This is a genomic window from Streptomyces sp. NPDC048295 (assembly GCF_040652135.1).
Classification (GTDB): Bacteria; Actinomycetota; Actinomycetes; order Streptomycetales; family Streptomycetaceae; genus Streptomyces.
This window is the reverse complement of record NZ_JBEZLL010000021.1, coordinates 1-57,671: the sequence shown is the minus strand read 5'-3', so window position 1 is coordinate 57,671 and position 57,671 is coordinate 1. Positions and strand designations below refer to the sequence as shown.

At 70.0% G+C, this 57,671-nt stretch carries 44 protein-coding genes, 2 pseudogenes and 1 riboswitch (1 of these 47 running past the window's edge); of the genes and pseudogenes, 22 read left to right on the top strand and 24 right to left on the bottom strand.

What is annotated here, in order from left to right; all coding sequences use genetic code 11:
- The 3 genes in view from AB0D53_RS27725 to AB0D53_RS27715 are tightly spaced (at most 13 nt apart) and all read left to right on the top strand, a layout consistent with a single transcriptional unit that may run on beyond the window.
- A protein-coding gene (locus AB0D53_RS27725; RefSeq protein WP_362451384.1) for a hypothetical protein crosses the window boundary here: on the top strand, window positions 1–219 show its 3' portion. Its footprint begins 291 nt before the window's first position; the window shows 219 of its 510 coding nt (coding positions 292–510); its start codon lies off the left edge, out of view; its stop codon occupies window positions 217–219.
- A gap of 13 nt (window positions 220–232) precedes the next feature.
- Complete coding sequence (locus AB0D53_RS27720) at window positions 233–1,414, top strand: MAB_1171c family putative transporter (protein WP_362451381.1); 1,182 nt, start codon at window positions 233–235, stop codon at window positions 1,412–1,414.
- Window positions 1,411–2,028 (top strand): hypothetical protein, encoded by a 618-nt coding sequence (locus AB0D53_RS27715; protein ID WP_362451379.1) that lies wholly within the window; start codon window positions 1,411–1,413, stop codon window positions 2,026–2,028. The genes AB0D53_RS27720 and AB0D53_RS27715 overlap by 4 nt, the downstream gene beginning before the upstream one ends.
- Before the next feature lie 352 nt (window positions 2,029–2,380).
- Here AB0D53_RS27715 and AB0D53_RS27710 read toward each other — a convergent pair whose 3' ends face one another.
- The 3 genes from AB0D53_RS27710 to AB0D53_RS27700 form a co-directional block, all read right to left on the bottom strand.
- The gene (locus AB0D53_RS27710; RefSeq protein ID WP_362451376.1) at window positions 2,381–4,957 is read right to left on the bottom strand and encodes a GIY-YIG nuclease family protein; all 2,577 of its coding nucleotides are present in this window, start codon (window positions 4,955–4,957) and stop codon (window positions 2,381–2,383) included.
- Between the two features lie 738 nt (window positions 4,958–5,695).
- On the bottom strand, window positions 5,696–6,916 hold the full coding sequence (locus AB0D53_RS27705) for a damage-control phosphatase ARMT1 family protein (protein WP_362451373.1): 1,221 nt from the start codon (window positions 6,914–6,916) through the stop codon (window positions 5,696–5,698).
- 25 nt (window positions 6,917–6,941) lie between these two features.
- Window positions 6,942–10,469, bottom strand: coding sequence for an NB-ARC domain-containing protein (locus AB0D53_RS27700; RefSeq protein ID WP_362451370.1), 3,528 nt, complete (start codon window positions 10,467–10,469; stop codon window positions 6,942–6,944).
- 270 nt (window positions 10,470–10,739) lie between these two features.
- On the opposite strand from AB0D53_RS27700, the gene AB0D53_RS27695 reads away from it, so the two are divergent.
- Genes AB0D53_RS27695 through AB0D53_RS27670 form a run of 6 tightly spaced genes read left to right on the top strand, consistent with a single transcriptional unit; the run spans window position 10,740 to window position 16,674 of the window.
- Window positions 10,740–11,417: a class I SAM-dependent methyltransferase gene (locus AB0D53_RS27695; protein ID WP_362451368.1), complete on the top strand. Its 678-nt coding sequence runs from the start codon at window positions 10,740–10,742 to the stop codon at window positions 11,415–11,417.
- Window positions 11,414–12,730 (top strand): N,N-dimethylformamidase beta subunit family domain-containing protein, encoded by a 1,317-nt coding sequence (locus tag AB0D53_RS27690; RefSeq protein WP_362451365.1) that lies wholly within the window; start codon window positions 11,414–11,416, stop codon window positions 12,728–12,730. Before AB0D53_RS27695 ends, AB0D53_RS27690 begins: the two co-directional genes overlap by 4 nt.
- A gap of 19 nt (window positions 12,731–12,749) precedes the next feature.
- Window positions 12,750–13,898, top strand: a complete 1,149-nt coding sequence (locus AB0D53_RS27685; protein WP_362451363.1) for a glycosyltransferase family protein — start codon at window positions 12,750–12,752, stop codon at window positions 13,896–13,898.
- Between the two features lie 6 nt (window positions 13,899–13,904).
- Window positions 13,905–15,452, top strand: a complete 1,548-nt coding sequence (locus AB0D53_RS27680) for a hypothetical protein (protein ID WP_362451361.1) — start codon at window positions 13,905–13,907, stop codon at window positions 15,450–15,452.
- Window positions 15,453–15,457: 5 nt separating this feature from the next.
- Window positions 15,458–16,012 (top strand): FkbM family methyltransferase, encoded by a 555-nt coding sequence (locus tag AB0D53_RS27675; RefSeq protein ID WP_362451359.1) that lies wholly within the window; start codon window positions 15,458–15,460, stop codon window positions 16,010–16,012.
- A gap of 23 nt (window positions 16,013–16,035) precedes the next feature.
- Window positions 16,036–16,674, top strand: coding sequence for a histidine phosphatase family protein (locus tag AB0D53_RS27670; RefSeq protein WP_362451357.1), 639 nt, complete (start codon window positions 16,036–16,038; stop codon window positions 16,672–16,674).
- Between the two features lie 32 nt (window positions 16,675–16,706).
- Here AB0D53_RS27670 and metG read toward each other — a convergent pair whose 3' ends face one another.
- Window positions 16,707–18,431 (bottom strand): methionine--tRNA ligase, encoded by a 1,725-nt coding sequence (gene metG, locus AB0D53_RS27665; protein WP_362451354.1) that lies wholly within the window; start codon window positions 18,429–18,431, stop codon window positions 16,707–16,709.
- A 350-nt stretch (window positions 18,432–18,781) separates the two neighbouring features.
- On the opposite strand from metG, the gene AB0D53_RS27660 reads away from it, so the two are divergent.
- Window positions 18,782–20,077, top strand: a complete 1,296-nt coding sequence (locus AB0D53_RS27660) for a nucleotide sugar dehydrogenase (protein ID WP_362451351.1) — start codon at window positions 18,782–18,784, stop codon at window positions 20,075–20,077.
- Window positions 20,078–20,088: 11 nt separating this feature from the next.
- Window positions 20,089–21,030: an NAD-dependent epimerase/dehydratase family protein gene (locus AB0D53_RS27655; RefSeq protein WP_362451349.1), complete on the top strand. Its 942-nt coding sequence runs from the start codon at window positions 20,089–20,091 to the stop codon at window positions 21,028–21,030.
- 139 nt (window positions 21,031–21,169) lie between these two features.
- Here AB0D53_RS27655 and AB0D53_RS27650 read toward each other — a convergent pair whose 3' ends face one another.
- The 3 genes and pseudogenes from AB0D53_RS27650 to AB0D53_RS27640 form a co-directional block, all read right to left on the bottom strand.
- Window positions 21,170–21,235, bottom strand: a complete 66-nt coding sequence (locus tag AB0D53_RS27650) for a hypothetical protein (RefSeq protein ID WP_362451568.1) — start codon at window positions 21,233–21,235, stop codon at window positions 21,170–21,172.
- 260 nt (window positions 21,236–21,495) lie between these two features.
- Window positions 21,496–22,167: pseudogene (locus AB0D53_RS27645) on the bottom strand (IS4 family transposase); the annotation flags it as partial.
- A gap of 44 nt (window positions 22,168–22,211) precedes the next feature.
- On the bottom strand, window positions 22,212–22,373 hold the full coding sequence (locus tag AB0D53_RS27640; protein WP_362451566.1) for a transposase domain-containing protein: 162 nt from the start codon (window positions 22,371–22,373) through the stop codon (window positions 22,212–22,214).
- 276 nt (window positions 22,374–22,649) lie between these two features.
- Between AB0D53_RS27640 and AB0D53_RS27635 the strand changes: the two genes are divergently transcribed.
- Both AB0D53_RS27635 and AB0D53_RS27630 read left to right on the top strand, forming a co-directional pair.
- Window positions 22,650–23,072 carry a hypothetical protein gene (locus AB0D53_RS27635; protein ID WP_362451347.1) on the top strand — a complete coding sequence of 141 codons (423 nt, stop codon included), beginning with the start codon at window positions 22,650–22,652 and terminating at the stop codon, window positions 23,070–23,072.
- Window positions 23,073–23,545: 473 nt separating this feature from the next.
- On the top strand, window positions 23,546–27,196 hold the full coding sequence (locus AB0D53_RS27630; protein WP_362451345.1) for a hypothetical protein: 3,651 nt from the start codon (window positions 23,546–23,548) through the stop codon (window positions 27,194–27,196).
- Window positions 27,197–27,621: 425 nt separating this feature from the next.
- Here the strand turns inward: AB0D53_RS27630 and AB0D53_RS27625 are convergent, their stop codons facing one another.
- Both AB0D53_RS27625 and AB0D53_RS27620 read right to left on the bottom strand, forming a co-directional pair.
- Window positions 27,622–27,852, bottom strand: a complete 231-nt coding sequence (locus AB0D53_RS27625) for a DEAD/DEAH box helicase family protein (protein WP_362451343.1) — start codon at window positions 27,850–27,852, stop codon at window positions 27,622–27,624.
- Window positions 27,853–28,349: 497 nt separating this feature from the next.
- Complete coding sequence (locus tag AB0D53_RS27620) at window positions 28,350–28,529, bottom strand: hypothetical protein (RefSeq protein WP_362451341.1); 180 nt, start codon at window positions 28,527–28,529, stop codon at window positions 28,350–28,352.
- 182 nt (window positions 28,530–28,711) lie between these two features.
- Between AB0D53_RS27620 and AB0D53_RS27615 the strand changes: the two genes are divergently transcribed.
- The gene (locus tag AB0D53_RS27615; RefSeq protein WP_362451339.1) at window positions 28,712–32,503 is read left to right on the top strand and encodes a hypothetical protein; all 3,792 of its coding nucleotides are present in this window, start codon (window positions 28,712–28,714) and stop codon (window positions 32,501–32,503) included.
- 42 nt (window positions 32,504–32,545) lie between these two features.
- On the opposite strand, the gene AB0D53_RS27610 is transcribed toward AB0D53_RS27615, so the two are convergent.
- The gene (locus AB0D53_RS27610) at window positions 32,546–32,701 is read right to left on the bottom strand and encodes a hypothetical protein (protein ID WP_362451576.1); all 156 of its coding nucleotides are present in this window, start codon (window positions 32,699–32,701) and stop codon (window positions 32,546–32,548) included.
- Between AB0D53_RS27610 and AB0D53_RS27605 the strand changes: the two are divergent.
- Together AB0D53_RS27605 and AB0D53_RS27600 are read left to right on the top strand one after the other, a co-directional pair.
- Window positions 32,688–32,940: pseudogene (locus tag AB0D53_RS27605) on the top strand (IS110 family transposase); the annotation flags it as partial. The gene AB0D53_RS27610 and the pseudogene AB0D53_RS27605 overlap by 14 nt on opposite strands.
- A gap of 283 nt (window positions 32,941–33,223) precedes the next feature.
- Window positions 33,224–34,366 carry a tyrosine-type recombinase/integrase gene (locus AB0D53_RS27600; RefSeq protein WP_362451337.1) on the top strand — a complete coding sequence of 381 codons (1,143 nt, stop codon included), beginning with the start codon at window positions 33,224–33,226 and terminating at the stop codon, window positions 34,364–34,366.
- On the opposite strand, the gene AB0D53_RS27595 is transcribed toward AB0D53_RS27600, so the two are convergent.
- Window positions 34,314–35,669 (bottom strand): peptidase C39 family protein, encoded by a 1,356-nt coding sequence (locus tag AB0D53_RS27595; protein WP_362451335.1) that lies wholly within the window; start codon window positions 35,667–35,669, stop codon window positions 34,314–34,316. The genes AB0D53_RS27600 and AB0D53_RS27595 overlap by 53 nt on opposite strands.
- A gap of 176 nt (window positions 35,670–35,845) precedes the next feature.
- On the opposite strand from AB0D53_RS27595, the gene AB0D53_RS27590 reads away from it, so the two are divergent.
- Window positions 35,846–36,475 carry a hypothetical protein gene (locus AB0D53_RS27590; RefSeq protein WP_362451332.1) on the top strand — a complete coding sequence of 210 codons (630 nt, stop codon included), beginning with the start codon at window positions 35,846–35,848 and terminating at the stop codon, window positions 36,473–36,475.
- A gap of 359 nt (window positions 36,476–36,834) precedes the next feature.
- Window positions 36,835–38,766, top strand: a complete 1,932-nt coding sequence (locus tag AB0D53_RS27585; RefSeq protein WP_362451329.1) for an AAA family ATPase — start codon at window positions 36,835–36,837, stop codon at window positions 38,764–38,766.
- A 47-nt stretch (window positions 38,767–38,813) separates the two neighbouring features.
- Here the strand turns inward: AB0D53_RS27585 and AB0D53_RS27580 are convergent, their stop codons facing one another.
- From AB0D53_RS27580 to ribD, 10 genes are all read right to left on the bottom strand, one after another.
- Window positions 38,814–39,920 (bottom strand): hemolysin family protein, encoded by a 1,107-nt coding sequence (locus AB0D53_RS27580; RefSeq protein WP_362451327.1) that lies wholly within the window; start codon window positions 39,918–39,920, stop codon window positions 38,814–38,816.
- Window positions 39,917–41,302 carry a hemolysin family protein gene (locus tag AB0D53_RS27575; protein ID WP_362451325.1) on the bottom strand — a complete coding sequence of 462 codons (1,386 nt, stop codon included), beginning with the start codon at window positions 41,300–41,302 and terminating at the stop codon, window positions 39,917–39,919. Before AB0D53_RS27575 ends, AB0D53_RS27580 begins: the two co-directional genes overlap by 4 nt.
- Before the next feature lie 192 nt (window positions 41,303–41,494).
- Entirely contained in the window at window positions 41,495–41,959 is a 465-nt protein-coding gene (locus AB0D53_RS27570) for a PH domain-containing protein (protein WP_362451322.1), read from the bottom strand.
- Window positions 41,960–41,994: 35 nt separating this feature from the next.
- Window positions 41,995–42,843: an ATP phosphoribosyltransferase gene (hisG, locus tag AB0D53_RS27565; protein WP_189547690.1), complete on the bottom strand. Its 849-nt coding sequence runs from the start codon at window positions 42,841–42,843 to the stop codon at window positions 41,995–41,997.
- A gap of 63 nt (window positions 42,844–42,906) precedes the next feature.
- Entirely contained in the window at window positions 42,907–43,179 is a 273-nt protein-coding gene (locus AB0D53_RS27560) for a phosphoribosyl-ATP diphosphatase (RefSeq protein WP_018524273.1), read from the bottom strand.
- A 34-nt stretch (window positions 43,180–43,213) separates the two neighbouring features.
- Window positions 43,214–43,699, bottom strand: a complete 486-nt coding sequence (gene ribH, locus AB0D53_RS27555; RefSeq protein ID WP_362451319.1) for a 6,7-dimethyl-8-ribityllumazine synthase — start codon at window positions 43,697–43,699, stop codon at window positions 43,214–43,216.
- 28 nt (window positions 43,700–43,727) lie between these two features.
- The gene (locus AB0D53_RS27550; protein ID WP_362451317.1) at window positions 43,728–45,026 is read right to left on the bottom strand and encodes a bifunctional 3,4-dihydroxy-2-butanone-4-phosphate synthase/GTP cyclohydrolase II; all 1,299 of its coding nucleotides are present in this window, start codon (window positions 45,024–45,026) and stop codon (window positions 43,728–43,730) included.
- Window positions 45,023–45,667: a nicotinamide mononucleotide transporter family protein gene (locus AB0D53_RS27545; protein ID WP_362451314.1), complete on the bottom strand. Its 645-nt coding sequence runs from the start codon at window positions 45,665–45,667 to the stop codon at window positions 45,023–45,025. Before AB0D53_RS27545 ends, AB0D53_RS27550 begins: the two co-directional genes overlap by 4 nt.
- Window positions 45,664–46,281: a riboflavin synthase gene (locus AB0D53_RS27540; RefSeq protein ID WP_329816706.1), complete on the bottom strand. Its 618-nt coding sequence runs from the start codon at window positions 46,279–46,281 to the stop codon at window positions 45,664–45,666. Before AB0D53_RS27540 ends, AB0D53_RS27545 begins: the two co-directional genes overlap by 4 nt.
- Entirely contained in the window at window positions 46,282–47,382 is a 1,101-nt protein-coding gene (gene ribD / locus AB0D53_RS27535; protein WP_362451311.1) for a bifunctional diaminohydroxyphosphoribosylaminopyrimidine deaminase/5-amino-6-(5-phosphoribosylamino)uracil reductase RibD, read from the bottom strand.
- 159 nt (window positions 47,383–47,541) lie between these two features.
- Window positions 47,542–47,672: riboswitch (FMN riboswitch) on the bottom strand.
- A 268-nt stretch (window positions 47,673–47,940) separates the two neighbouring features.
- On the opposite strand from ribD, the gene AB0D53_RS27530 reads away from it, so the two are divergent.
- The gene (locus AB0D53_RS27530) at window positions 47,941–50,265 is read left to right on the top strand and encodes a glycosyl hydrolase family 18 protein (RefSeq protein WP_362451308.1); all 2,325 of its coding nucleotides are present in this window, start codon (window positions 47,941–47,943) and stop codon (window positions 50,263–50,265) included.
- Window positions 50,266–50,352: 87 nt separating this feature from the next.
- Here AB0D53_RS27530 and AB0D53_RS27525 read toward each other — a convergent pair whose 3' ends face one another.
- Window positions 50,353–51,543: an ROK family transcriptional regulator gene (locus tag AB0D53_RS27525; RefSeq protein ID WP_362451306.1), complete on the bottom strand. Its 1,191-nt coding sequence runs from the start codon at window positions 51,541–51,543 to the stop codon at window positions 50,353–50,355.
- Window positions 51,544–51,690: 147 nt separating this feature from the next.
- On the opposite strand from AB0D53_RS27525, the gene AB0D53_RS27520 reads away from it, so the two are divergent.
- The 3 genes from AB0D53_RS27520 to AB0D53_RS27510 all read left to right on the top strand — a co-directional run bounded on the left by AB0D53_RS27520 (window position 51,691) and on the right by AB0D53_RS27510 (window position 54,793).
- Entirely contained in the window at window positions 51,691–52,920 is a 1,230-nt protein-coding gene (locus tag AB0D53_RS27520; protein WP_362451304.1) for an MFS transporter, read from the top strand.
- A 184-nt stretch (window positions 52,921–53,104) separates the two neighbouring features.
- The gene (locus AB0D53_RS27515; protein WP_362451302.1) at window positions 53,105–54,496 is read left to right on the top strand and encodes a solute carrier family 23 protein; all 1,392 of its coding nucleotides are present in this window, start codon (window positions 53,105–53,107) and stop codon (window positions 54,494–54,496) included.
- Between the two features lie 138 nt (window positions 54,497–54,634).
- Window positions 54,635–54,793, top strand: coding sequence for a hypothetical protein (locus tag AB0D53_RS27510; RefSeq protein ID WP_362451300.1), 159 nt, complete (start codon window positions 54,635–54,637; stop codon window positions 54,791–54,793).
- A gap of 110 nt (window positions 54,794–54,903) precedes the next feature.
- Here the strand turns inward: AB0D53_RS27510 and AB0D53_RS27505 are convergent, their stop codons facing one another.
- A complete protein-coding gene (locus AB0D53_RS27505; protein WP_362451298.1) occupies window positions 54,904–55,836 on the bottom strand; it encodes a GNAT family N-acetyltransferase in 933 nt (310 codons plus the stop codon).
- Window positions 55,833–57,671: peptidase C14 (locus AB0D53_RS27500; RefSeq protein ID WP_362451296.1), on the bottom strand; the 1,839-nt coding region annotated here is incomplete at its 5' end. The genes AB0D53_RS27500 and AB0D53_RS27505, both read right to left, overlap by 4 nt.

Here is a 57,671-nt window from a genome sequence, read left to right as displayed (position 1 = left end):
GGACACACGCCTCGCCAAACCCTCGGCCGCGCCTTCCACCACCTCGACACCGATCTCGTGACGGGTGTACTTGGCCGCACGAGCTACGAGACCGAGGAGGAGCGGAGCGCGGAGACGCTGGCCGGCCTCATCGCGACCCGTGCCGCTCTGCGTGGAAACGGCGACCGGACCACCCCCAGCACCTTGCGCCGGCTCAATGCCGCGCTCAGCGACACGTGAGACTCCCCCACACATGATTGACGCGATACCCGCCGTCCTGCTCTGGGCCGTCACGCTTTGGCGTGCCCGCTCCGCCTTCCGGAGACCCGAACGACTCAGCCTCTGGCTGGCGTTCGCGGCACTCGCTCTGGCCATGACGGTCCGGCCGGTCGCTATCGCGGCGGCGGTCGACGAGCATCTGCACATCACCAACCTGTCGTTCCTGATCAAGCACATCTGCGGGACCGTCGCGGCGGCATCGGTCCTCACCTTCGTCGCCGACATGGCCGAGTCGAAGACCGGGATGCGCGTATCCAGGCTGCACAAGGCCGTACCTGCCGTCACGGTCGTCCTTCTGGCTGCCTGCTTCTTCGCCACGCCCCAGCGTCACGAGGCGGAGGATCTCCTGGCGGACTACGCCGACCATGCCACGATCCTCACGTACGGCGTCGTATGGACCTCCTACCTCGGCGCCGCCCTGCTCAGCGCCACGCTGCTTTGCTTTCGCTGGGGGCGCCGCCCCGACAGCGGACTCGTCGGCCGAGGGCTGATCCTCACCGGCACCGGCACCGCCGTCGGTCTCATATACGCCCTCCACCGCGTCGCCGTGCTGTTCATTGACTACGTCGGCAGCAGTCCCCTCGGCGAACACGTCAACCACGCGCTCAGCACGGGCCTGCTTTTCCTGGCCCTACTACTGATCGTGCTGGGCAGCACCCTCCCCGCCGCCCCACGCGCCCTCGCCCGCATCCGGTCCCACTGGCAGCTTGTCAGCCTCTACCCCCTGTGGCGCACCCTCACCGACGCCGTCCCGGAGACCCGGCTCGACACCCCGCCAAGCCGCGCCGTCGACGCCACCAACCCACTGCGTACGCATGACCGGCTGTACCGGCGCACCATCGAGATCCGCGACTCGATCCTCACTCTCGCCGACCACGCACCGGCGGAACTGCGCGGACGTGCCTACGACCACGCCACCTCCCTCGGCTTCATCGGCGCCCACGCCGACATCACCGCCGAGGCCTGCTGGCTCGCCGTCGCCCGCGAGGAACGGCTCCGCGGCGCGGTCACCGGCTCCGGCGAGCCCATGCCTCCTGCCAGCGGAGGCCGCGACCTCGCCACCGAGATCCGCGCCCTTACCACCCTTAACACCGCCTACCGCTCCCGCGCCACGCAGGACTTCCTCCGCGCCCACCTTGAGGAGACACCGGCATGACCACCACCACGCAGCTTCCACCCACTGCCGCTGCTCCTGCCGAGCGGCGCTCCGCCCGCCTCATCACCGAGGTCCTGGCGCCCGCCAACCTGGTCATCGGCGTCCTGCTGGTCATCGGCTGGCACTCCACCAACTCCCCTGCGGGTGCGGGCTGGGGCCTGCTGGCCGGCGCCTTCTGCGGCGGCCTGCCGATTGCCTACATCGTCGCCGGCGTCCGCCGGGGCCGCTGGAGCGACAAGCACCTCAAGGTCCGCTCCCAGCGGTGGATACCGCTCTTCGTCACCCTGGGTTCCGTCCTCGTCGGCACGGGCCTGCTCCTGGCTCTCGACGCGCCGCGCGAGGTCGTCGCCCTGGTCGCCGCCATGATCGCCGGCCTGCTGCTGACCATGGCAGTCACCGTCTGGTGGAAAGTCAGCGTCCACACCGCCGTCGCCTCCGGCGTCGCCGTCGTCATCACCGTTGCCTACGGCTGGTGGGCCGCCCTCCTCTTCCTCGGCGTCGCCGCTGTCGGCTGGTCCCGGGTCTCGCTGCGCGACCACACGACGGCACAGGTGATCGCGGGGACCATCCTGGGCGGCACTGCGGCAGCAGTGGTGTTCGCAGGGTTGCGCTGACCCGCCCGCACAGGTTCACCGCATCAGCGGACCGACAAATATCCACCGGATCGGTCAGCCGTTGGACAGTGTCGCTTGGCACCGCCATCCGGGTCACCTTGGCACGAGCTTGGGTCGCAGACGGACGGACACGGTGCGGCGCCCGTTGACCAGGTGGTTTCGTTTATGTCTCGCGACAGCACTTGTGGATGGGTGTCCTCGGACAGCAAAGTTAGTCGCTGGAGTCGTGCTGACCTGCGCCGACTGGATTCGTTGGCAAAAGATCTCGCTGGGCCTTGTTGCGAGCCGACTGCCGGTTCGGTCCTTGCGCTGGAAAACGACACGTCGAGCTGGATCCCGTACCACGCGGCGCTCAGGGCCGGTCTCGGCGGACGTCCCTGCGCCGTCGTTCGAGTTGGGGGAGCCAGTGCTCGGGCGGCTGGGGATCTGTAGCCGCCACCGCCCAGCCATCCTCTTCTTGGGGGTTCCGAGGAGCCCAGGAGCGCGGTGGGTCCAGTGCGAGGACGTCCCTGACGAGTGCTCCCATGGCATCGGGGATGTCCCGGTCAAGGTGGTTCAGCAGGAGAGGAATTCCTAGCGGGCCCCGTCGAGGGGCTGCCGTCCGGTAGGTGACCTGGCAGAAGGCATCCGCTTCGAAGACGACTCCGTGGGTGTCGGTCGGCCCCTCCTCGTCCGAAAACCAGACCAGCCGATCGCCGGCGACCAGTCGTTCCCGACCGAGGAGCATGCCGTTCCGCACTGTTCCGTTCCTGTCGAGGAACGGAACAGGGTCTTCGTATGCGCCAGGATCATCGTCGCTGATTCCCGCCACGTGCCCAGGGTTGTTCGTGGCGTGGATCTCCAGTAGATCGCCGTCCGCGTGGGCCTGCCAGATATCGAGGACCTCAGCGGAAGAGCTGAGCAGATGGGGGTATGCCGTGAGCGCGAACAACTGCCCGGCCCTCATGGGCAGGACGACGCGGTCGTCCGCGCGTAGGCGATGAATAGCAGGAATCGGCTCCCAGGTGGTGATCCCGGTCGCCTCGCCCTGGCATTGGCGGATCGCCTCGATGGCCGTTTCCAGAGAGACTCGGAAGAACTCCCGTTCTGCGGTGACCCGTTGGGCAGTGAGGAGGCGGTGGACAGCCCGTTCTACGTCTACGGCGTGGGTCGAGATTGTCCTGAAGAGCACCTCGAATGGGAAGGGGACCGACGTACGTGACAGCTCCTTCGCCCGGTCCTCCGCGAGCCGGTCTGAGTAGCCGATCTTGAGCATGTCCGGGAAGGCAGGGTTCCGCTGGACGTACACGAACCCGGTCACCCGAGGGGGAGGCAGGGGAGTCCTGGTGCACATCCCCCGTGAGTCGCCGGATTGCTGGTTCTTCTTGGCTCCCCTGGAGAATCCGGAGAGCGCGACCGGTGGGTCGGTCGACAGTGCTACGACCCCGCCTTCGAGGTCGCGATGAGACGATGCAGTGATGTGGCGTCCCGAGGAGAAGTGCTCGACCTGCGCGCTGGGCAGACGCCGCAACGCCTCTGCGAGCGGCTCAATCCCCTCGTGCTCGTCGTGGTCGCGGTCACGGGCGCCCGGGAGAGACCGGATCAGTGCCTCGGTAGCAGCTTTCGTGACCAGGCCAGCGAGTTCCCGGCCGATGGGCGCGTACAGCGCGCCCAGATGGGTGGACTCGATGTCCCATTCGTCCTGCTCGCTGTGTGATTCCGCGTAGAGGTCAATGGGGACGCCGGAGCGCTTTGCTATGAGGAGCAGCTCGCAGGCATGGGCTGGGTTGTCCAGGTCGAAGGCGAAGTGGGCCCGCATTCCCAGGGACTCCGTCCTGGGCTTGTGGCAGATGAGTAGAAGTCGGCTCGTGTGTTCGGGATCCCGCTCGAAACCGAGAGGCAGCACTCCCTCGCTGAGTGCGGCGCGGGCGGCCTCTGTCTCCTCCGGGGTCCGGACGATGATGTTCCACCAGGGCAGAGGGCCAAATGTGCCATGTCTCGCCTGGGCGTTGGGGACGCAGGAGCCGACGGGGTAGCTGCCTCGGAAGTTGAGCGACCGGTTCAGGAAGGTCAGGATGCAGGCGTCCTGGAAGCGCTCCTGCTGTGTACGGTTCCGCAGCAGGTTGCGCTCGGTGGCGGTAAGACATCCGATCGCCTCGGCGAGCGCCTCGAGTTGCTCGTCGACCACGTCCGAGGCGCGGGCGATGACTGGCCGCAGACCGTGGTTTAGCCGGGGGTGACGGATTGCTTTCCGGAGGTATCCCCTGGCTGCGGTGAAGCAGGCCGCTTCCGCACCCAGCTTCCATAGATGCCTGGCCCCGTGCGCGGGAAACCGCTTCATCCAAAGGTCTTGAGCCTCGCTGCCTTTCCTGAGCATGGCAAGTGACGCGGCATGCTGGACACGTGCGTCGGGCTCCTCAGCCAGACGGGACCAAATGGTGTCGGAGTATTCCTCCAGGGGTGTGAGTGAACGAGGCGCCAGAGCTTCTGCGGTGCGAGGGGTCTCCACGCTCCAGTGCCGGGTCACTTCCCTGGCTACCTGGGCGGCGTTGGCCACGCGAGAACGCCGACGAGCCCAGTGGTCCAGGAGAAGGGCGTACGTGCTTTCCGGATCCTCGGCGCGCAGGCCGAGGCCCAGCAGCAGAAAAGAACCTGTGAGTCCGTCGCGCTCCACGTGCTGGCGGACATGCTTGACCAAGCTGGCGAGCTGATCTGTGTCAGGCTTGGAATCGGCGAAGAACGGGTGCTTTGCCAGCAGTCCAGTGATGTGCCTGGTGGACCGGCCATGCGCGTCCAGGACGGCGATCCGCAGAATCAGGAGGGCGCGCAGTAGATCCACATAACCCGGGTCGCTGGCGATCCGCTCTGGATCGAGCAACGGGTGGCGACCGAATGCGGTGGCGATGCCAGTGCAGATCTTCTGGATCCACTGCTCGCGCAGCTCGGTCAAGCCAGTGGTGGAAGGCACAGCTCTAATCTCCCCTGTTTATACGGACGGCGGTGAGGCCCTCTCCGACCTCCACAGCGGAGATCGCCCCACCTCATGAAAATGCTGCTGGCGGATGGTGCCGGAGTTCTACCGGATCTGCGGGTGACCTTGCAGCCGACGGCGCACCCGTGGGGCCGCGGTGCCCCGGAGAGCCAGCCAGGGCGCTCACCATCCTTGCCTGTCGCATCAGCGGAGTGTACGAGTCGCCACTGACAGAGCCGTACTGGGAAGCATTTGTGCGAGGATCCGAGTGCCCGCGTTCGACGCTGGCCGCGGTTGGCCTCGCCCTCGCCGGCCGGGCCGGTGCCCTAATGGCACGAGTCTTCGGGGTGTCCGTCAACCGCAACACGGTGTTGCGGCTGCTTGACACGTTGCCCGAGCCTGAGGAACCGTCCCCTCTGGCGGTCGGCGCCCCCGACGACCATCCCTCCGTTGTCCGTAACGGAGGGCATAAGGGCTGTGCAGCCGTGTTCGCCGAGAACAGCGTTCCGCTCCCTCGCACGTTCTGGGCGCATCGGCACGCGACTGCCTGGCGAACGCGATCAAGGCAGTAGCTCCAGAGCATCCCTTGCGGCGGCAACTCCTGGTGGTCTGACCACGCGGGCAATGGCCGGAGCGTCAGCGCGAAGCAGCCGAGCTGACGTGGCCGACCATTCCAGGTATGAGACCTGATGCGCGGGAGCTCACTCCACCCGGGTTCTACCGTCGCACCTGAATGAGCGCGTGAGTTCCGCTCGTACGCCAGGCAGCCCCGGACGGTTCGAGGGCGTCCAGTGCTTCCTGCTCCAAGCCGACGATGACGTCGGACTTCAGGGTCCGGAGCGCCGCGACGGCCCCCGGGAAGTAGGCAGTGAGATCGGTGAAGGGCGCCGTGGCATCCCACAGCTGGTCGCCCACCAGGCGACGGTAGTTGAGGTCGCCCTTCAGGATGGTGAGCGTGGCGCTCTCGAACTCGCCGCGAAGGTCCTTGGGCATCCCCTCGTACGGCAGCGGAGCGCAGAAGAAGGGGTGGGTGCGGACCTCCAGGCTTCCTGCCGCCATGGCCTTCCACAGTCGGCCGCCGATCCGGCTGGCTTCGCCGGGCGCCTCGGTGAGGCGACGGAGGCAGTCGACGACGTCAGCCGTCATCGCGTCGGAGACGTAGTAGGGGTAAGGCTTGACGTGCAGCACGACACGTTCGGCGTGCCGCTGTTCGAGGAGGTGGTCGATGAGGATCAGATCCGGGATGAGCTCTCGTCCCGCGTTGTCCGCCACCACAGCGACGGTGGAGGACGCTCCGGCGGGCAGGAGCTGCCACAGCAAGGCGCTGTCGTCTGCGACCAGCGTGGAGGTAGTGGCGTCACCGATCGCCGGCTCCCTCGCTGCAACGCGGAAGCCAAGATCCGCGCGGTTGCCCCAGAGTGAGGCGTGGAGCAGGGCCGTGGCCCGCTCGTCGGCCGGCGCGTCCGCAAGCGCGTCGAGGGCTCGCAGCTCCTCCTCCACCGCCTCGCCTCGCAGTTCGGCCTGCTTGAATGGCGCGAACGGATCAACTCCCTGCCATGGGCCGGTGCCGAAGTACTCAATGGCGGCGAGGAGCCTGCGGTAGAAGTAACTCTCCGCCCACAGGAACGGGGCGTCGTACCACGAGCGCCCAAAGTGCTCCTGCCCCCAGTACGCCCAGCGCACGTGGTCGTGTTCCGCGGAGGCAAGCGGTTCGACGACGCCGTTGGTGATCTCGTCCAGCAGTGCGTCAAGGGCCTCGTGCTGTCGGCGACCGTACGGGAAGGCGTCTCGCACCTGCTGGATGAGCGCAGGGTGGCGTTTGACCAGCACGCCCCAGGCGAACGAGCCGGGCTCGTTGCTCAGGATGACCGGAGCACCGACTGGTTCGGCGGCGCGAATGGCCTCGCCGCCCGAGGTCCGGGAAGTCTTCTCTGTCATGGTGTTCAAGTCCTTCGGTTCTCGCTCACGAATCCATGATCCCCAGGGCCACAACGCCGGCCGCGCTGCCTACCAGGACCTCGCCCGTCGCGGGTTCGAAGGCCGCGCAGTGCAGTGAGGCGTCCACCCGGACCTTGGCGATCTGCCGCTGCTCGCCGAGCGACCACACGCGCACCGTCCCGTCCGCCGCAGCCGACACAAGGCGGTCCTCGTCACTCATGAAGCCCAGCATGAGGATGCGGCCTGTGTGGCCGGAGAGGTGAGAGGTGAACCGGTCCGTCCCCAGGTGACGTACCGCGATGTCGCCGGTTCCCGCCCCGACCGCCACCCGGTTGCCCGGACCGTCCACGGCGACGGCCCGTGCCCACCCGCTGGGGCTGCTGAACCGGCTCTTGAACTCCCCGGTCGGGGCCTGCCACACGCGTACCGAACCGTCACCACCGCAGGCTGCCAGGAGGTCTCCGCTGTCGTCGAAGGAGAGCGATCGCAGCCGACCAGCGTGCACGTCCTGGCTCCACAGCAGCGTCCCGGTGGGCAGATCCCAGCACCGGAGGTGTCCGTCGCCGGTGCTCGCGGCAACACGAGGCGTCAAACGGGCCATCGCCACGGCCCACGTACGCGGGGTGTCCTGGTTCAGGGTGAGCGACCAGGCCGTGTCCAGCAGCGACCAGACTCTGACGGCCCCGTCGCCACAGGCCGCAGCGACGTGTTCCTCGCCGCAGGCCAGGGACCAGACGCGTCCGTGGGCCGCCGGCAGCTTCCGGCTGACTGTCGCAGTCGTGGCGTCGATGACGTCGACGCCGCCGGCCCCGTCGCCGACCACGGCGGTGCGTCCGTCGGCCGCGAACTGCGTGGACCACACGGTGTTCGAGCCGTTGGCCAGGGTCCTGAGCTTGCTCTTCCCCACGGTCCAGACGCGGACAGCGCCGTCCTCGCATCCGGCGATCACTGTGCCGTCGCCTGTTCTGGCGAGTGAGCGCACCCAGTCCACCCCCGGTGGGAGCTGCGTCTCGCCCACTGGTCTGTCCGCCGAGAACGCCTGGATCCTCGGCTCCTCCGTGGCGGCGACGAGGACGTCGTCCTGCGGGGACAGAGCGACGGCGCGCACGCGCGCCTTGAGGTCGGTTGTCCGGCGGACGAGCGTGAGTTTCCCGTCGGCCGCATGCCACACGGCTACGGAACGGTCACCAGACCCGGAAGCCAGGAGGGAGGAGCCCGGAGCGAAGGCCACGGAGCGTACCCAGTCCCGGTGTGCCGCACGTTCGTCCAGGAGGCGGCCGGTGCGCAGGTCGAAGAGGCGAACAAACTCGTCCTCGCCGGCTGCGGCCACGAGCGAGTCGGAGTCCCCGCCGATCGCCACAGACCAGACGGGAGTGCCGGCCGCCCGCATCGTACGCAGGAGCACGAGCCGCTCCAGGTCCCACGCGCATACGGCTCCGTCCTCGGCACCGGAGACCAGGACGGGGTCGGCTGAGGAGAAGGCGAGGCTGCGGATGCGGCGGTTATGCCCGGGCAGCACCCCGACGGGTTCGCCGGTGTCCGTGCGCCACAGCCGGATCGCTCCGTCGTCCCCAGCCGAGGCGAGGAGCATCCCATCCGCGGAGAGCGCGGTGGCGAACACCCAACCGGTATGGGCCTCGTGAGCTCGGAGGAGCTTGCCCGTGTTCAGGTTCCACAGCCTGACCACCCCGTCCTCGCCGCCCGATGCCACCAGGTCGCGGACGGCAGACACGCTGACGACCGCACCGATGTGACCGCGCTCCGTCGCCGCCGCGGAGCTCTCCTCCGGGGACAACAGCCACCTCGGGGCGAGCACCAGCCCCTCCCCCGCTGCGCCCTCCAGGGGTGGAGTGGCCTCGGGAAAGGGTGCGCGACGCAGCACGATCGAGAGGGTCGAGGCGATGTCGGCCGGGCTCTCCAGCCCGCTCAGCAGATACCCGGCGCCGGTCAGGGCTCGGGCGGTCGCCCACACCTGGTACTGCGGATGGCCGACATCATGCCGCTTGGGCAGGGCGTCAAGCACAGCGGTGTCCGCAGTCAGCGACTGGTGTCCGACGAGTGCGACCTTGCGCATCACGTACGTCGGCGAGGCCAGCAGGCTGACGAGCTCGGCGTCGAGGCCGGCCTCACGCAGGTGGTAGGGAAGATGGCGCCACAGGTAGCCGTCGGTCTCGTCCAGGGTCTCCCAAGCACCGCCTGTGCTCCGCCGGTATGTCTCCACCAGGGATCGGTGAAGGGCCGCCCGCTGATCCCCGACCAGATGACGCAGGTAGGACCGGAACACGTCGTGCAGCACGATGGCGTTCCGGTCGGCGAGGTAGGCACTGATCAGAGACCGGTCGGACAGTACCTGGCAGAACTGGCGCACCACGTGGGGAGCCCATCCGTTCGCGGTGCCCCACCAATGGGTGAGTACCGACATGGGGATCGGCACCGACGGAGGGAACACCGCCAGGGAGAGGTACCGGTCCCGCAGGTCAGTGCGCCCGGCGATCGAGACGCTCTCGCCGAGGCTGCGGAGGCTGGACTCGAGCGCCTGCCCGATGGCGTTCCTGCGCTGGTCGGAGTCCCAGACGTCGAAAGCCTGAGGTCCGTACGCGCGGATCGTCGCGTTCGTCTCCGTGACGGCGCGACCGGCGGGGGCACCGGCTCCGACCTCCTGCGAGACGTTCGCCCCAACGATCGACGCAAGCAGGGGCCATCCTCCGCACACGCCTGCGAGGCGTGCGGCCTCGGTGTCGTCCAGGGCCCCTACGTTACGGACGAGCAGCTCGCGGATCTCCCCCGGAGCCATGGGCCCCAGGCGCACGACTCGGGCGGAACTAGGACACACGCGCACGTTCCTCGTGGTCACGAGCCGTACGCAGTCCTCGCCACCGAGCAGGAAGGGGCCGAGGTCGGTGGCGGACCAGACGTTGTCGACGATGAGGAGCGCGCGTCGTCCCTGGAGCAGACGGGCAAGGCGGAACCCGGCCTGCTCCGGGTCCGCGAGGGACGGACGGTTGCCGTCGAGGTGGACGCACAGGTCGGAGATCAGCTCGACGACCCTGGCGGCCGTGCATCCCTCGCCGGTCTCCACCCAGAGGATCTCCGAGAAGGATTCCCGGACGCGGGGGTCGTGGCACACCTGGGTGGCCAGCGTCGTCTTCCCGAACCCGCCAGGGCCGCACAGGGCGACGGTGGCGACGCTGTCGTCCTGCGTCGCCTCCCGGAGTACGGAGACGAGCCCTTCGAGATCTTCAGACCTGTGCACCAAGCCGGGCTCCGGAACGGGTATCGGGAGGTAGTCGTCCGGCGCCGGCGCGACCGAGGGCGTAGGAACACCGACGGAGTCCCAGAAGCGCTGCCGCACCTCCGAGTCGCTCCGTTCCAACGCAGTGTCGAGTAACGCCTGGGAGTCCGGTGCGACGACGATCTCCTCGCCCCGGGCCTCCCAATTGGACACCGTCCGGTCGCTGACGCCGAGGTAGGACGCGAAGCCACGCACGCTCCGACGCGTCGCGAGCCGCAGAGCACGCGCCTCCCGTCCGGTCCAGCGCTGCACTGTGGCCACCTGAGCTCCTTCGACCGACACCGACGACGGTAACAGGGTAGAGCGGGCTGACCAGCGGCGTAGGGCCTTCGCTGCGACGGGAGTTCAGCACGGATGCAGCACCCGGGCCATTCCGGCCAGGTCTGAGCGAGGCGCGCTCGTCGCCCTGGACAGCGACGGTGCTGCACCGCGAGTGCGACACCACGGCAGCCCGCTGACCAGCTCCGCTCGGCAGTCTTCTCGGCACGGAGCGCCACGGCTCCGTAAGTAGTCGAGAGGGGTGGTCACAGCGTGACTGGAACGAAGGAGCGACAGGGCGGTCCGGACGACTGGTCAGGAGGCCAGATCGCCTACTACCAGGCGCGAGCCAGCGAGTACGACGCCACGTACAGCACCCGCATGGACATGCCGCGGCTCGCGAAGGGCCTGGACTCGCTGCCGATCGGCGGTGACGTCCTGGAGATCGCCTGCGGCACGGGCCAGTGGACGCAGTTGCTGTCCCACCGGGCCCGCAGCCTGACCGCGTTGGACGCGGCGCCGGAGATGCTCCGCCGGGCCCGCGACCGTATGAGAGGGACTGAGACCCGCTTCATTGAGGCGGACGTCTTCGAATGGGAGCCGGACCGCCAGTACGACACGGTGTTCTTCGCGTTCTGGCTCAGCCACGTGCCGCCTCTGGAGATGGAACCGTTCTGGGATCTGCTCAGGTGGGCCCTGGTGCCCGGCGGTCGCGTGGTGTTCCTCGACGACTCGCCGGCGAAGGCGGAGATCGAGGACCGGGTGGAAGCGGCACCCGTGCCGGCCGTCCATCGCACCCTCTCCGACGGTTCCCGCCACGTCGCCGTGAAGGTGCTCCGAGACCCCACCGAGCTCACCTCCCAGCTGAACGGCCTGGGTTGGGACACCAGCGTCGAGGCGATCGATCCCTTCCACCTCGCCGGCGTGGCCCGTCCCAGGGAGGGAGCGTGACCACCCTCAACGGCTACGCGGCCCGGCCGAGCGTCCGAGTTGGTGAGGTCCTACGCCTGCACATCGCCACCACCGCTCCCCGCTTCCACGTCGACTTCTACCGCTGGGGAGCCAAGCCGCAGCACGCGGGGCACGTCGAGTGGCCCGGCCGGACCACCTCCACCGGACGCTTCGACGCGGACTGGCAGTGGCCCGCGTACGAGTTCCTCGTCCCCCCGGAGTGGCGGTCCGGTGTCTACATCGCGGTGCTGGGCACCGAGCGCGCCTCCGGCATACCGCCGCTGGATGCCCGGGAGGCGCGCATCCTCCTGGTCGTCACCCCCTCCGCGCCCTCCGGCCGCGGGATCCTGTACAAGATCCCGACGTTCACCTACCAGGCGTACAACACGGCAGGCGGCGGCAGCCTCTACAGCGCCGCCCAGGTCACGACGCACCGGCCCGGAGGCGGTGTCGGCGGGCCCGTGAAGGGCCTGCCGGACGCGTTCGACCCGTCATCGCCCCGGCAGACGTTCGCCCACTGGGACGCCCCCTTCATCGCATGGATGGAGCGGAACCGGATCGAGGCCGACTACTGCACCGACCTGGACCTCCACGAGGGGCTGTTCCTGCGCGACGGATACCGCCTCCTGGTCGCCGCCGGTCACGACGAGTACTGGAGCACCGACCTCCGACGCGACGTGACCGCCTTCCGGGACACCGGCGGCCACATAGCCAACTTCGGGGCCAACACCTGCTGGTGGCGCGTCGGCGTCACCCCGGACGGGACGGGGCTGTCCTGCGACAAGTTCCCGCCCGGAGCCCCCGCCGGCACCGAACCGGACAGCTCGTACGGGTGCCCGGACCACTGGTGGGAGTCGGAGCCGGAGAACACCCTCCTGGGCGTGAGCTACCGCAACGGCGGTGGCCACTGGGACGGCACCCGCGCTTCCCAGGGCTTCATCGTCACCGACGCCGGCCACTGGGCCTTCTCCGGCACAGAGCTCAGGACCGGAGACAGCCTGGGACACGGCGGGGCGCTGATCGGCTACGAGTGCGACGGCGCGGCGTACGAGTACGACGCCGCCGGCCGACCGCGCCCCACCGGCCAGGACGGAACGCCGAAGGACTTCGAGATCCTCGGCATCGCCGAACTCCCCTCGGACTGGAACTTCGCCGCCCGTGAGCCGCTGTCGAGCCCCCGGACCGCCACGCTCGGGGTCTTCACCGCAGGCGGCACGGTCTTCTCCGCCGCCACCACCGACTGGGCCCGTCTCCTGGCCACCGACCCCCAGGTCGCCGCGATCACTCGCAATGTCATCACCCGGCTCTCCTGACCGAAGGGATGGAATCGTCGTGTCCGGAAACGGAAACGTACAGCCGCTCAACGTGATCATCGGTGTCAACGGCATCGGCATGGGACACACCGTCCGGCAGAGCGTGATCGCCCAGTTCCTCCGCGACCGCGGGCACCGCGTCCGGATCGTCACCAACGGCGCCAGCCGGGCCGAGTACTTCGGAGACCTCGGGTTCCCCGCCTGGGACAGTTGGATGCCGACGCTGCTCGCGTGCGGCGACCGGATCCACGTGCGCGACGCCGTACGCGCGAACATCCGGCAGGCGCCTGGAGGCTTCCTCCGGCATCTCCAGCTGCGCAGGGCTGTCCGGAACAGCGGCGTCCCGGACGTGTTCGTCACCGACTACGAGCCCAACACCCCGCGCCTCGCCTACCACTTCGGCCGTCCGCTCATCTCCATCGACCAGCAGAGCAAGTACCGGCACCTCGACCTCCCCACCGTCGGCCGATACGCCCGTACTGCCGACGAGCAGCGACTGCGGTACTTCGCGCCCCGCGTGGACCGGTCCTTCATCTGCTCCTACGTCCCGCTGGACGCCGAGGACCGGGGGGTGGAGTTCGTCTCCCCGATCGTTCCCGACCTCGTCAGGTCAGCGCCGGTCACCACCGAGCCCCTCGCCACGGCCTACTTCTCCCGCTACTTCGACCACGGCCCGGAGGAGTCCGTCCGCGAACTGGCCTCGATCTTCCGCCAGTCCGTACCGGACCGGACGCTGCGGATCTACACGCAGCCGACGGAGTTGAGGTCGCTGCGCGGGTACGCCGATGCCCGTGTCGAGATCCGCGCCTTCGACCGCGAGGCGTTCATCGCGGACATGGCCCGCTCCGAGGTCGTGTTCTCCAACGCCGGCTTCAACCTGATCAGCGAGGCCCTCGTCCTCGGCAAACCGGTCCACCTCGTCCCGTTACCCACCTACGACCAGCACTGGTGCGCCAAGGTCATCGACGAGGCGGAACTGGGAACGGCAGCCCCAGGCGTCGAACGGCGAGCCGTCCTCGACTTCCTCGCGCGTGGTCAGGCGCTCCGCGACAACGTCGTACGCCACCGGGACCAGTACCTCTCCGCCGACCCCCGGGAACGGATCGCCTCGTACCTGGAGAGTCTGCCGGTGGCCGGTCGGCCGATGCCCGCACCGATCGCGGGGTAGCCGGAGATGTCGACTCCCCCGCTTCCCTCGTACGCGGCGACCGCTGCGGTTGTGGCTGCCGTCGTGGCTTGCTACCGCTTCGGTGTCTCCCCTGCGGTACGCACTCTCGCCCGGCACCCCACACCCTTGGCCGTGATCGCCGGCGTCACGGCCATCGCCCCTCTGTCTCTCCGGCCGTCGCCCCTGCCCCGACCGCTGCACTTGTTCGTCGTCTCAGTGATCGCCTTGCTGACCTGGCGCGGCGCGACGAGCGACTACGACGTCACGCTGCCCATCGGTCCGCAGCGTCGGGACAAGCTACTCCTCTTGTTCCTCGCCGTGGCCTCGGTCGCCTGGGCTGCCGCCCTGCTGGCGTGGATCGCCGTGTTCTGCGGCAGGCTGCGCGGGTGGCAGCACCACGCGATGATGCCAGTGCGCCTGCTGAAGGCGTACCTCGCCTGGTTCGTCGTGACCGCAGTCCTCACCCCTGCTCCTTCCAACTCCACGGCCGCTCTGGTGCTGATATTCGGCTGCGTCTCGCTGTCGCACTACGTCAAGCCGGCTTGGAGCAAGGCCCATCTGGCGCCGCGTCCCTGGTCGTGGGCCTGGGACAACCGCACGCACTACCTCATGGCCTCGGCGTACTCCTGGGGTTGGGCACGCTTCCTCCCGTCCGGGAAGGTGTCTCGGATCCTGCGCCGGGCGAGGGTCGTGGACCGCCCCGTCAACATCCTCACGATGGTCGTGGAGGCCGCCGGGCTGGTCGCCTTCCTCGACGGCCGGCTGCTGATCGCGATCCTGGTGGCGACCGCGCTCTTCAACCTCGCCGTCGCCCTCGCCTCCGGCATCCTCTTCTGGGAGAACATCGCCGCCAACATCGGCCTCGCGACAGTCTTCGGGCTGCTTCCCGGCACGGGGTACGAAACGGCCTTCGGGTGGCCTGCCGCGCTGATCGCATTCACCATGCTCCTGCTCAGCGCCGCCGACCTGCTGTGGCAGCCCTGGCATCTGGGGTGGTGGGACGCACCCTTCACCGCCCGCATCCATTGGCAGGTGGAGACCGTCTCCGGCGCGAAGCGGGGTCTCTACAACGGCTACATGTGCCCGTACGAGCGCGAGTTCGGTCGGGTCGATGGCTACTTCCTCACGGACGAGCCTGTCCTCCACGGTCACCTCGGAATCGTCTGGGACCAGCGGCTCCGGAATCTCCTCGTCCAAGCCCGTGGCGACCCGGACCGGCTGCACCAGCTCAAACGGACCTACGGCCGAACGCACAGGAACGAGGAACGGTCAGCCGAGCACGTCGCCTTCCTGACCGCCATGTTCAACCGGCTCAACGCCGGTACTCGAAAGAGCCCTCTGCCCCGGTGGCTACGTCACCTCAAGGCGCCCGGAGGCCAGCTCTACCGGTGGGGTGATCTGCCCGCCTACCGCGGCGAGGAACCCGTCCGCCGCATCACCGTCCGCTACGAGGAGCGCTGCTACCTCCCCGAGACCGGCGACTTCGTCCTGCTCGCCGATCGCGTCGTACGGGAGATCGACCTCAACGCTCCAATGACCGACCTGGAGGACTGACTCTCATGCGCAAGATCTTCGTCGACTGCGGCGCCAACCTCGGAATCGTGCTGAAGCGCTTCATGGACGAGCTCCCAGACCACGACTTCTACGCCTTCGAGCCCAATGCGACCCTGCTCCCCTCCATCAGCGCGAACGTGGAGCGGGCCCAGCACGCCGGCCTGGTCGACGTCTCCTCCAGTGCGGTGTGGACCGAGGACGGCACGATCGACCTCTTCCTCGGCCACCACGAGAGCTCCACCGTGATGCCCGGCAAGCGGGTCCCGCCCATGTACAACCAGCAGATCGACTACAGCTCGCCCGTCGCCGTACCGGCGGTGGACTTCAGCGCCTGGCTCCGCCGAACCGCCACGCCGAAGGACCTCGTCACCGTGAAGATGGACATCGAGGGCGCCGAGTACCCCGTGCTCAGGAAGCTGCTCGCCGACGGGACGATCGACCTCGTCTCCGTCCTCTACGTCGAGTGGCACCACGACCGTTTCCCCGCCATGAGCCAGGCCGAGCACGACGAGGTCGCCGCCGCAGTCTCCGCACGCGTCGACGTCCACCACTGGGACTGACCGGAGTGAGGAGACACGACACCATGAGCACCCAGCGCATCTACCTGATCAAGCACGGCGAGACGGAGGAGAACCTCCAGGGCATCCACCAGGGCCGCGCGGTCGGCGGCCGGCTCAGCGAGCGCGGGCGCGCCGACATACGGTGGGTCGGTGCCTGCCTCGCGGCGGCTGGGGTCGCCGTGGATCAGATGCTCATCAGCCCGATGTCCCGTTGCCGGGAGTCGGCCGAGCTTCTCGCCGCCGCGCTCGCCCCGGCCGATGTCCGCGTCGACGAGCGTCTGGCCGCCAAGGACAGCGGTCACCTCGGGGGCCGGCCCAGGGAACTCGCCGCCGCCGAGGCCGCTCGCCACGGTGTGCCGATCCACCGGCTCCGCACGCCGGGCGGCGAGTCGTCGGAGGACGTCCAGGCCCGCTACGTGAATCTCTGGGACGAGGTCCGCTCCGGGGCACGGCGAACCACCGTCCTCCTCGGGCACGGTGGGGGCATCGCCTGCTTGTTGCTATGGCTCACCGGGAACGGCTTCGACCGGTACCTCCAGCACGTGCCCGGGTCCGCCGGGGTCACGTGCGTGGAGATCGGTGGCCCGGTTCCTCGCGTGCGGCTCATGAACGTCTCACCCGCGGACCTGCCCGTCCTCCTCCACTCCCGTACCGCCCGATGAGAGTCGGGACGGTACGGGTGTGGGGATGCCTGTCAGGCCTCCGGGGCGCCGCCGAAGCGCTCACGGTAGGACTCCAGGTCCTCCTCCGTGATCTTCGCGAAGAGCACCGGCGGAACGGTGAACGCGGTGCCAGCCGGGACGGTGTCCAGGGACTTGGCCTGGTCGGCGGTCACCCAGGTCGCAGTGTCGTTCTCCAGAGCAAAGGCACCGCGCATGGCGGCGGCCGTGGCCGGAATGAACGGCTCGGAGACGACCGCGTACAGGTGGATCAGGTTCATCGCGGTGCGCAGGGTCAGCGCGGCGCCGTCCGCGTCGGTCTTGATCTCCAGCCAGGGCGCCTTCTCCTCCAGGTACGAGTTGCCCGCGGACCACAGCGCACGCAAGGCAGCGGCGGCCTTGCGGAACTGGAGCGCCTCCATCTGCTCCTCGTACTCGCCAAGCAGCCGTGCGATCTCCTCGCCCAGCTTCGCCTCCGCCTCGCCGGCCGCGTGGCCCGCCGGGACCTCGTCGCCGAACCGCTTGCGGGAGAAGGACAGCACGCGGTTGACGAAGTTGCCGAGGGTGTCGGCCAGGTCCTTGTTGACCGTGGCGGTGAAGTGCTCCCAGGTGAAGGAGGAGTCGTCCGACTCGGGGGCGTTGGCGATCAGGAAGTAGCGCCAGTAGTCGCCGGGGAGGGTCTCCAGGGCCGCGTCGGTGAAGACGCCGCGCTTCTGCGAGGTGGAGAACTTCCCGCCGTAGTACGTCAGCCAGTTGAAGCCCTTGACGACGTCGACCTTCTTCCACGGCTCCCGCACGCCGAGCTCGGTGGCCGGGAACATCACCGTGTGGAAGGGGACGTTGTCCTTCGCCATGAACTGCGTGTACCGGACGGTGTCGTCGGCCTCATACCACCACGACTTCCAGTCGCGGGCTTGACCGTCGGGGGCGGCGTCCGCCCACTCCTTCGTCGCGCCGATGTACTCGATCGGAGCGTCGAACCAGACGTAGAAGACCTTGCCCTCGGCCGCGAGCTCCGGCCAGGTGTCGGCCGGCACCGGCACGCCCCAGTCGAGGTCGCGGGTGATGGCGCGATCGTTCAGACCCTCGGTCAGCCACTTCCGGGCGATGGACGTGGACAGGTGCGGCCACTCCCTGCTGACGGTGGCGATCCACTCCTCGACCTCGTGCTGGAGCTTCGACTGCAGCAGGAAGAGGTGCTTGGTCTCGCGGACCTCCAGGTCCGTGGAACCGCTGATCGCCGAGCGCGGGTTGATCAGGTCGGTCGGGTCCAGGACTCGGGTGCAGTTCTCGCACTGGTCGCCGCGGGCCTTGTCGTAGCCGCAGTGCGGGCAGGTGCCCTCGACGTACCGGTCCGGCAGGAAGCGTCCGTCGACCGGCGAGTACACCTGGCGGATCGCCCGCTCCTCGATGAAGCCGTTCTCGTTCAGCTTCCGAGCGAAGTGCTGGGTGATCCCGACGTTCTGCTGCGAGGAGCTGCGGCCGAAGTAGTCGAAGGCCAGCTCGAACCCGTCGTACACGGCCTTCTGCGCGTCGTGGGCCTGCGCGCAGAACTCGGCGACCGTCAGACCGGCCTCCTTGGCGGCCAGCTCGGCCGGCGTGCCGTGCTCGTCGGTGGCGCAGATGTAGAGGACGTCGTGACCACGCTGGCGGAGGTACCTGGAGTACACGTCCGCCGGAAGCATCGACCCGACCATGTTGCCCAGGTGCTTGATCCCGTTGATGTAGGGAAGCGCGCTGGTTACCAGGTGTCGAGCCATCCTCGGATGCTCCATTTCGTACGTACGGCGCCGGTGGCGCTGCCACGGCGGGCCCAGGTCGGGAGGCCGCAGCCGACGCGATCACTCCGATCGCACGCCAGCGTCACGCATGGTGACGAAACGGGACTGCAAGCCACGGTCATCGTATCGAACCGCGGGTTTGGCCAGCCCACGGGTTTTCCGGCCTCCCCGCGCTGCCCACGAACAGCACTCGGCCGTCCGAGACAGGCGGCCAAGCAAGTCTCGTACGGCCGAGGCGCTCCCCATCTTACGGCCACCGCCGACCGCGAATCCCGCACCACAAGTACGTCCCCGCTCCCCCGAGCCCAGACCTCAGCGAGGTGGACCACATGCTCCGGAATCACGAACCCCATCGACTCCGCGTGGTCGTCGTGGGGCAGGGATACGTCGGCCTCCCGCTGGCCGTGCGAGCCGCCGAGGTAGGGCACCACGTCGTCGGCCTCGACGTGGACGCCGGGCGGATCAAGAGGCTCATGCTCGGCGAGTCGTACGTCGAGGACATCTCGGACAGGCGTCTGGCGCCCCTCCTCGCCGCCGGCGTCTACAGGCCGACCGTCGACCCGGCCGACTGCGCCGGGTTCGACGTGGCGGTCGTCACCGTCCCGACGCCGCTGCGCGACGGCGCGCCGGACCTGTCCCACGTCGAGGACGCGGCACGGACGCTCGGCCGCCACCTCACCTGCGGAGCGACCGTCGTCCTGGAGTCGACCACGTACCCCGGGACGACCGAAGAGCTGTTCCGCCCGATCCTTGAGCGCGGCTCCGGGCTGACCGCCGGCCTCGACTTCCACCTCGGCTACAGCCCGGAGCGCATCGACCCCGGAAACCCCACGTGGAGGCTGGAGAACACGCCCAAGGTCATCTCCGGGATCACCCCGTCCTCCACGGAGGCGGTCCGCGCCTTCTACGCGTCCCTCGTGGACACGGTCGTCCCCGTCGCCAGCTGTAAGGAGGCGGAGCTGACCAAGCTCCTTGAGAACACCTTTCGGCACGTGAACATCGCCCTCGCCAACGAGCTGGCGATCTTCGCCCACGACCTGGGCATCGACATCTGGGCGGCCGTCAACGCCGCCTCCACCAAGCCGTTCGGGTTCATGCCCTTCGCCCCCGGCCCGGGGGTCGGCGGTCACTGCCTCCCCGTCGACCCGTCGTACCTGTCGTGGCGGGTCGAGCGGGCCCTGGGCAAGCGCTTCCGCTTCGTCGAGCTCGCGAACGACGTCAACAACCACATGCCCGACTACGTGGTGCGGCGTCTCGTGGCAGGCCTCAACAAGCGCGGCAAGCCGCTCAAGGGCTCCCGGATCCTGCTGCTCGGCCTGGCGTACAAGGCCAACACCGGGGATGCCCGGGAGACACCAGCCGCTCGCATCTCCGAACTCCTCGCCGGCATGGGCGCCGAGGTGCAGGCCGCCGACCCCCATGTCCTGGACGACGCCCACCCCCGCGCCGTCGGCCTCAAGGGTCTCCAGCGGGTCGACGTGACGCCCAGACGTCTCGCGGCGGCCGATGCCGTCGTCCTCCTCGCGGACCACGACGCCTTCGACTACCCCCTCATCAGCGCCCACGCCCCGTACATCCTCGACTGCCGCCGTCGGCTCACCGGCGCCCACGTCGACTCTCTCTGAAAGGAAGCAACGTGAAGATTGTGATCACCGGCGGCGCCGGGTTCATAGGCGGCAACCTCGTCCACGCGCTGACCGAGCAACCCCAGGTCACCGAACTCCGGGTCGTCGACAACCTGTCCACCGGGGGCAAGGTAAACCTCGCCGGCCTCGACGTGGACTTCTTCGAGGGAGACGTCCAGGATGCCGCTCTCCTCGACCAGGCGTTCCGCAGCGCCGACGCCGTCGTCCACCTTGCCGCCCTTCCCTCCGTGCCGCGCTCTTTGCGAGATCCCTTGGCAAGCCATCACGCCAACGCGACCGGCACGCTCCAGGTTCTGGAAGCCGCCCGCCGTGCCGGCAGCCCGCACGTGATCGCCGCGTCCTCGTCCTCCGTCTACGGTGCCAACCCGCTCCTGCCGAAGCATGAGGACCTCGCCTCCGCCCCGATGAGCCCGTACGCGGTCACCAAGCTCACGACGGAGGCGTACCTGAGCGCCTACCACCACAGCTTCGACCTGCCGGTACTTCCCTTCCGCTTCTTCAACGTCTACGGCCCCGGCCAGCGCGCCGACCACGCCTATGCCGCCGTCATCCCGAAGTGGATCAGCGCCACCCTCGCCGGCCAGCCGGTGACCATCCACGGCGACGGCGCCCAGACGCGCGACTTCACGTACGTGGGCACGGTCTGCGACGTCCTCACCGACGCCCTCCTCCGCCGGGTCGTGGACCCACGCCCAGTGAACCTGGCCTTCGGCAGCCGTACCTCGCTTCTGGACCTGATCCAGGAGATCGAGACGGCGACAGGGCTCCCCGCGCGCCGGGAACACGTGCCGGTCCGCACTGGCGACGTCCCCCACTCGCAGGCCGACAGCAAGCGCCTGCGAGCTCTGTTCCCTGGAGTTGCCAACGCGGCGCTGCAGGAAGGGATCCCCGCCACGGTCGACTGGCTCCGTCAGTGGCCTAACGCGTCATAGCCGTGGGCTGAGTTCATAGCATGCCAAGTGGGCGCGCCCCAGGCCGCTGGCCCGGGCCTCTCCCTCCGCGCTGAGGTTGCCCGTGCCGGAGGTGGCGCGGCCCCGCAACTCGCGGGGCGCGCCCGGCCTCGTCTCTCCGTTACGGCCGGTAGATCGCCCATGTCTTTGGTGTCTCGGACACCTTGACCGCGGTGAGTTCGGGCAGCTCGTCACGCCACCTGTCGCAGATCCACTTCGCGAGATTCTCAGCACAGGGGGCGATACCCCGTTATGTTTTTCGCGGTCCTGCAACGGGACCGCTGGCCTCCGGGCCCGGCATGACTTTCTCGCCTGTGAGCCGAGGGGAAATCCGCTCGGTGAGATCACCGAGCGGCGGACGACGTGCAGGGCCCGGGTGGCATGGCGCACGATCAGATGCGCGTAGATTTCCTGCCGCACGCCGTCCGGTGTCTGGGACATGAGGACTGGTCGGCCGCGTTGGTGGGTCTTGATCTCCTCGAAGATCAACTCGATCTCCCAGCGGCGGGCGTAGAGGACGGCGAGTTCTTCGGCGGGGTACTTCTCGTGGTCGGTCAGGCTGGTGATGAGCCGGACGATGTCGGCCTGCCCGTCGACGCGGTACTCGATCACCCGGACCAGCGCAGGCGGGGCCTTGACGGTCCCGGCTGCCTTGCTGTGCTTGTTCGCCTCGATCCGGGCGAGGTAGCTGCCATCGGGCAGGACGTCCTGGACCCGGCGGGCCTCGCGTCGCTCGATCCGCCACAGCAGGTGGGTGCCCTGGTCCCGCAGCCGGTGCCAGCGGGCCAGACCCCACAGTCGTCGGTCGGCCAGCAAGAGCGTGCCGGTCCCGACATGGGCATCCAGCGCGTCGGAGACGATGCGTTCGGAGTCCTTGAACCCGCCGATCACAGCGTCCAGGACGGCGTGGGAGGAGCACTCGGCCACCGCGACCGCTCTGGCCTGCGGATAACCCATCGGACTGCGCTGAGATCCAGACTTGCCGAAGGTGTCGTTGTTTCCTGCCGAATCGGGCACGGCCAGCAGCGTGCCGTCCAGGGCCAGAACCCGCAGTCCCTGGAACAGCTCACTATCCGTGCCCAACGGTCGAGCCACGGCCCGGAACAGCTCCCGCAGCACTGGCCAACCAAGCCGCTGCCGGGCCCTGGTCAGCGAGGACTTGATCACCCGGACCAGGACCGCAGACCTGGGTCACTGGTCTTCAACAGGCGCGGAACCTCCAGATAGTCGGCCTGCGGGAACAAACACATCGCCAGCACGAAGTACACCGTGAACCGCGCCGACAACAGACGCCGACGCTTCTCCGCACGCCCCGACTCGCCCACCACCCGGTCCACCAACTCAGGCGGACACGAACGAGTCAGGATCCCCAGGCCCAGACGCTCCAGACGAGATATCAGCACATCACTTCAACCGCCCAGCGGCCCCAAAAGCAACGGCATTGTCATGCCTTCGACAGAGGGCAACGGTCATGCCGGGCCCGGAGGCCAGCGGCCCTCTTGCGGGACCGCGAAAAACATAACGGGGTGGCGGTGCTCTGGGGGAGACTGGACACTCGTCCGGATGGACTGGTGACGGCGTGCTGGGAGAGGTGACGGGGGATGGCTGGTTCCAGGGGCAGACGGTGGCTCTGGTGGGTGGTCTGCGTGCTGTCGGCAGTGGTGGTCGTCGCCCTGGTGCTCGTCTCCCTGCTGGTGGACCTGGACACCGGGGACCGTGTGGCCAGTGTGGTAGGCGCGGTGACGGGTGTCGGTGGCGTCGCGTTGGCCATGTACGGGCTGAAGTCCGGGCCGACAGCTGCCGGTCCACCGGCCTCCGGCACCCGCTCGGTCCAGTCCGGGCAGGGCATTGGGCGCGCTGTCACCGGCGACAACAATCGTTTCCACAGGCCTGCGCCCGAAGCACCCGCACCTGGAACGTCCTCAGCCCCAGTCTCCGATGTGCCCGTTCCGGGTGAGCGGGGCGTCGCCGCAGCTGGCGGCATCGGTGAGGCGGTCACCGGGAACGGGAACGAGCAGGAGTGAAGTGGCGGTTACCCCGGCGGTGGTGGTCCCGTGGTTCATCCTTGGAGGAGCCGACGTCGGTTCCTCCAAGCCTGGGTGAATGGATCGGCTCCAGCAGTACGGAGTGCCCGAATACGTGCGGCTCGCTCGGTCCGACGCATTCAGCCAACCCTCCCGTTCCGGCCCGCGCGGCCGACCCCGTGAGAAAGGCGTCCAGGGCGGCGCCCTCCAGTCCGCCCGAGGCCCCAGCCCCAGCCATGGCTGCCGGTGAGAACCTCGCCGAAGGCGGCGCAGCGGTGGTCGGGGGCGAGCGGTCGGTTGCCGCCGGTGGGGCGATCGGGCTCGGTGTCAGTGGTGACGGTAATCGGATCCGGATTGACGGCGACCTTGTCGTCGCTCGTCCAGCCTCACGCCCGCGGTCGGCGTATTGGCGTGAAGTCCGACATCTCGCGGCCACCGCCCGGTTCGAGGGGCGCGAGGATGAACTCGCGGCCATGGCCGCCTTCGCGACGGCCGCCGAGGACGGTGAAGGCGGCGGGCGGCACAGTGGCTACTGGCGGTGGCTGGGGCCGGCCTGGGCCGGGAAGACCGCGCTGATGGCTCAGTTCGTGCTCAACCCGCCCGAAGGCGTCGACGTCCTCGCCTTCTTCGTCACTGCGCGCATGGCCGGCCGCGCCGACCGTACAGCCTTCCTCAGCACGCTCGAAGGGCAGCTCCGCGTCTATCTCCAGGACGGCGACGTCGACTGCGCCGCCCCCGGCGGATTCCTGGACAGCCTCGAGCGGGCTGCCGCCCGGGCCCGGGCCGCCCGGCGTCGCCTTGTACTCGTCGTGGACGGCACGGACGAGGACACCGGTGTCCCCACTGCGGTGGGCGGCGACAGCATCGCCGCCTGCCTGCCGCACACGCCGCCCGCCGGAATGAGGGTCATCCTCGCCGGTCGGCCCCACCCGCCGGTCCCCGCCGACGTCCTGACCGGCCCTCTCCTGACCACCGCCATCGACCACGAGCTGGCCGTCTCCCCAGCCGCCCAGGCGGTACGCGCCGACGCCGAGCGCAACCTCGAAGCCCTCATCGCCTCTGGCGGTCTGAGCCTCGAACTAGTCGGTCTGACCGCAGCCGCCGGGGGCGGCCTCAGCCCCACCGATTTCGCCCAGCTCGGCGCCGCCTCGCAGCGGCGGGTCGAACTCGTCCTTGGCGGCAGCACCGGACGAGCTTTCCAGCGGCGGCCCGCCCAGTGGACTACTGACGCCGAAGGCCAGCCGCAGGACCTCTACTCCTTCGCCCACCAAGACCTCCTCCACGGCGCCCGCAGCCTCCTCGACCCCGCTGAGCTGAACGGCTACCGGGCCCGTATCCATGCCTGGGCCGACCGCGCCCGACGGGACGCGTGGCCCGCGGCCACCTCCGAGTACCTGCTGAGCGGCTATTCCCAGCTGCTCCACGAACTCGGTGACACCGCACGCCTGACCGCGCTGGCCACCGATCGTGCCCGGCACGAATGCCTGTGGCAGACGACCGGCACCGATAGCCAGGCATTCACCGAGATCGCCGACGCCTTCCGCCTCCACATCGCCGCCGTCTCCGAGCCCGACTTCACCGCAGCGCCCGCGCCCGAGCCCGGCCTCGCCACCGCGTCCGAGCCCGACTTGACTGCTTGCGTCCGGCTCGCCCATCACCGGGAGAGCCTTCAGCACACCGCCGACGTGCTGCCCACGACCGTCATCACCACCTGGGCCCGGCTGGGCCTGCTGCGCCGAGCTGTTACCGCCGCGACGCAGCGGAGCCACCAGGCTGGCGCACCGGGACAGACCCTGCTGGGCAGCATCCTGACCGCGGCCGGCACCACAGCCGAGGCGACCGCGCAAGTGATCGAAGCGGCCCATGCCTTCACCACCCCCGAGACGCGGTCCAAGGCCCTGGCGGAGATCGCGCAGGCCCTGGCCGCCGATTCCCAGTGGGAGCGCGCAACCCGGCTGGCCGCCTCCCTCACTGATCCCGACCAGCAGGCCCAGGCGATGACGAGCATCGCCGTGGCCATGGGGGCAGCAGGGGCTCACGCTTCCGCGGTCCGGTTCGCCCGGGAGATCGCCGTCCCCGAGTTGCAGGCACACGCCGTCACCAGCGTGGCCAGAGCGATGGCGGAGGCGGGTGCGCATGAGGACTCAGTCGGGCTGGCCCATAGCATCACCGACCCCGAGCAGCAGGCGCGGGCACTGACCGGCGTCGCGTGGGCCATGGCGGAGGCCGGCGATCACACCGGGGCTGTCGCGCTGGCCCGCACTATCACCGACCCGGAGCAGCAGGGCGGGGCGTTCGCCGGTATCGCGGTGGCCATGGCAGAAGGAGGGGAGTACGGCCAGGCAATCGAACTCTCCAGCGCCCTTATGCACCCCGGACAGCGAGCCCAGGCGCTCACAGGCATCACGGTGGCCATGGCGGAGGCCGGCGATCACGCCCGGGCTGTCGCGCTGGCCAGCACCATCACCGATGCCGAGCAGCAGGCCCGGGCGCTCACCGAGATCGCCAGGGTGATAGCCGAGGACGGGAACCAGGACCCAGCAGTCGAACTCGCCCGCACCATCACCAACCCCACACAGCAGGCGCGGGCGCTCATGGGAATCTCCCGGGCACTGGCGGCGGCCCGTGATCCAGACGGTGGCGTCGCACTCGCCCGCACCATCGCGGACGCCGAGACGCAAGCCTGGGCGTTCACCGGAGTCTCCCGGGCGATGGCCGAGAACGGGGACCACGACGCAGCTGTCGGCCTCGCCCGTGCGATCACCGACGCCGACGCCCGGGCCAGCGCCTTCGAGGGCATCGTCATGGCCGCAGCACGACTCGGTGACCACCGGGCGGCCATCGAACTGGCCTGCGACACCGCCAATCTCGTCACCGACCTCGACATGCTCGGGATCACGGCCGAGGCGATGGCCCAGGTGGGAAACACTGCGGCTGCCGAGCAGTTAGCCGAAATGGCAGCCCGCCTCGCCCACAGCAGTGCCGCTGCCCACCGGATGCGGCTGCTGGCGGTCGCCGTCGAGGCGTCGGCGGCGACCGGACCCGCGTTCGCCGCGGAAACTGCCGAGCTGGTCGGTTCCATCCCCGTGCTGGCCCGTGGCATCGCGCACCACGAGGAGCGAGCCTGGGCACTGGCTGACGTGGCCAAGGCGCTGGCGGAAGCCGGCGCGCACGACGCAGCGGTCGATCTCGCCGAAGCCATCACCTATGTCGATCCCCGGGCCTGGGCGCTCGCGGACATCGCCGTGGCCCTGGCAACGGCGGGGAAGCACGAGGCCGCGATCGAGCACGCCCATACGATCACCGTCCCTTCGTGGCAGGGGCGGACGATCGGATCCATCGCGGCGGCCATGGCCAGGGCCGGGGAACATGGCGCGGCCGTCGAACTCGCACGTACGCTCGCGCATCCGAGCCAGCGGCAGGAGGCACGCGCGGGGATCGCCATGGCGCTGGCGGAGGCCGGGGACCTCCACGCGGCCGTCGAGACCGCCCGGTCCCTCACCCTGCCAGTCCTTCAGGCCCGGACCCTGTCGGGCATCACCAGGTTCGCGGCGGCAGCCCGGGGGCGAGACGCCGCGGTCGAGCTCGCCCGTACCATCCCGCACGCCGAACTACGGGCCGAGGCCTTCGCGGGCATCGCCGTGGCCCTGGCGGAATCCGGGGGCCACAGGGCAGCGGTGGAACTCGCCAGCAGCATCACGGACGAGGACGGCCGGACTGATGCCTTCGCGGGCATCGCTGTCGCGGCGGCGAGGTCCGGGGACCGCAACGGGGCGGTCGACACCGCTCTTGCTCTTGCCCCGATGCTGGGAGAAGCGGTCCGGGCGGAGGTCGCCGTGGCCTTGGCCGAAGGCGGCTCCCCGGCCCATGGCCTAGACCTCACGCGCGCACTCCCCCACCCGGGGCACCAGGCCCGCGCCCTTGCCGGGATCGCCCGCGCGATGGGCTCGCGTCGGCTCTTCACGGAGGCCCTGTCCCTCTCGTTCGACCGGAAGATTGTCACGGAGCTCGCAAACCTGGACGGCAAGGCCCTGCGGACTCTGGTGCAGGACGTACTGGAGGAGTTGAACAGAACGTCGCAGCGCGCCGGACCGCAGCCCCCAGGGGCGGGTCAGCCACTGTGAATCAGCGAATCAGCGCTGTGACATGCCCAGGATCTGCCGGGGTCAGCTCATGCCGTGGTAGGGGATCGCCGTCGGTTCAGGCGCCCCCCGAGCGTCGGCGCGCTGCGACCGACCGGTTCGGGGTGCCGTACGAGGTGCGGGGCGGCCCCGGCCGTACTGCGTCCCACCGTCAACGGGGACCGGGGCCTGTCCCGCACGCTCCTTTCCGGCACGGGCCGGAGCCGAGCCTAATCCGCCCAGGTGAGGTGGGGGCCGTGACTCCGAGACTAGCGAATGCGGGTTCGCCGAGTTCGCAGCCTTGTCCTCCGTCCACTCCAGTGCGTAGACGAACAGGTCCCGTATGTGCTCGGCCGCAGCAACATCGCCGGCTGCCGCGGTGAACAGCGCCTCGAACTCCGCATCCGTTCTCAGCGAGCAGACCGCCATCATCGCCCCGCCCCACCTCCCGCCAGACCCGCCTGCACCAGCAGATCCAGCGTCGGCACCAGCACCGGGCCTCCGCCTGCCACCCGCAACGCGGTGTGCGCGCCCATGACGGTCTTGCCCGTCCCGCACGCCGAGACGATCGTCGCCCGCAGCCCCGCACCGACTGACGGGACGGCCCCCAGGGCGCGCACCGCCACGTCGACCGCCTCGGCCTGATGCGCTCGCAGCAACGCCGCCCCACCTCCGCGCGGTTCCCGCCCGCCTGCCCGTGTCCTGTCGGTTCCCGGCCCGTGGTCCGCTTACCGCCAGGACCTGGGCTGCGTTGTCCGTGCCGCTTCTGGGCGCAGTGGACACCGCTCCTGAGCCGTGCTTCAGGGCCAGAGGGGGAGGCCGAGAGCGATGAGCCGCTCCACGGCGTAGGTGGACGCCGCCGACGCGTGGTCGGGCTCGTTCGGCGTGCCTGGCGGCCTTCGCGATCCGGTTCGCCTCCTCGTACGAGGAGATCGCCTCCCGCCGCATCGAGGTCCTCACCGCCTCCGCGTCCATTCCCCACCGCCGCCCGCGACCACGCCAGGCCGCGGACATCCGGCTCCCCGCCAGGCCGACGTGCCACGCCCCAGCGCGGCACCACGACCGTCGTGTGCAGGCGCTTCGCGGCCTGTGCCTCGTCGTGCTCGGTCACACCACGCAGGCTCGGCCACCTGCCCGCCGCAGAGCTGCCCGGCGTTCAGCGGCTCCCGCGCCGACCGAGCAGGATGCTCAGAGTGGTGCGGGCGTCACGCCGGCGGTCCGGGTCGCGGGACAGGACCGAGGCCACCGCTGCGGCGGCCACAGCGGTGGCGTGGACGAGCGTGACGGCGGCGGTGGTTGCGGTCGCATCGGTGAGCAGAGTCGGCAGTGCGGACATGGCAGTCCCCTCTTCCATGGTGTCGTCATCCGGCGCGTTCGCCGGATCCGGTGACACTCTTTGGTGTCCGGTGGGTTTCCGGCGATCTCCGATGCCGGGCAGAGGGGCCAAGTAGCCTGCTCAGAAAGGAAGTCACGAGTTTTCCGGCGGGTTTCCTCTGGAATGGGGCGAGGGGCGGGAAGATGACGACCAAGCCGAAGCGGCGGCTTTTCGCGGAGGAGCTGAACAAGCTGTACGAGGCTGCGGGCGGGCGGCAGCTCGGGCACCAGCGGCTCGTCTCGCTTGGCAAGCAGCACGGCATCGAAGTGACCGCCAAGCGTCTGAGTGCCTGGATGGCCGCCGCCGGTGATCGCGGTCCCGAAACACCAGGCAGCAAGTACACCAAGTACATCGAGCTGCTGACCAACTTTCTGGAGGAACTGGCTGAGCAGCGAAACCCCCATCACCGCGGGCGCAGCCGGGATGGGTGGACAGACCTGTTGTCGGAGGCCCAGAAGGAAGGGTCCGCTCACCGCGGTGGACGGCCCCACAAATCCGGCAGCATGACTCGGTGCTCCGCTCCGGAGCCCGAGTTCTCGCTCCCCGGTCACCAGAATCTGGCACGGACCGTCCTGCCGCCAAAGGGGGTCAAGGACAGGGAGGACGAGCTCGCCGAGCTGGCGGCGTTCGCCGCCGATCGGAGCCGAGCGGCCCGCCCCTATACCTGGTGGCAGGCCGGGCCGTGGACGGGGAAGTCGGCACTGCTGTCCTGGTTCCTGCTAGAAGAGCGGCCCGTGGACGTGGACGCGGTCGGCTACTTCATCGCTAACCGGTTCGACAACAACGACCGCGAATCCTTCCTGAACTCCGTGAACAGACAGCTGGCCGCAGTGGCCGGGCAGAAGATCTCGGCTGCCCGCCGACGGACCCCGGAACTCTTTCACGAGCTACTCCCTGCAGCCGCCGCAGTCGCCGGATCCCGCGGCCGGACGCTGCTCCTGGCTGTCGACGGCCTCGATGAGGACGAGGGTGCCCGGCCCGGTGGCCGTAGCATTGCCGCTCTGCTTCCTCCGAACCCTCCGCCGAATCTTCGGGTCGTGGTCACCAGCCGGCCCAACCCGGGTGTGCCGCAGGACGTGCTCCCCGGCAGCCATCCGCTGCGTGACCCGTCGATCGTCCGGCAGCTCGCTGATGTTCCTGCCGCCACTGCCGCGAGGGACACGGCCGTGCATGAGCTTGCACGACTCCTGGACGACCGGCCGGTTGGCATCGGCATCGTGGGGCTGCTCGCTGCTGCACGGGGCGGGCTGAGGGGCAGCGACCTGGCAGAGCTGCTCGGAAAGATCCCATACGACATCGACAAGCTGCTGCGCTCTGTCACCGGTCGCAGTCTGGCTTTCGACCACACCGTTCTCTCCTCAGACCGTGCCTATGTCCTTGGCCATGACGAACTACTCAAGGCGGCTGTCGATCAGCTTGGTGACCTTGCCCGGTACGAGCAGACCCTGCATGACTGGGCTGATGACTACTGTGGCCGAGGCTGGCCTGGAAACACCCCGCCCTACCTGCTGCATCACTACACCAGCCTCCTCCAGCGCACAGGCGACACAGCCCGACTGACTGCCTGCGCGCTCGATGCGAAGCGCCAGCAGCGGCTCCTGGCCACCGCCTCTGCCGACATCGCGCTGGGAGACCTCGACCGGGCCGCCGATACCGTCACTGGCGACAGCCCCGCGGATCTCGAAGTTCTTGCCGCAGTGGCCGCCTCCCGCGACCTGGTTTCCGCCGCAGCCCGCCCCATGCCCCGCGCCATCCCCCGCGCATTCGCCCTCCTCGGCGACATCTCCCGTGCCCGTAGCCTCGCGCTGGCCTTCCCGGGTCCGGCGGGGAGGGCGCACGCGCTCGCCGACATCGCCCGCGCCCTTGCGGCCCCGGGCGCCAAAGAGGCCCAAACCCAGGCTCGCGACCTAGCGGGAGATGCAGAGTTCTGGATGCGTACTGCGTTGCGCGAAGCGGACCCCCGAGATGAGGGAATCTACGAGGCCGAGAGCGCCGCCGAAGTCGCCTGCGCCCTCGTCGAGTCGGGCCAGCAGCAGAAGGCCGCGGCCCTGCTCAAGGCGGCCTCGTGCGATGCCTGGGACTTCATCAACGCGGCCACCGCCTGCCTCCCGCTCGATTCGGAACTCTCCAGGAAGCTGTTGGACGAGGCCGAGCAGCGAGCAGAGCACACGCACCCCCGGCATGGCCGCCCGGACGACCCCGAAGCAGCTGTCCGCGTCTGGGTGGAGATCATCCGCGCTGCCCCTGACCGGGCCGAGCGGGTGTGCGATCTGATCCATGACTACGCAACCGGCCGGGCTACCGGCCCGGGCCAGCGGGCCGCTGCTTCGACGGCGCTGGCCGGGTACCGGCCCGAGACGGCAGCAGCACTCGCGGAGCAGGCTCGCGCGGAGGTTGCCGCAATGCTGCAAGCCCCCGGCGGAATCGACTCCGACCCGTACTTCCTCGACACCCTCGCCCTGGTCGTTCAGGCACTGACTGACACCGGACGCCCGGCCGATGCCGAAAAGCTGCGCGCGGACGTTCCGGAGGAGACCCTCACCGATCCCCTCAAGCTCGACTTCGACTTCGACTTCGACAACTTCCTCATCGGCGATGAGGACTCCGACCCGTCCGAACCCGACGCTGCGCCCTCCGCCGCGGACCTGGCCCAGGAGGCCATCGAACTAGCTGAGCAGGGCAAGAACCAGGAAGCATGGGAACGGCTGGAAGCAGCCCTGCGTCGGCACGCCTCAGGCGCGAGCCGGAGGGGCAATCGTGTCCGCTGGCTGGCGCTGCTGGCCGGGGCACTGGCCGTCGGGGGTGACTTCGACACAGACGAGGACGCAGACCAGCTAATTGGCTTGCTCGACAACTCGGCCGACCAGGCACGGGCCTATGCCTCCGCCTCCCTGGCCAGCGCGGAGGCCGGGCGGTCCGCCTCCGCAATACGGCTGGCCCGTGCGGCCGCACGGGCAGCGGAGACGCTGCGCGAGTCCGCTGTTGCCGAGAGAATCCTCGTGGCACAGGCTCTTGCTCACGCCGGGGATCGTCAGGCCGCATTCGGACTGCTTTCCCGGACAGATCTCTCGGGCCCTGGCAGAGCTCAGAGGGCTCGCCAGCGGAGGGAGCTCTACCTCGGTCAGCTCGCGGTCCTGGCGGGACTGCGCCACCACGTACCAGCCGCAGTCGCACGCCACATCGACAAGACACGCAAGAAGATCACCGAGAGCCTTGGCCACGATCGGTCGACCCTCGTGTCGGCACTGGCCGAACTCCTGCCACTTGTACCGGACTCCGAGCCCGGATGCCGTACCCGGATCCTGGAAGCCATACAAGCAGCAGGCCCCCCGCCGAGCGAGCAGCCCGATCAATGGTCACCCAAGAGCCACCTGATCTGGGTCCTGCTACAGCCCACCGTGACAAGGGAAGAACGAGATAGTGAATCCGCCCAGCTGACGATGCCCAGCCTGTACGCAGGGGACGGCGATCCCTACGAAATTGCACAGGCTGGCCTCGCACTGGTTCAGGCCGCGCTGGGCAGCCTGGACCATGCCCAGCGGTTGGCCGACGGCATAGGTCTTCCTGAACTCCGCGCAGGCACGTACACCGCCGTAGCAGGACACCTTGCACGTGTCCCCGCCCACCTCCCGACCAACTACAAGAGGTTCATGTTCACCCTGCACCCGGACATGCCGCTGTTGCGCGCCCTCGCCCTGACACGCCATCCAGACCACGCCACACCCGCTGAGGGAGACACTTGTACGTGCGCCGCGCGGTTCTTCGTACGCAAGGCCCTGACGACCGGCGACAGCTGGTGCCAGGCCCTGCCCGTGCTGGCATGTCTGGCCCCCGCAGCTGTACGGCGGATCCGAGGCTTGGCCTTTACCCATCTGGGCGGGCCTGGCATTTCCGGTGGCGTTCGGCGATCTGTTGAGGGGGTGCGTTTCCGATGAGGTGACCTCGATGAAGTCTTATGCCGCGAGGTCGAGTTGTCCCTAGTAGTGGATGGCGTGCGTGCGTTCGTCCTCGCGTTCCAGATGAAAGGCCCAGTACTCGTCCATGTCGCCGTTGGTGATCACGGCGCGGAGGGCGAGGACGGCGTCGGCGCCGGGCAGGCCCCAGCGGGCACGCGCCGCTGCCGCGGTCACCAAGCCCTCGGGCACCTCGATCCACGGCGAACACGCCCCCCAGAAGCGGCAACCGGCAGCTCAAACGCGCGATGTTCCTCTCCGCGTTCGCCGCCCTGCACGATCCCGCCTCCCGCACCTACTACGACAAGTACCCAGCGGGCGCTACCCGATCTCAGAGTCTCCGGCGTCGTGCCTCCTCGCGACTCTCACAGCGACGGGTCCTGATCTCGCTCCTCCGGAGGACAGACAGAAGCCGCTGATCGCTTCCAGGCCGAAATGGCAAAGAGATTCGTGTCTGCTTCGGTACAGCACCACCAAAGAATGGCTTGGCCAGCTCGGGCTCGGCCTTACCGATGAACTCTGCTCGGACGGTCTGCGGCCGGTGAGCGGAATCTACCCGCGGGCACCATCCCGGCTTCACTCCCCAAGAGGACTCCGATCGTCAGATCTTCACGCGCCCATAGATTTGGCGCGGCCGGAAACATCGACTACAACACCACCCACACCGAAAAACACGGCCAACGGCCGTGTGAGTAGAGATGGGTGAACAGGTTGGCTCAAATCATCGACAACGGTTCTGCCGTGTCCGGCAAGCGGTGGACCGTCCGCTACCGGGAGCCGGGCGGACGCACCGGGCGTCAGCGAGAGAAGTCGTTCGCCCGGAAGAAGGACGCAGTCGACTTCGCCACCAAGATGGAAGGCGACAAGCGCGAGAACATCTACGTCGACCCCGACGCCGGCAAGGTGTCACTCCGCCGGTACGCGGACGACTGGCTCGCGAAGAAGACCGCTTCCGTCGGCACCCTCGATTCGTACGAGCGCATCGTCCGCCTGCACGTGGTCCCCCACCTGGGGAGCAAGATGATCTCGCAGGTCACCGCAGCGGACATCGAGGGCCTGTACGCACGTTGGCGCCGGGATGGGGCGGCCCTCAACACCATCGAGTCCCGGCACATAGCGCTCTCGGCGCTGTTCTCCCACGCTGTGCGCCACAGGCGGATTCCCGTGAATCCCATGACGCAGGCCGAGAAGCTGGAGAACCCCGTCATTCCTGTCGACGACAGGAAACTCCCCAGCTTCGACGAGATAACCGCCATCGCCAAGACGATCGGGCCTCGCCTGTCTCCGGCGATATGGCTTATGACATGTTGCGGACTTCGTATAGGGGAATCCCTGGGAGTCTTCCCGGAGGACATGCGCGACGGCACCCTGCGAATCCGGCGGCAGGTGATTCGATACAAGGACGCCTCCGGAAAGTACACACCGAAATACGCCCCGTTGAAGCATCGGAAAGAAGGCGAGTGGCGGGACATACCCGTGCCCGCTTCCCTTGAGCCGTTCATCGACCGGCTTCCGATCCGCAACGCCAGCGGTGGATTGCCGTACCCGGATCTCCTGCGCAAGTCGTGGGACCGCGCTATCAAGCGGCTCGATCTGCCCGCATACAACCCGCACGACTTGCGGCACAAATGGACCACCGTGGCCCTGACCAACGGAGTGTCCATTCACGAGGTGTCTCGTTGGCTCGGACATCGTTCGATCAAGGTCACGGTGGACCGGTACGGCCACCTCACGCAGGACGGGCAGGAGCGCTGCCGTCAGGTCGTCGAGACGGCCATCGGGCCGCACATGCTCACAGCAGGCCCAACGACCGCAGCGCGCGGTGCTGACTTGGTGCTGACTTGACCGGCCAGTAGATGTAGCAGACACCGCCCGTACCGCTTCTGACCTGGCCTTTCGCGTCGTACCGCTTCGTACGCAGCCAGATGTTCTCCCATTCCCGGCGCTTGTAGACCCGGCGCACGGCCTCGTTGCTCGGTGAGGCCGGGTCGTTCGCGATCACGTCGCCGTCCGCGGTGAACCCGATCACGGTCATCAGGTGGCCGGAGGTCCCGTACCCCGCGCCGGTCAGCTCCTCCTTGAGGAAGGACTGCGACGTTATGGCCGGGATGCCCGCGCGGATCAGCGTCTCCAGGTCCGTGAGCGAGCCCAGCCGGGTCACCGCCGCGCTCATCTCGTCGTACGTCGCGGCGTAGGCGGCGTTGAACGGCCAGTTGCCGCAGCCCTCGTACTGGTAGTCGTAGGTGAACCGGGCGGCGTGGCATACCTGCGGGTCGGCCAGGCCGGGCTTGACCCAGGCGAGGTCCTCGGCGGTCGGACGGCGTCCCCAGTACTCGATGATCATCTGCGAGGAGGTGGGGCTGCACCAGGCCTCGCCGCCGTTGTCGTACTCGGGGTACTGGCCCGCGTGGATGTTCTGCGAGTAGCGCGGCACCCGCAGCTCGCGGGCGAGGCCGGGGGTGCTGGCGGGCACGGTGAAGCGGTCGGGGATGTCGGAGGCCATCGCGCCGAGCCGCCACACCGTGGGCGTCAACCGGGTGCCCGGGGTGCGGTGGAGGGTGAGCCGCAGCCGGTACGAGACCAGTCGCAGTCCGCTCGCGGGATCGTCCACCGAGAAGGTGTCCGTCCACACGGAGCTCTTGCCGTCGGTCTGGTCGTCGACGGAGGTACGGCGGATGTCGCCGTCACCGGCGGCCCAGCGGCCCATCACGTACCAGGGCGTCGAGGCGCCGTCCGAGTAGCGGCCCTGGAGCTCGATCTGGATCCAGGTGCCCGCCGGGGTGTCCGCGTTCCAGGAGGCGATCACCTCGGTCGCCGGGACGGTGGACCGATGGACCGGCGAGGTCCAGGTCGCGTACTCCCAGGCGGCGGTCGTGCCGGTGTGCGGATCGGTGTACTCGGTGCGGCCCTCGGGGTGAGCGATCACCAGACCGGGGCGGCGGCCCGCGAGGGCCCGCGTCCCGGCGCCGGAGCCGGCGCGCCAGTCGGTGCAGGTGTGCCAGGAGCTGTTGTCCACGGCAGCGCCCGCCGAGCGGGGGCGGGGCGGGGAGGCGGCGGTGGCGGGGCCGGCGGACGACACCGCGCCCGCGGTGGCCGCTGCCGCGAGCGCGGCAGTCAGCACGGTTCTGCGTGAGGTCGGTCGGTTCATGGGCGAGACCCCCGGTCGTCAGCGGAATGAGGCTTGCAGGTGCACGACAGTGCGCCAACTATTGCGGGTCATGGCCGGATCCGGCCAGCGATTCGGCTCGCGCCGGTCAACCAATATTGGTCTGGTCCACTGGCGTGACCTGCGGCTGCTCCGGAGCGGCTCGTAGGCTGGTGGGCATGAACGACCTCTCGTCCCTCGCCGCGCGGCTGCGCGCCCTGCCACCGTCCTGCGGGCCGGTGCGGCTCATCGCGGTCGACGGCCACGCCGGGTCGGGGAAGAGCACCTTCACCGGCCGCCTGGCCGCCGCGCTCGGCGACGCCCCGGTCCTGCACCTGGACGACATGGCCACCCACGAGTCCTTCTTCAGCTGGATGGAACGGCTGCGGGAGCAGGTGCTCGGCCCGCTGGAGCGCGGCGAGTGCGCGCGGTACGCGCCGTACGACTGGACCGCGCGGAGCTTCGGAGCGCCCCGCGGTCTGGAGCCCGCCCCCGTGGTCCTGATCGAGGGGGTCGGGGCCGGCCGCCGGGCACTGCGGCCATCGCTGGCCCGGCTGTTGTGGATGGACCTCGCCGCCTCGGACTCCTGGGCGCGCGGCCGGCGCAGGGACGGGCCGGCGCTCTCGGACTTCTGGGACGGGTGGACGGCGGCCGAGACGGAGCACTTCTCGGCCGATCCTTCGCGTCCCCACGCGGACACCCTGGTACGGCAGTTGCCGATGGGTTACGCGTTCTCGCAGGGGCCCGGAGCAGCAGCAGGAACGAACCATTCCGTCACCGAACGTGAGCACGATTTGCCGTCGTACTGAATGGTGAGAAATCGCCCCGGAAGTACCCCAACTCCGCTTGACCCGGGGACGGTACAGGTCTTACGTTCTCATTGTGCGGCTTTTCGGAGCCCCCACGGACACGAAGCCCCCGATTGTTCCCCCGTGATCGGGGGCTTCGTTCTGCCCTCGCACCCCCTTCCGTATGCCGGTTCGACGCATTCCGCTCACCCTGGGTCACGGTCTCCCTTCTGCTGCGGCGCTCTTAGTCGCACACTCCCTGCGCAGGTACGATGCCTCTCGGTGCGGTCAATTCCCGTCCGCGGCAAAGTGATTCGGCGCGCCCGGTGGGCAGAATCGTGCGGCGGGACATCCTGGGGGCACGGTTTGTGGGGGACCAGATGGACATCGGCACGCAGGGCACGCAGGCCCCGGCCGACCTCGCCTGGCTGCGTGGCGTGGACGCCTACACCATGGGCGCCTACCCGCAGGCCGAGGAGGAGTTCAGGGCCGCGGTCCGTCTCGACCCCGGCATGGCGGACGGCTGGCTCGGCCTCCATGCGCTGAGGGTCGACACGACGACGGCACTGCTGCGCATGTACCGCCATCGCGAGCGTTTCGGCGAACAGCGCACCCGCCATCGGCGCACGCTCAACTCCTGGTACTGGCTGGGCTGGTGGGTGCAGCCGGTGCTGGAGAACGCCCGCGATCTGCTCCTCGCGCACGCCTCGCACTGGCTGGACGGCCGCCATGTCCCCGAGCTGGACCGGGCGCTCGCCGGCCTGCCGCCGGTGGACGCGGACCCGCAGGTGCGCTTCCTGCACGCCTGCCGCTCGTACCTGGTCAAGGACTGGGAGCAGCTCGTACGCAACACCGAGCAGCTGACGGACGATCCGCTGCTCGGCATCGAGGCGGGGCTCTTCGGCGGGATGGCGCGGGTGCGCCTGGAAATGTACGGGCAGGCCGAGCCGCTGCTCGCCACCGCCCTGATGCGCTGCCGCAGCGAACAGCCGCAGCGCAAGGAGCTGCGGTACTGGCTGGCCCGCGCGCACGAGGGCACCGGCCGCAGCGCCGCCGCCCTGCCGCTCTACCGGGCGGTGCACCGCATCGACCCCGCCTTCATGGACACCTCGGCGCGGCTCGCCGCGATCGCGGACTACGACGGCCTGGAGGGTTCCGACGAGGCCGCGGGGCTGGCCGCCGTGTCACTGTCCGGGCTCGGCACGGACGGCACCGTGTCGGAGGCGCAGCCGGACGCGGATCCGCCGCTCGGCACCGATCCGCTGCCGGGCGCCGATCCGGTGGACGGCCGGGAGCCGCGTTCCGGGGGCGCCACGCCCGGTCTTCCGGGCCTCGGAATGCCGCCGCCGTCCGGCGGGACGCGGCGCAGGGCCGCGCTTCCGGGACAGCCGCCGTCCCCGTTCCCGGCGGGGCCCAGCGATCCGGTGCTGCTCGCCGAGGCGCTGGCCGAGCTGGAGCGGATGGTGGGGCTGGAGCCCGTCAAGCGCCAGGTCAAGGCCTTGTCCGCGCAGCTGAACATGGCGCGGCTGAGGGCCGGTCAGGGACTGCCCGTGCAGCCGCCCAAGCGCCATTTCGTCTTCTCGGGCCCGTCCGGCACCGGCAAGACCACGGTGGCCCGCATCCTGGGCCGGGTCTTCTACGCGCTGGGGCTGCTGGGCGGCGACCATCTGGTCGAGGCGCAACGAGCGGATCTGGTCGGCGAGTTCCTGGGCCAGACCGCGGTCAAGGCCAATGAGCTGATCGACTCGGCGCTCGGCGGGGTGCTCTTCGTCGACGAGGCGTACAGCCTCGCCAACAGCGGCTACAGCAAGGGCGACGCGTACGGCGACGAGGCCCTGCAGGTCCTCCTCAAGCGGGCGGAGGACAACCGGGACCATCTCGTCGTCATTCTCGCGGGCTACCCGGAGGGCATGGACCGGCTGCTGGCCACCAATCCGGGGCTCTCCTCGCGGTTCACCACCCGGGTGGACTTCCCGAGCTACCGGCCGCTGGAGCTCACCTCGATCGGCGAGGTGCTGGCGGCGGAGAACGGCGACGTGTGGGACGAGGAGTCCCTGGACGAGCTGCGTTCCATCAGCGGCCATGTCGTCGAGCAGGGCTGGATCGACGAGCTGGGCAACGGGCGGTTCCTGCGCACCCTGTACGAGAAGAGCTGCGCCTACCGCGATCTGCGGCTCTCCGGCTACGCGGCGGTGCCCGGCCGGGACGATCTGGCCACCCTGCGGTTGCCGGACCTGATGCAGGCCTACGGCGAGGTGCTGTCCGGCCGCGGGCCGGTGGACCGGGGGCCGCAGGAGCCGCCGGTCCTCTGAGTCCGGTTGCCGGAGGCGCTTTCCCTCCGGCAACCGGGACGGTGGTGCTAGCGGACCGACGCGGTGAGTTCGCCGTAGCCGGTCGTCGTGCCGGCGGGCTCCGCCGCGCGGCGTGGGACCGCGACCCGGTGGGCCGGGTCACGCACCTCGCCCACGAGCATCTCCAGGACGTCCTCCATGGCGACCAGGCCGAGGATCCGGCCGGACGCGTCGGCGACCTGTGCCAGGTGCGTGGCCGCCCTGCGCATCACGGTCAGGGCGTCGTCCAGGGGCAGCTCGGCCCGTACGGTCGCCATCGGGCGCCATACGTGCTGGGGGACGGCCCGCTCGCCGTCCTCCAGGTCCAGGACGTCCTTGACATGCAGATAGCCCATGAACGGACCGCCGCCCTCGGCGCACACGGGGAAGCGCGAGTAGCCGGTGCGTACGGTCAGCTCCTCGATCCGGTGCGGGGTGACGGACGGGTCCACGGTCACCAGGGCGGACCGGCGCAGCAGCACATCGGTGACCGGCCTGCTGCCCAGCTCCAGTGCGTCCTCCAGGCGCTCCTGCGCCTCCGGCTCCAGCAGTCCGGCCTGGCCGGCGTCCTCGACGAGCCGGTTGAGCTGCTCGCTGGTGAAGACGGCCTCCACCTCGTCCTTCGGTTCGACGCCGAAGATCCGCAGCACCAGCCGGGCACAGGCCCCCAGTGCGGCCGTGACCGGGCGGCAGAGCCGGGCGAAGCCGACGAGGCCGGGGCTGAACCAGAGCGCCGTCTTCTCCGGCGCCGCCATCGCGAGGTTCTTCGGGACCATCTCGCCGATGACGAGGTGGAGGAAGACCACGAGGGCGAGTGCCAGGACGTAGCCGAGCGGGTGGATGAGGCCCTCGGGCAGGTGGACCGCCAGGAAGACCGGCTCCAGCAGATGGGCGACGGTCGGTTCGGCGACGGCGCCGAGGGTGAGTGAGCAGACGGTGATGCCGAACTGGGCGGCGGCCATCATCTGCGGCAGGTTCTCCAGGCCGTACAGCACCTGGCGGGCGCGGCCCGAGCCGGCCGCCGCGAGCGGCTCGACCTGGCTGCGCCGTACGGAGACGAGGGCGAACTCGGCGCCGACGAAGAAGCCGTTCGCCAGCACCAGGAGCGCGGCGAAGAGCAGTTGGACCAGGCTCATCGCACGGCCTCCAGGACCTCTCGGGCCACCGGGGCGGCAGCCTCGGCGCCGGGACCGGCCTGGTCGGCCTGGTCGGCCGTGCGGACGAAGCGGACCTTCTCGGCTCGGTAGTGGCCGACCTGGCGGACCGAGATCCGCCAGCCGGGCAGCTCGGCCCGGTCACCGGGGGCCGGGATGCGTCCCAGCAGATCGGCGACGAGTCCGGCCACGGTCTCGTACGGTCCGTCGGGGACGTCGAGTCCTATCCGGCGCAGGGTGAGGACCCGGCAGCTGCCTTCGGCGTCCCAGGCCGGGCGGCCGTCCTCGGGGGCGGCGGGGGCCAGTTCGGGCCGGTCGGCGCCTTCGGCGTCGTGCTCGTCCCTGACCTCGCCGACGAGCTCCTCGATGATGTCCTCGAGGGTGACGACCCCGGCGGTGCCGCCGTACTCGTCGACCACGACGGCGATCGGCTGCTCGTTGCGCAGCCGCTGGAGCAGTTGTTCGACGGGCAGGGTCTCCGGCACCAGCAGCGGCGGCACGGCGATCCGTCCGGCCGGGGTGCGCAGCCGGTCCTGGGCGGGCACGGCGAGCGCGTCCTTGAGGTGGATCATGCCGACGACCTCGTCGATCCGCTCCCGGTAGACGGGGAAGCGGGAGAGGCCGGTGGCGCGGGTGAGGTTGAGGACGTCCTGCGCGGTCGCCGAGGACTGCAGGGCACTGACCTTCACCCGCGGGGTCATGACGTGCTGGGCGGTGAGTCCGGCGAGCGACAGGGTCCGTACGAAGAGATCGGCGGTGTCCTGTTCGAGAGTGCCGGCCTCGGCCGAGTGGCGGGCCAGGGAGACCAGCTCCCCGGGGGTGCGGGCGGAGGCCAGCTCGTCGGTGGGTTCGACGCCCAGGAGCCGCACCAGCCGGTTGGCCACGGTGTTCAGCAGGCTGATCACCGGGCGCAGCGCGGCGGAGAAACGGTGCTGGGGGCCGGCGACGAACCGGGCGACCTGGAGCGGCCGGGAGACCGCCCAGTTCTTGGGCACGAGTTCGCCGATCACCATCTGGACGGCGGAGGCCGCCATCATCCCGATCACCACGCTGACGCCGGGTACGGCGCCGTCGGGCAGCCCGGTCGCGGTGAGGGGGCTCTCCATCAGCTGGGCGAGGGCCGGCTCGGCGAGCATGCCGACGACCAGTGAGGTGATGGTGATGCCGAGCTGGGTGCCGGAGAGCTGGAAGGAGAGTTCACGCAGGGCTTCGACGACGGTACGGGCCCGCCGGTCGCCCTCGGCGGCGGCGCGCTCGGCGTCCGGCCGCTCCACCGTGACGAGCCCGAATTCGGCTGCCACGAAGAATCCGTTGGCGAGGATGAGAAGGAATGCCGCGCTGAGAAGCAGCAGGGGGGTGGTCATGCCGCCGCCTCCGGGGAAGGGGCGGCGCAGGTACTACCGGACGATCCGTCCATTGCTGGAAGGAGTCACTCCTTGGGTCGCAGGAAAGCCCCGCCGGTTCCGATTCCTCTGGACCTCTGGTGCGGGGCGGGGTGCACAGGGGCACCGCCGCCCTCCAGAGTAGTCAAGAAGAAGCCGTGCGGGGCAGGGGGCTCAGCCGATGTCCGTTCCGGTGCCGTGGCTCTCGGCGAGGGCGCGGAGCGTACGGGCGTCGCGGATGGCCTGCTGTTTGGCGATTCCGGGCTGGATGCCGAGGGCCGGCATGCTGGTCCCGTCGCTCAGGTCGAGAAAGACCCAGGGGTCACCCACGCGCAGGTTGACCCGGAGGATCTCCGCCCAGGACAGCTGGCGCGTCCGGGTGAGATTGACCACGGTCACCCCGTCCTCGTTCGCGACGATCTTCGGGCGGCTGAGCAGCGCCAGCACTCCGAAGAACAGCAGCGCCGTGAAGACGAAGCTGACCCGCTCCCCCGGGCTCAATTGCTCCAGGGTCATGGCGACGGCGGTGATGACGAGGAACATCGCCGCCCCCACGGTCAGCAGGACCACCCGGGTTCGGGTCGGCCGGAACGTGACGGGGAGGGTGGGGAGTTCGGGCCGGGGTGCGGGGGCGGACATGATGTTCTTCTGTCTTCCGGGTGGGCGCCCGGCCGTCAGAGGCGGCAGGCGTGGATGGCGGTGGTGAGGATGGCGCGGGCGCCGAGGTCGTACAGATCGTCCATGATCCGCTGCGCCTCGCGGGCCGCGACCATGGAGCGGACGGCGACCCAGCCCTCGTGGTGCAGCGGCGAGATGGTCGGCGACTCCAGGCCCGGGGTGAGGGCGACCGCGCGCTCCAGGTGCTCGACGCGGCAGTCGTAGTCCATCATCACGTAGGAACGGGCGACCAGGACGCCCTGGAGGCGGCGGAGGAACTGCTGCACCTTGGGGTCGTCGTCCGGGGCGCCGGTACGGCGGATGACGACGGCCTCCGACTTCATGATCGGCTCGCCGATGACTTCGAGTCCGGCGTTGCGCAGGCTGGTGCCGGTCTCCACGACATCGGCGATGACCTGGGCGACACCGAGTTCGATGGCGGTCTCGACCGCGCCGTCGAGGTGGACGACGGAGGCGTTGACCCCGGCGTCGGCGAGGTGCTTGGCGACGATGCCCTCGTAGGAGGTGGCGATCGTCTTGCCGTCGAAGTCCTGCGGGCCCTCGGCCGTGCCGGGCTTGGTGGCGTAGCGGAAGGTGGAGCGGGCGAAGCCGAGCTGGAGGATCTCCTCGGAGTCGGCGCCGGAGTCGAGCAGCAGGTCGCGGCCGGTGATGCCGATGTCGAGCCGGCCGGAGCTGACGTAGATCGCGATGTCGCGCGGCCGCAGGTAGAAGAACTCGACCTCGTTCTCGGGGTCGACGAGGACGAGTTCCTTGGACTCCTTGCGCTGCTGGTATCCGGCCTCATGGAGCATCGCCATCGCAGGCCCGGAGAGTGAACCCTTGTTGGGGACGGCGATGCGCAGCATGAGGTCAGGTTTCCTTTGCGAGGAGGGAGTCTTCTGCGGACGTGCGTGATGCGGGGGTGGTGCTCAGAGGTGGGCGTAGACGTCGTCGAGCGAGATCCCGCGGGCGACCATCATCACCTGGACGTGGTACAGCAGCTGGGAGATCTCCTCGGCGGCCGCGTCCTTGCTCTCGTGCTCGGCGGCCATCCAGACCTCGGCGGCCTCTTCGACGACCTTCTTGCCGATGGCATGGACTCCCTTGTCCACGAGCTCGGCGGTACGGGAGGTGGAGGGGTCGCCGTTGGCGGCCTTGAGCTGCAGCTCGGCGAAGAGCTCTTCGAAGGTTTTGTTCGCCATGATGGTCTTAGAGTACGGGGTCCGTGCCCTGCGCTCAGCGCCAGGGCTCGCTGACGGTGCGCAGCGTCGCCGCGGTGGCGACGGCCGCGGTGACCGCTTCGTGCCCCTTGTCCTCGTTGGAGCCTTCCAGGCCCGCGCGGTCGAGTGCCTGCTCCTCGTTGTCGCACGTGAGTACGCCGAAGCCGACGGGGACGCCGGTGTCGACGGCGACCTGGGTGAGGCCGTTGGTGACGCCGTGCGAGACGTACTCGAAGTGCGGGGTGCCGCCGCGGATGATCACGCCGAGGGCGACGATCGCGTCGTAGCCGCGGCCCGCGAGGACCTTGGCCACGACCGGGAGTTCGAAGCTGCCGGGCACCCGGAGCAGGGTCGGCTCGTCGATGCCCAGCTCGTGCAGGGCGCGCAGGGCGCCGTCTACGAGTCCGTCCATGACCTTCTCGTGCCACTGCGCGGCGACCACCGCCACGCGCAGGTCTCCGCAGTTGCGTACGGACAGTTCGGGTGCGCCCTTGCCGCTCATGTCTCTCCTACCGCTCGTTTCCGTGATCTCACTGGTTGCCGCAGGTCGACGCCGTGGCGGTGTCGAGCCAGGGCAGGTCGTGCCCCATGCGGTCGCGCTTGGTGCGCAGGTAGCGCAGATTGTGTTCGCCGGCCTGGACGGGCATCGGCTCGCGGCCGGTGACGGCGAGTCCGTGCCGCAGGATCGCGGCCGTCTTGTCGGGGTTGTTGGTCATCAGCCTGAGGCTGTGGACGCCGAGGTCCTTGAGGATCTGGGCGCCCGCCGCGTAGTCCCGGGCGTCGGCGGGCAGGCCGAGTTCCAGGTTGGCGTCGAGGGTGTCGACGCCGCGCTCCTGGAGTTCGTACGCGCGGAGCTTGGAGAGCAGCCCGATGCCCCGGCCCTCGTGGCCGCGCAGGTAGACGACGACGCCGCGGCCCTCCTCGGTGATCCGGCGCATGGACGCGTGCAGCTGGGGGCCGCAGTCGCAGCGCTGGGACTGGAAGATGTCGCCTGTCAGGCACTCGGAGTGGACCCGGACCAGGACGTCGCCGCCGTCGCCGAGGTCGCCGTGGACGAGCGCGACGTGCTCGACGCCGTCGGTGGTGGAGCGGTAGCCGTACGCGGTGAACGGGCCGAAGCTCGTCGGCAGCCGTACCTCGGCCTCGCGGCGGACGGTCGGCTCCGCGCTGCGGCGGTAGGCGATCAGGTCCTCGATGGAGATGATCGAGAGGCCGTGCTTGCGGGCGAACGGGACCAGCTGGGGCAGCCGCAGCATCACGCCGTCCTCGCCGGCGATCTCCACGATGGCCCCGGCGGGCCGCAGTCCGGCGAGCCGGGCGAGGTCGACGGCGGCCTCGGTGTGGCCGTTGCGGACCAGTACGCCGCCGGAGCGGGCGCGGAGCGGGAAGATGTGGCCGGGCCGTACGAAGTCGCCCGGGCCGGCCTCGCCGCCCGCCAGCAGCCGGAGCGTGGTGGCCCGGTCGGCGGCGGAGATGCCGGTGGTGACGCCGTGGGCGGCGGACGCGTCGACGGAGACGGTGAACGCCGTGCGCATCGACTCGGTGTTGTGGTCGACCATCTGCGGCAGTTCGAGCCGTTCCAGCTCGTCGTTCTCCATGGGCGCGCAGATCAGGCCGCGGCATTCGCTCATCATGAACGCGACGATCTCGGGGGTGGCCTTCTCGGCGGCCACGACGAGGTCGCCCTCGTTCTCCCGGTCCTCGTCGTCGACGACCACGACGGGCCGTCCGGCGGCGATGTCGCGGATCGCCTGCTCGACGGGGTCCAGGCGGAGGTCCTCGGCGGCTTCCTCGTGTTCCCGGTGCAGCCAGGTGGGCTGGGCAGTCATGCCGTGGCTCCTTCCAGAGCGGGTGTCCGCGAACGCAGCCACCAGTCGCGCATGCCCCACAGGACGAGGGCGCCGTACACGACGTAGATGAGACCGGAGAAGGCGAGTCCGCTGTGGAAGTTCAGCGGTACGCCGACCAGGTCGACCAGCAGCCAGGCGAACCAGAACTCGACCATGCCGCGGGCCTGGGCGAGCATGGCGACGAGGGTGCCGGCGAATATGTACGCGTCCGCCCACGGGCTCCAGGAGAGCGAGGGGAACGCGGTGAACAGACCGCCGACCGCGAGGGTGCCCAGGGCGGCGCCGCCCAGCAGGAAGCCGCGCTCGCGCCAGGTGGCGAACCGTACGGCGATGGAGCCGTCCTGCGCCTGCTGCCTGCCCCGGGTCCACTGCTGCCAGCCCCAGACGGCCACGGCGATGACGACGAGCTGCTTGCCGACACTGCCCGCCTGGTGCACGGAGGCGTTGGCCGCGACCAGGACGACGCCGGACAGCAGCTGGGCGGGCCAGGTCCAGATGGAGCGGAGCCAGCCCAGGGTCAGTGCGATCAGACCGACGGTGTTGCCGATCATGTCGGACCAGATGATGTGCTGCCCGAAGACGGTGAACGCCTGCGAGTTCAGCCAGTTCAGGGCAGTCACTTCGCCGGCTCCTCGGGCTCCTGCGCACGGTGGCCGAGCAGCCGCTCGACGTACTTCGCGATGACGTCCACCTCCAGGTTGACCGGGTCGCCGGGCTCCTTGATGCCGAGCGTGGTCAGGGCGAGGGTGGTGGGGATGAGGCTGATGGTGAAGTAGTCGGGTCCGGCGTCCACGACGGTGAGGCTGACGCCGTCCACGGTGATCGAGCCCTTCTCCACCACGTAGCGGGCCAGCTCCGCGGGGAGGGAGACCTTCACGATCTCCCAGTTCTCGGAGATCCTGCGCTCGACGATGCGCCCGGTGCCGTCGACATGGCCCTGGACGATGTGTCCGCCGAGCCGGCCGCCGACCGCCATGGGGCGTTCCAGGTTGACCCGGGATCCGGTGTCCAGGGCGCCGAGGCTGGACCTGTTGAGGGTCTCGGCCATCACGTCCGCGGTGAACTCGCCGTCGCCGAGGTCGACGACGGTGAGGCAGACGCCGTTGACGGCGATGGAGTCGCCGTGCTTGGCGCCTTCGGTGACCACACGGCCGCGCAGGCGGAATCGGGAGGAGTCGTCGAGCTTCTCGACGGCGGTGACCTCACCCAGTTCTTCGACAATTCCGGTGAACACTCAGTTTCCCTTCCGGGCAGGGCCGGGGACGGCGGTGATGCGCAGATCGGGGCCGATTCGGACGGTCTCGGTCACATCGAGGCGCAACGCCTCGGCGATGGTGGAGATTCCGGCGTCGGCGAGGGCCGCGGGGCCTGCGCCGAGGAGCACGGGGGCGAGATAGCCGACGACCTTGTCGACCGTTCCCGCGGCGACGAAGGCCCCGGCCAGGGTCGGGCCGCCTTCGAGGAGTACGGAGCGGATGCCGCGCCCGTGCAGGGCGCGGAGCAGGGCGGGGATGTCCAGGCCGGGGCCGGTGGCGGCGCGCGGCAGCCGCAGGACGGCCGCCTGCGGCAGGTGCCCGGCTTCGGCGTCGTCGGCGACGGCGATCAGGGTGGGCGCGGTGCCGTCGAGGACGCGGGCGCCGGGCCGTACGGCGGTGGCGCCGGTGTCGACGACCACCCGTAGTGGCTGCACGGCGGTCTCGATGCCGCGTACACCGAGCTGCGGGTCGTCGGTGCGGGCGGTGCCGGAGCCGACCACGACGGCGTCGGCCTCGGCGCGCAGCCGGTGGACGTCGGCGCGGGACTCGGGGGAGGTGATCCAGCGGCTGGTGGCGTCGGCGGCCGCGATCCGGCCGTCGAGGCTTGCCGCGTACTTCCACAGGACGTACGGGCGGCCCAGGCGCACCGAGGTCAGCCAGGCGGCGTTGCCCGCCTCGGCCTCGGCCGCGAGGAGCCCCTGCCCGACCGTGACCCCGGCCGCGCGCAGGGTGTCGGCACCGCCGGTGGCCTGCGGGTTCGGGTCGCCGACCGCGTAGACGACGCGGGCGACCCCGGCCTCGACGAGTGCCTGGGCACAGGGGCCGGTGCGGCCGGTGTGGTTGCAGGGTTCGAGGGTGACGTAGGCGGTGCCGCCCCGGGCCCGGTCGCCCGCGTCGCGCAGGGCGTGGATCTCGGCGTGCGGTCCGCCGGCCCGCTGGTGGAAGCCCTCTCCGGCGTGGCGGCCCGCGGCGTCGAGGACGACGCAGCCGACGACGGGGTTGGGGCTGGTGGAGCCGAGACCGCGGGCGGCGAGCGTGATCGCACGGCGCATGGCGGTGATGTCGGCTGCGGTGTCCACCGGGTCCTCCTGCCTCTTCGGGCACGGACTCCGGGGCCTGTCGATGACGACAGATGAAGCGGGAACGCCACGGGGGAACGCCGAAAATGCCGGAAAACACGGATGGATCGGTCGCCCGAAAACCATCCGCCGACGGCGGCGTACCCGCGAAACGGCCCGCCGCGCACTGCCTCCCATCCGGACTTTAACCGTCGGTCCAGGAATCCCACCTGGTCAACCGGCCGCTGGATGCGGACGGGTCGCGGACTATAACCGCCGGTTCGGAATTGCACCGACCCCGGAGTGCGCTGCTGCTGGTACACGATCAGTGTGCCACGCCCGGCGGCGGGCCATACGAGTGAGCGTCTGTGGACTGGCTCACAGGACGACCGGGGCGAGGGGCGCGGCCGAAGAAGTTGACGCCTAAAGGTCCAGACCTATTGACGCAGTGGTCTAGTCCTTTTAATCTCTGCGTCACCTCCGAGGAGCGGTCCCGCGGTGTGCGCACACCCGGGACATCAACACCACCCACCCCCCTGCCAGTTGTGTTCTGCCGAACCTCCCCGGAAGGAACCGAACGTGCTGTCCCCCACCCGTGCGAGAGCCACTCTGCTCGCAGCCGGCGTAGCCGTCGCCGGACTGCTGATGGGCTCGCTCGCCGCCACCCCGTCGGCCGCCGCCGACCAGGAGTCCTGTCGCCCCGACGGGCTCTACGAGACCCCCGGGGTCTCCGTCCCCTACTGCTCCGTCTACGACACCGAGGGCCGCGAGAAGATGGGCGCCGACCACCAGCGGCGGGTCATCGGGTACTTCACCGGCTGGCGGACCGGCAAGGACGGCAAACCCGCCTACCTCGCCTCCGACATCCCCTGGGACAAAGTCACCCATTTGAATTACGCGTTCGCCCATGTCGACGGCGGCAACAAGATCTCCGTGGGCGCCGACGGGCCGGACAACGCATCGACCGGCATGACCTGGCCGGGTGTCGCGGGGGCCGAGATGGACCCGGGCCTCCCCTACAAGGGCCATTTCAATCTGCTCAGCAAGTTCAAGAAGAAGTACCCGAATGTGAAGACCATGGTGTCGGTGGGCGGCTGGGCCGAGACCGGCGGCTACTTCGACGACAGCGGCAAGCGGGTGGACTCCGGCGGCTTCTACTCGATGGCGACCAACGCCGACGGCTCGGTCAACCAGGCCGGCATCGACACCTTCGCCGACTCCGCCGTCGCCTTCATCAAGAAGTACGGCTTCAACGGCGTCGACATCGACTACGAGTACCCGACGACCATGAAGGACGCGGGCAACCCGCTGGACTGGACGCTCTCCAACGCGCGCCGGGCCGGTCTGGTCAAGGGCTACTCCGCGCTGATGAAGACCCTGCGCGAGAAGCTCGACCGCGCCTCGGCCGCCGACGGCACCCACTACCTGCTGAGCGTGGCCGCGCCCTCGTCCGGCTATCTGCTGCGCGGGATGGAGACCTTCCAGGTCCAGAAGTACCTGGACTACGTCAACATCATGTCGTACGACCTGCACGGCGCCTGGAACGAGTACGTCGGGCCGAACGCCGCGCTCTTCGACGACGGCAAGGACGCCGAACTCGCCCAGGCGAGCGTCTACTCGACCTCGCAGTACGGCGGCACCGGCTACCTCAACACCGACTGGGCCTACCACTACTTCCGCGGCTCCATGCCGGCCGGCCGGATCAACATCGGCCTGCCCTACTACACCCGCGGCTTCAAGAACGTGCAGGGCGGCACGGACGGGCTGTGGGGCAGGGCGGCCACCACCGACTGCCCGGCCGGCGCGGGGCTGACCAAGTGCGGTGACGGCGCGGTCGGCATCGACAACCTGTGGCACGACCAGGATGCCAACGGCAAGGAGTCACCGGCCGGTTCCAACCCGATGTGGCATGCGAAGAACCTGGAGAAGGGGGTCGTGGGCGACTACGTCACCGACTACGGATTCCCCGCCGGCACCAAGCTGACCGGCACCTACGTGCGCAAGTACGACTCGACGCTGGTCGCGCCCTGGCTGTGGAACGCCGAGAAGAAGGTCTTCCTGTCCACCGAGGACGAGCAGTCGGTCGCCGCCAAGGCGGACTACGTCGTCGACAAGGGCATCGGCGGCACCATGATCTGGGAGCTCGCGGGCGACTACGGCTGGAACGCCGCCAAGGGACAGTACGAGCCGGGCTCCACGCTCACCTCGACGATGTACGACGCGTTCAAGTCGGCGACCCCGTACGGCGCGAAGCGGTCCACCGTCGGCCTGCCCACCGAGGCGCTCGACATCGATGTGTCCTTCGACCAGTTCCCGCTCGGCGACTCCAACTACCCGATCAGCCCCAAGCTGAAGATCACCAACAACACGAAGGCGACCCTGCCGGGCTCCACGGAGTTCCAGTTCGACTACGCCACGTCCGCGCCCGCCAACGCCAAGGACCAGTCGGGCTTCGGCACCACGATCGTGCGCAGCGACCACACCGCCGCCAACAACATCGGCGGCCTCAAGGGCGACTACAACCGCGTCTCGCTGAAGCTCCCGGCCTGGCAGAGCCTGGCCCCCGGCGCCTCGGTGCAGGTCGACTTCGTCTACTACCTGCCCACCTCCACGCCGTCGAACTGGACGGTGGCCTTCGGCGGCAAGTCGTACGCCCTCGCCGCCGACCTGGCGCGCGGGAGCATCCTGGTCGACCCCGGCACGGGCACGTCGACGCCGTCGCCGGACCCGACCCCCGGTGGCGGCGGCTGCACCGCGCCCGCCTGGAGCGCGGGCTCCGAGTACGGCGCCGGTACGACGGTCAGCCACGGCTCGCACCAGTGGAAGGCCAAGTGGTGGACGAAGGGCGAGGCGCCCGGTTCCACCGGTGACTGGGGTGTCTGGCAGGACCTCGGAGCCTGCTGACCCTCCCCGATACCGCCCGGCGGTGACCGGATCGCCCCCGGTCGCCGCCGGGCTCGGCCATGCCCCGCGGGACACCGGTGCCGGGCCTCAGGCCGGCGGCGCGAACAGCTCGTCCTGAGCCGCCTCCCGGGCGGCGAGCAGCGCACCGCGGAGCACCGCCGCGCCGCCCAGCCGCCCGGCCCTGACCTCGGTGCGCAGCGGTGACATCAGGGCCAGCCGCTCCTCGACCCGGGCCGCGAGCGCGTCGCCGCCCGCGTGGCCGACCTCGCCCGCCAGCAGCACACAGCCCGGGTCCAGGACCGCGGCGACGGCGGCTGCGCCGAGGGCGAGACGGCCGGCGAGCTCGTCCAGGAAGCCCTCGCCGTCCCCCTCCCCCGCCAGCGCGGCCCGCACGGCGAAGGCCGCGCCCGGTTCCTTGTCCCCCTCGGCGGTACCGGGCGGCACGGCGATGCCGTGGGCGGCTGCCAGTGCACAGACCGGGGCGGAACCCACCAGCGCGTGGAACCCGCCGTCGCAGTTGAGCGCCGAGGGCGTGCCGGGAATGCCGGGCACCGGCAGGAAGCCGATCTCGCCCGCGCCGCCGGAGGCGCCGCGGCGCAGCTTCCCGTCCAGCATGACGGCGGCGCCGACGCCGTGGCCGAGCCAGAAGAGCACGAAGGTGTCGCGGCCGGTGGCCGCGCCGCCGCGGTGTTCGGCGACGGCGGCGAGATTGGTCTCGTTCTCGACCAGCACGGTCGCGGGCAGCCGTTGCTGGAGCACCCGCACCAGCCGCCGGTGCCAGGCGGGCAGCCCGCTGGTGTTGCGCAGTTCTCCGGTGACCGGGTCGATCAGACCGGGTGCGCCGATGCCGACGCTGTGCAGGGGTCCGGCGCCGGCCTCGCGTGCGGTGCGCTCCAGGAGCGCGGCGGCCTGTTCGGCGGCGGCCTCGGTGGCGGTGTCGGTGCCGATGGGCAGGGTGGCCTCGGCGAGCGTGGCGCCGAGGAGGTCGGCGACGACCACGGCGACGCTGCCGGTGCGCACGTCGAGCGCGGCGAGATGGGCGCGGTCGGCGGCGATTCCGTACAGCCGGGCGTTGGGGCCGCGGCGCTCGGCGCCGGCCTCGCCGACGACACGGATCAGACCGGCTCCCTGCAAGCGTTCGACGAGGTCGGCGACGGTGGGCCGGGAGAGGCCGGTCAGGGTCTTCAGCTGCGTGGCCGTCAGTGGGCCGTCCTGCTGGAGCAGTCGCAGGGCGAGCCGGTCGTTGATGGCCCGTGCGGTGCTCGGTGATGCGGGCATGCCGGGATCCTTCCAGATCGCTGACGCACTGCTTGCACAGGCGCACTATTTATCAGGCAGGGTTCCTGATAGTTTACGGCCCGCACCGTGGAGACGGGCGCCGGGGCCACCGGCAACAGAGGAGTTCCCAAGGGAGGGCACGGCGGTATGACGACGGATTCCACAGACACGGTCTTCGGCATGGAGCAGGTGAAACGGGCCAGGTTCGCCGTCGCCACGGTCTTCACCGTGCACGGCGCGGTGACCGGCAGCTTCGCCACCCGGGTGCCCTGGATCCAGGACCACGCCGGGGTCAGCGCGGGTCAGCTCGGCCTCGCCCTCGCCTTCCCGGCGATCGGCGCCTCGCTCGCCATGCCGCTGGCCGGCGCGGTCAGCCATCGCTTCGGCGCCAGAACCGCGCTGCGCGGGCTGCTCGCCCTGTGGACGCTGGCGCTGATCCTGCCCTCGCTGGCCCCCAACCTGCTGACGCTGTGCGCCGCGCTCTTCGTGTACGGGGCCTCGGCCGGCATGTCGGACGTGGCGATGAACGCCCTCGGCGTAGAGGTGGAGAACCGCCTCGACAAGTCGATCATGTCCGGGCTGCACGGGATGTGGAGCGTGGGCGCCCTGATCGGTTCGGCAGCGGGCACGGTGGCCGCGCATCTGGGCGCCGACGCCCGGCTGCACCACGCGCTGGCCGCGCTGGTGCTCACCGCGCTCGGCCTGATCGCCTGCCGGGGTGTGCTGGACCTGCGCAGCCGGCCGGACGAGGAGCCGCCGCCGCGCTTCACCCTGCCGCCGAAGTCGGCACTGATCATCGGTGCGGTCGGCTTCTGCGCGGTGTTCGCCGAGGGGGCCAGCCTGGACTGGTCGGCGGTCTACCTCCGGGACGTCATGGACACCTCCGCCGGGCTCGCCGCGGCTTCCACGACGGCGTTCGCGCTGACCATGGCGGTCGCCCGGATCGCCGGCGACAAGGTCGTCGACCGCTTCGGCGCGGTCCGGACCGTACGGGTCGGCGGCGTCCTCGCGACCGTCGGCGGGGTGCTCGTGGTCGCTTCGCCGGACGCGGCGCTCGCGATGTGCGGCTTCGGGCTCCTGGGCCTCGGTGTGGCGGTGGTCGTCCCGCTCGCCTTCGCGGCGGCCGGGCGCAGCGGCCCGAACCCGAGCCAGGCGATCGCGGGTGTCGCCACGATCACGTACACCTCGGGGCTGATCGCCCCGTCCGCGATCGGTTCGCTGGCCGAGGCGACCTCGCTGGTCGTGTCCTTCGGCCTGGTGACGGTGCTCGCGTTCGGTCTGGTGCTGGGCGCCGGGGTGCTGCGGGCGGGCGACCGCAGGGCGGTGTCGTCGTCGGCCGCCGCCCCGGACGCGGCGGCGGCCGAGCAGCGTCCCTGAGCGGTGGGACCGGCGGGTGACGCGGGGCAGCCGGCCCCGCGTCACCCGCATCGGCCGTGCTCAGGGGCCATGGCCCGGCCGCGAGCGGGCCACGGTCCGGCATTACCATGGCGCTGATCATTTCTGCGGCAGCGACGTGCCCGGCGAGGCGCTCGGCTCCGCACCTACACAACAGGGAGCGACCATGGGCCTCGGCGTGCGCTGGACCTTGCACGGCGACGGGAAGACCCCCGCACCGGGGGCCGTGGTCCGGCCGGACGAACGACTCTCCTGGCCCCGTACGTTCGGACTGGGCGCCCAGCACGTGGTCGCGATGTTCGGCGCGTCGTTCGTCGCCCCGGTGCTCATGGGCCTGGACCCCAACCTGGCGATCATGATGTCGGGTGTCGCGACGGCCATCTTCCTGCTGGCCACGCGCGGCCAGGTGCCCAGCTATCTCGGCTGTTCGCTCTCCTTCGTCGGGGTCGCGGCGACCATCCGGGCGAGCGGCGGCAGCAGCGCCGTGGTCACCGGCGCGGTCTTCGCCGTCGGTGTGGTGCTCTTCCTCGCCGGTCTCGCGGTACAGCGGTTCGGCGCCCGGATCATCCACGCGGCCATGCCGCCGGTGGTCACCGGTGCCGTCGTCATGCTGATCGGTTTCAACCTGGCTCCGGTGACCGCGTCGACGTACTGGCCGCAGGACCAGTGGACGGCCCTGCTGGTGATGCTGTTCACCGGACTGGCCGTAGTGTGCCTGCGCGGTTTCTTCTCGCGCATCGCGATCTTCCTCGGTCTGGTCTTCGGGTACGCGCTGTCCTGGGTCCTCGACCGGATCTTCGGCAAGATCCACTCCCCGGCCGGCGGTGCCGAGGCCGTGGACCACTGGCGGCTCGACCTGTCGGGTGTCGCCAAGGCCGACTGGATCGGGCTGCCCTCCTTCCACGCACCGAGCTTCGAATGGTCGGCGATCCTGGTCGCCCTTCCGGTGGTCATCGCGCTCATCGCGGAGAACGCCGGTCATGTGAAGGCCGTCGGCGAGATGACCGGCGCATCGCTGGACGACAAGCTGGGCACCGCGATCGCCGCGGACGGCGCCGCGTCGATGCTGTCGACCGCGGTGGGCGGCCCGCCGAACACCACGTACTCGGAGAACATCGGCGTCATGGCCGCGACCCGGGTCTACTCCACCGCCGCGTACTGGGCCGCCGCCTGCTTCGCCCTGCTGTTCGGCCTCTGCCCCAAGTTCGGCGCGGTCGTCGCCGCCATCCCCGGCGGGGTGCTCGGCGGCATCACCGTCATCCTCTACGGCATGATCGGCCTCCTCGGCGCCCAGATCTGGCTGAACGCGGGGGTCGACCTGCGCAACCCGCTGAACCTGGTGCCGGCCGCCGCGGGCATCATCATCGGCGTCGGCGGGGTCAGCCTGAAGATCAGCGACAACTTCGAGCTCAGCGGGATCGCGCTGGGCACCATCGTGGTGATCACGGGCTATCACGTACTGCGCGCCTTCGCCCCGGCCCACCTCAAGACCCAGGAGCCCCTGCTGGACTCGGGTACCTCGGCGTACGACGAGCAGTCACCGAAGAACGAGGCGTAACGCCTCGCGTACCGGAACGGGGGACGGCCGCGCGGCCGTCCCCCGTTCGATGAACCCAGGGCCCGTCGGCGCCGTCCCGGGGCCGGGACGGCGCCCTCATGGCCCGGTCCGGGCGGTACACACTCCGGTCCCCGGCGGGTGGGCGATCTCCTGGTCCTGCTGGAGGAGCGGCTCCGCGAGGATCTGACGCCGGGCCCCGACCTGCTGGAACTCGCGGCCCCGCTCGCCCGTCCGCTCGGCTCGTGGAGTCCGGAGCGGGCCCGCGAGGCGGCCCGGTCGGCGGCGCCGGTGCTGTGACGGCTGCGCGATGTACCCCTGCCAGGCCGAGAAAGCGGATGGACGCGGGGGCGGGGCCGGTCGGGCGCCGTCTGCTCGCACCGCACCGCCGACGGCACCCCGCCCGGCCCTCAGAAGCAGTCGCCGTACCAGTGGACCGCGCCGGGCGCCGTGACCGTGGCCCGGACCGAATCCGCGGTGGCGTGCAGCGGGCGGGCCATCCCCACGTGCTCCGTCACCTGCCGGGTGTCCGCCAGCAGGGCCGGCAGCGCGGCCCGGACCTCCGGGGTGTCGGGGAGCCGCACCCGGGCCCGGTCCAGGCCCGCCGCCCGGCCCCGTTCGCCGACGGCGGCCAGCAGCCCTCTCAGGCTCCGGGGCGCGCCCGCGAATTCACGCACCTCCACGCACTCTCCCTCGTACTGGGCCACCATCCAGCCGACGAGCGCCCCCGAACCGGGGTCCTCGGCCACGAGCGACCGGTCGGGCGGGCCGTACCAGGCGGGCACGCGCACCGCCCAGTCCTCGGGCGCCCGCACCGAGCTGAGCGGCCGGTCCGCGTTGTACGCGTGGTGCAGCGCGGCCACCTCCACGGCGTCCCGCGCGGTGGCCTCGCGGATCCGCAACTCCCCGGCGGCGCGCGGTGGCGCGAGCGTCCCCTCGGTGTACGTGCTCGCGAACTCCTGCCACCCCGAGCCCCGGTAGACGCCCGGGGTGCCGGTGAACAGCAGTGACCAGTCGCACCGCTCGGCCCTCATGGTGTGCTCCGCGGCCTCCAGCAGCCGCCGCACCAGGCCCTGTCCCCGGGCCTCGGGCCGGGTGGCGACGCTGCCGATGCCGCCGACCCGACGCGGGGTGCCCCGGGCGTCGCGGATCAGCCTCGGTACGTAGACGACGACGGCGTCGATCCCGTCCCCGTCGGCGTTCTGCGCGACGAAGGTGTGCCGGTGGCGGTCCGGGTCGAGGGCATGCAGGCCGACGATGTGCGGGGCGTCGAAGCAGCGCCGCCACAGGGCGGCCAGGGCCGGGTCGTCGGCCGCCGTCGCGGTGCGGATCACGGCGGTCACAGGATCAGGTTCCCGTCCGTGCGCACCCTGTCGCTGTTCGCGGGCATCGCGCCGCGCTTCGTCCCGTCCTCCACGCACGAGGTGTGCAGGACCGAGTCCAGCGCGCCGGGGGCGAGATGGAGGGTACCGCCGGTGAAGCGGGCCCCGGTCGCCGCGTAGTGGTTGGTGCCCTCGTCGATGCGGACATGGGCGGTGTCCGCCGAGGAGGCGGCGCTGCTGAGCGCGCCGAGGTCCCAGGTCACCCTTCCCGGGCCGTCGGCCCGGCCGAGGAGTGCCTTGGCCTTGTTGCTGCCGGTGAGACGGGCGCCGCCGGTGACGGTGATCCGCTGGTCGCGCACGGCGCTGAGCTCGATGCCGGTGTTGTCGTAGCTGCCGCCGTCGATCCGCAGATCCGCGGAGCCGACCGAGAGCGGGGCCGCGTTCTCGGCGCCGGTGACGGTGCAGTCGGTGAAGTGGACCGGCCCGGCCCCGCGCAGGACCGCGCCGTCGACGCCCCTGAACGTGCAGCGCACGAAGTGCACCGGGGCGGTGACCGGGGTCTGGACGAGGACGGCGCCCGCGGGCAGCTCGAAGGAGCAGTCGCTGATGGTGGTCGGCCGGGTGGAGCGGGCCGAGCGCTGGGCGACGGCGAAGGTCTTCGCGGTGCAGCCGCGCACCTGGGCGCCGTCGGCGTTGACGGTGAGGGTGCCGGCCTGGTCGAAGGTGGGGCGCGCGATCACCGTGATGTCTTCGAGGGTCAGATCGGTGATCTTGGTGTTGGCGGTGAACCAGGAGCAGACATGTCTGCGCACCGTGATCCGCTTCGCGGAAATGCCCCACTGCGCACCGGAGTTGGCGATGTCCATCAGTCCGGAGTTGCCGTCGAAGAGCAGATCGTGCTCGTACTGACCGTGCGTGGTGAAGGGGTTGCCGCCCGCGTCGTCGCCGTCGCCGTGGCAGTTCACGACGGTGCAGTAGGCGGAGGCGGTGAGGTCGTTGAGGTGGCGCACATTGCTGGTCGTGCAGTCCGCGACCCGCCCGTACAGGCAGTAGATCTGCTGGGTGAGGTAGCCCGCGCCGCCGTACTCGACGGTCGGCGGGTTCTTCAGCGAGCACTCCTCGGTGCGGAAGCGGGTGCACCAGCGGCGCATGATGACCGGCCAGAAGGTGCCGGTGGCGTGGATCCCGGAGACGTCGCAGCCCACGGCGTACTCGAAGCTGACGGGATGGGAGCCGGTGTACTCGTCGGGGCCGGCGCCCTCGAAGACCATGTTGCGGATGTGGGTGTTCTGGACCGGCTCGACGCGGGTCCAGGTGAGCCTGCGGCCCTCGGCGAGTTCCCAGCCGTTGAGGTAGCCGATCCGGATGTGTCCGGCGTCGACGATCTCGGTGATCTCGACCAGTTTCTGCAGCTCGCGTTCGTCACCGCCGCCGCCCTCGACCGGGGCGACCTGCACGGCCCACCACTGCCCGACCTCGAACGCCTTGGCGTCGGGCACCGGGAAGGTGTCGGTGAGCTCGATGACCTTGCCGGAGAGCGCGTGCCGGACGGTGGTGTCGGTGACGGTGCCGCGGAAGGAGAGGACGGCGCCGAAGGGGTTGTCGTGGGTGTTCTTCTCGATGTCTTCGGTGCGTATGCGGTGGCCGCCGAAGTCGAGTTCGATGTTGGAGCGGTTGAAGAGGTGGCGTTTGGCGAACAGGAGGTCGGTGTGGGCTTCGATGCGGTGGACGCTGTTGTCGGCGATCATGGCGTCGAGGGCTGCGTCGGCGGGGGTCTTGGCGTCGAAGTGGCCGAAGGTGCGGAAGTCGAGGGTTCCGGTGTGGAGCTGGTGCCAGCGGCCGGTGGTGTTCTTGCC

Coding starts and splice junctions, on each gene's coding strand:
- AB0D53_RS27570 (WP_362451322.1), bottom strand. CDS start 41,959: ATGTCCGCCCCCGCACCCCGGCCCGAACTCCCCACCCTCCCCGTCACG.
- AB0D53_RS27635 (WP_362451347.1), top strand. CDS start 22,650: ATGGCTGGTTCCAGGGGCAGACGGTGGCTCTGGTGGGTGGTCTGCGTG.
- AB0D53_RS27590 (WP_362451332.1), top strand. CDS start 35,846: ATGAACGACCTCTCGTCCCTCGCCGCGCGGCTGCGCGCCCTGCCACCG.
- AB0D53_RS27550 (WP_362451317.1), bottom strand. CDS start 45,026: ATGACTGCCCAGCCCACCTGGCTGCACCGGGAACACGAGGAAGCCGCC.
- AB0D53_RS27580 (WP_362451327.1), bottom strand. CDS start 39,920: ATGAGCCTGGTCCAACTGCTCTTCGCCGCGCTCCTGGTGCTGGCGAAC.
- AB0D53_RS27720 (WP_362451381.1), top strand. CDS start 233: ATGATTGACGCGATACCCGCCGTCCTGCTCTGGGCCGTCACGCTTTGG.
- metG (WP_362451354.1), bottom strand. CDS start 18,431: ATGGCTCGACACCTGGTAACCAGCGCGCTTCCCTACATCAACGGGATC.
- AB0D53_RS27525 (WP_362451306.1), bottom strand. CDS start 51,543: ATGCCCGCATCACCGAGCACCGCACGGGCCATCAACGACCGGCTCGCC.
- AB0D53_RS27615 (WP_362451339.1), top strand. CDS start 28,712: ATGACGACCAAGCCGAAGCGGCGGCTTTTCGCGGAGGAGCTGAACAAG.
- AB0D53_RS27585 (WP_362451329.1), top strand. CDS start 36,835: ATGGACATCGGCACGCAGGGCACGCAGGCCCCGGCCGACCTCGCCTGG.
- AB0D53_RS27680 (WP_362451361.1), top strand. CDS start 13,905: ATGTCGACTCCCCCGCTTCCCTCGTACGCGGCGACCGCTGCGGTTGTG.
- hisG (WP_189547690.1), bottom strand. CDS start 42,843: ATGCTGCGCATCGCCGTCCCCAACAAGGGTTCACTCTCCGGGCCTGCG.
- AB0D53_RS27715 (WP_362451379.1), top strand. CDS start 1,411: ATGACCACCACCACGCAGCTTCCACCCACTGCCGCTGCTCCTGCCGAG.
- ribH (WP_362451319.1), bottom strand. CDS start 43,699: ATGAGCGGCAAGGGCGCACCCGAACTGTCCGTACGCAACTGCGGAGAC.
- AB0D53_RS27520 (WP_362451304.1), top strand. CDS start 51,691: ATGACGACGGATTCCACAGACACGGTCTTCGGCATGGAGCAGGTGAAA.
- AB0D53_RS27620 (WP_362451341.1), bottom strand. CDS start 28,529: ATGTCCGCACTGCCGACTCTGCTCACCGATGCGACCGCAACCACCGCC.
- AB0D53_RS27595 (WP_362451335.1), bottom strand. CDS start 35,669: ATGAACCGACCGACCTCACGCAGAACCGTGCTGACTGCCGCGCTCGCG.
- AB0D53_RS27630 (WP_362451345.1), top strand. CDS start 23,546: ATGGCCGCCTTCGCGACGGCCGCCGAGGACGGTGAAGGCGGCGGGCGG.
- AB0D53_RS27660 (WP_362451351.1), top strand. CDS start 18,782: ATGCTCCGGAATCACGAACCCCATCGACTCCGCGTGGTCGTCGTGGGG.
- AB0D53_RS27560 (WP_018524273.1), bottom strand. CDS start 43,179: ATGGCGAACAAAACCTTCGAAGAGCTCTTCGCCGAGCTGCAGCTCAAG.
- AB0D53_RS27705 (WP_362451373.1), bottom strand. CDS start 6,916: ATGACAGAGAAGACTTCCCGGACCTCGGGCGGCGAGGCCATTCGCGCC.
- AB0D53_RS27675 (WP_362451359.1), top strand. CDS start 15,458: ATGCGCAAGATCTTCGTCGACTGCGGCGCCAACCTCGGAATCGTGCTG.
- AB0D53_RS27515 (WP_362451302.1), top strand. CDS start 53,105: ATGGGCCTCGGCGTGCGCTGGACCTTGCACGGCGACGGGAAGACCCCC.
- AB0D53_RS27670 (WP_362451357.1), top strand. CDS start 16,036: ATGAGCACCCAGCGCATCTACCTGATCAAGCACGGCGAGACGGAGGAG.
- AB0D53_RS27575 (WP_362451325.1), bottom strand. CDS start 41,302: ATGACCACCCCCCTGCTGCTTCTCAGCGCGGCATTCCTTCTCATCCTC.